This window comes from Chryseobacterium sp. RU37D, from assembly GCF_900156075.1.
GTDB lineage: Bacteria > Bacteroidota > Bacteroidia > Flavobacteriales > Weeksellaceae > Chryseobacterium.
In genome coordinates this window covers 57,672-115,342 of record NZ_FTMM01000005.1, presented here as the reverse complement: position 1 = coordinate 115,342, position 57,671 = coordinate 57,672, and the positions used below count along the sequence as shown (strand labels likewise).

The window sequence follows — 57,671 nt, the reverse complement described above, 5'->3', positions numbered from 1 at the left end:
TTATAAAAAGGCACGGATGAATTATCTTGTAACAGGAGGCAGCGGATTTATTGGTTCTCATTTGATAGAACGATTATTAAAAAAAGGACATTCTGTCATAAACATTGACAATTTTGATGATTTCTATAATTATCAGATAAAAATTAAAAATACTTTAGAATCGATTGATGAAAATTTGGATTTTGAATTCTCAGAAAAAGAAACTGATATTCGAAATTTAATTTCGCTTTCTAAATCAAAAAAATATACGCTCTATTATCAGGATATCCGAGATAAAAAGGGACTAGAAGAGATTTTTAAAACTCATAAAATTGATCTAATTATCCATCTGGCAGCTCTTGCGGGAGTTCGCCCTTCTATCGAAAGACCTTTGGAATACGAAGAGGTCAATATTCGCGGAACAATGAACCTTTGGGAATTGTGCAAGGATTTTAATCTTAAAAAATTCGTTTGCGCCTCGTCATCAAGCGTTTACGGGAATAATGAAAAAATTCCTTTTGCAGAAACAGATAATGTTGACAACCCCATCTCACCGTATGCGGCAACCAAAAAATGCGGCGAAATCTTAGGCCATGTTTACCATGATTTATACAAAATTGACATGATTCAATTGAGGTTTTTTACGGTTTACGGCCCCAGACAAAGACCTGATCTGGCCATTCATAAATTCGCAAAATTAATTTCCGAAAATAAAGAAATACCTTTCTATGGCGATGGGACTACTGCCAGAGATTATACTTATATTGATGATATTATTGATGGAATTACAAAATCCATTCAATATTTAGAAAATAATTCCGATGTTTATGAAATCATAAATCTTGGAGAAAGTCAGGTCATTAATTTAAATGAAATGGTCTCCACAATCGAAACTGCCATGAGAAAATCTGCCATCCGGAAAAATCTGCCAATGCAGCCCGGAGATGTCCAGAAAACCAATGCAGATATTACAAAAGCTAAGACATTAATTGGCTATAAACCTGACACAAACTTCCAAAATGGCATAAAAAAATTTGTGGAATGGTTTTTGAGAAAATGACATCAAAGTAAGTTACAGAGCATAGTTTAAAGCTTTCTATAACATACAATGAACAAAAATTAATAAAAAGAATTGAAAATCAGGTGTAAAAAAGCATATAATATAAGCTATTTTTATACTTTTGCAAAAAATTAGAAAATTATGTACTGGACATTAGAATTAGCTTCATACTTAAGTGACGCACCTTGGCCAATGACAAAAGCAGAGCTTATTGATTACGCAATCAGAACTGGTGCACCTATGGAAGTAGTAGAAAATCTTCAGGCTATCGAGGATGAAGGAGAGATTTACGAATCTATTGAAGAGGTTTGGAGTGATTATCCAACGGATGAGGACTTCCTTTGGAACGAAGATGAATATTAGCAAAGTAATAAGCTTTAGGCAGTAAGCTTGAAGCTTATTTCCCTTTTTAAATATTAATTGACACGATATACGTGCTAGTAAAAACGCCTAAAGCATAAAGCTTAAGGCATAAAGCAAATTAAAAAATGAGTTTTTTAAACAAAGTTCTTAAAGGGTTTTTGGGAGACAAAAAAGCGCAGGACCTAAAAGAAGTAAAAAAAGTTGTAACAAAAATCAAAGCTGTTGAACCAAGCATTCAGCAATTGTCTGACGATGGTTTAAGAGAGAAAACTGCTGAGTTTAAAGAAAATATCAAATCTGCAACCAGCAAAATCACAGCTCAAATAGAACAGATCCAAGAGCAGATAAAGAATTCAACAAACGTTGATGAAAAAGAAGCTCTTTTTTCAAAGATTGAGACTCTAAAGAAAGAATCATACGAAATTGAAGAAAAAGTTCTTCTTCAAATTCTTCCCGAAGTTTTTGCTTTGGTGAAAGAAACAGCAAGAAGATGGGCTCAGAATGGAGAAATCAGAATCAAGGCATCCGATTGGGACAGACAATTGGCTGCTGGAGGAAAAGATTTCGTAGAAATTCAAGGAGATCAAGCTGTTTGGAAAAACTCATGGGATGCTGCCGGAACACCCGTAAACTGGGACATGGTACATTATGATGTACAGTTTATCGGAGGGGTAATACTTCACAGCGGTAAGATTGCCGAGATGGCTACCGGTGAAGGTAAAACTTTGGTGGGTACGCTTCCGATATTCTTAAATGCGCTTCCGGGAAGAGGAGTTCACGTTGTAACAGTGAATGACTACCTTGCGAAAAGAGACTCGGCGTGGATGGGTCCATTGTATCAGTTCCACGGAATGAGCATCGATTGTATTGATAATCACCAGCCAAACTCAGACGGAAGAAGAAAAGCATACAATTCAGATATCACTTACGGTACAAATAACGAATTCGGTTTCGATTATTTGAGAGATAACATGGTAACTTCACCTTCAGAACTGGTACAAAGAGAACTAAACTTTGCTATCGTGGATGAGGTTGACTCTGTTTTGGTAGATGATGCAAGAACACCATTAATTATTTCGGGACCTGTTCCACAAGGAGACAGACAGGAATTTGATGTTCTAAAACCTTCTATCGACAGAATCGTTGAAGTTCAGAAAAAAACCGTTTCAGCTATTTTTAATGAATCGAAAAAATTAATCGCAGCAGGAAACACAAAAGAAGGAGGATTCAAATTGCTTCAGGCATACAGAGGTCTTCCTAAGAACAGACAATTAATTAAATTTTTATCGGAAAGCGGAAACCGTGCATTGCTTCAGAAAGTGGAAGCTCAATACATGCAGGACAACAACCGTGATATGCCAATCGTAGATAAAGATCTTTATTTTGTAATCGAAGAAAAGAACAATCAGGTGGATCTTACAGACAAAGGTGTTGAATACATGTCTCAAGGAAACTCTGACCCTAATTTCTTCGTTCTCCCAGACATCGGAACTGAAATCGCTGAACTGGAAGCTAAAAATTTATCTAAAGAAGAAGAATTTGAAGCTAAAGAAAGACTTTTCTCAGATTTCGCTGAAAAGTCCGAAAGAGTCCACACCATGAGCCAATTACTTAAAGCATACACATTATTCGAAAAAGATGATGAATATGTAGTAATTGATGGTGAAGTAAAAATCGTTGATGAGCAGACCGGCCGTATCATGGAAGGAAGACGTTATTCAGATGGTCTTCACCAAGCGATTGAAGCGAAAGAAAACGTAAAAATAGAAGCTGCAACCCAAACTTTTGCAACCATTACGCTTCAGAATTATTTCCGTATGTACAACAAACTTGCGGGGATGACAGGTACAGCTGAAACAGAAGCGGGTGAGCTCTGGGAAATCTACAAATTGGATGTTGTGGTAATCCCTACTAATCGTCCGATTTTAAGACATGACAGACAAGATTTAGTTTATAAAACTAATAGAGAAAAATATAACGCTGTAATTGAAGAAGTTGAAAAATTAACATCAGCGGGAAGACCGGTTCTTGTTGGTACAACTTCAGTTGAAATTTCTCAATTATTATCAAAAGCTCTACAATTAAGAAAAATTCCTCACCAGGTACTTAATGCTAAGCTTCACAAAAAAGAAGCAGAAATCGTTGCAGGAGCAGGTCAACCAGGAGTTGTAACTATTGCAACAAACATGGCAGGCCGTGGTACAGATATCAAGCTTTCTAAAGAAGTAAAAGAAGCTGGAGGTTTAGCAATTATCGGAACAGAAAGACACGATTCAAGACGTGTTGACAGACAGCTGAGAGGTAGAGCGGGACGTCAGGGAGATCCGGGAAGTTCTCAATTCTATGTATCCTTGGAAGATAACCTAATGCGTCTTTTCGGTTCTGAAAGAATTGCTAAAATGATGGACAGAATGGGTCATAAAGAAGGTGAAGTTATTCAGCATTCTATGATTACCAAGTCTATCGAAAGGGCTCAGAAAAAAGTAGAAGAAAATAACTTCGGAATCAGAAAAAGACTTCTTGAATATGATGACGTGATGAACAAGCAGCGTGACGTGATCTACAAGAGAAGAAAGAATGCGTTGTTTGGAGATCACCTGAAATATGACATTACGAACATGATTTTCGATGTTGCCAATTCTATTTCTGCGAAAGGAAAAGCTACAGGAAATTATAAAGATTTCGAATACGAGATCATCAAAACCTTCACAATGGAATCTCCTGTTTCTGAGAACGATTTCAAAAATAAAAATATTCAGGATTTGACGAATATTTTATTCAAAGCAGCTCAGGATGATTACAATATGAAGTTGAAGTTATTGAAAGATAAATCATTCCCGATTATTGAGAATGTATATCAAAATCAAGGTTCGATGTTCAAAATGATTCAGGTTCCTTTCACGGATGGTCACAAAACAATGACAATCGTTGCAGATCTTAAAGAAGCTTATGATACGCAGTGCGAAAGTTTAGTTAATGATTTTGAAAAGAATATCACTTTATCAATCATCGACGAAAACTGGAAACTTCACCTTCGTGAAATGGATGACTTAAGAAGATCTTCTCAGGGAGCTGTTTATGAGCAGAAAGATCCATTGATAATTTATAAACAGGAATCTTTCCACTTATTCAGTGAAATGATAGATAAATTAAATAAAGAAATTATTTCATTCTTGTACAAAGGAGAAATTCCCGCATAAAAAAAATAATTAATTCATAATATAAAACCCGCAACAACCTGTATTGTTGTGGGTTTTATTATTTATTGTATAACAATTATATGATAAATATCAATCTGTTTTTTAATTTAGAATAATTAAAAACAATATATTTGCAGAAAATTTGACTTTCATGAAAAATGTACTGATCTGTGCCTCTTTGTTGGGTTCTATGCTAAGTTTTGCCCAGGAAAAAAAGGATACTGTTAATTCTAAAAATATAGAAGAAGTGATCATCAATAGAATGGTGAAAAAACTTGATACAGAATCTTCCAACAAAATGCCGGTGAAATTCATCGAAAATCCTCAAGTGTATTCTTCTATCGATAAAGGGATTTTGGAAAATGAAAATATTTTCACTGTAGATGATGCTTACAGAAACGTAACCGGTTTACAGAAAATGTGGAACCCCACAGGAAGAGCCGGAGATGGTGGTTCGTTCTTTGTTTTAAGAGGTTTCCCTTCTCAGGCATCTACGAGAAATGGTGTAGTGGCTCCCGTTACTTCTACCATTGATGCAATCAACGTGGAAACATTGGAATTCTTGAAAGGTCCTGTCGGCACACTTTACGGAAGCAACGTAGCTTCTTATGGTGGTCTTATCAACAGAGTGACTAAAAAACCTCAGCAAAATTTCTTTGGTGCTGTTTCGGCTTCTGCAGGAAGTTATAATACGTACAGAGCAACGGCGGATGTGAATGCTCCGATTACAAAAGACTTACTTTTCCGTGTAAATACGGCATATACAAATGAAGGAAACTTCACAAAAACTGACGCGAAAAATCAATACACCACATTTGCACCGAGTTTGACTTGGAATGTTTCCGACAAAGTTCAGTTGAATGTAGATTATGAATTGTTCGACAATAGAGTAACGGCAAACCCATACTTCTTTTATCTTTCTCCGAAAGCATTGAACGGAATTGATAATATGAAAGATTTGGAAAAAGCGGCAGGCTTGAATTATAAAGAATCTTATACCGGAAATGATTTGTACATGACTGCAAGAAATTCTAATGTTTTCGGAAATGTGAAGTGGAAAATCAATAATAACATTACTTCAAATACTTACATCAATAATTCTGATTCTTATTCAGACGGTTACAATCCGTATTTTTCGATTGCTTACACAGGAGGACAATATTTGGTTGCAAGAGCAGATCAGTCTACAAATGACAGTAAAAAATCTTGGTTCCAAATTCAACAAAACTTCAACTTCAATTATGATTTTTCAAACGGAATGAAAAACAGAACAGTTGTTGGTTTTGATTACATGAGAACAACGGAAAGATTACGTTATAAGTATTTAAATTCTAATTTTGATACTGTGTCAGCTTCAGGCGCAGATTATTCCGGAATGAATGCTGCTGCTTTGACTGCGCTTTATGCTGACACAAATAAATTTTCAACCTACGATTATTTGAGCGACCTGAATACCTATTCAGGATATATTTCCAACTTATTTACTCCGATTGCCAATTTGCATATTATGGCAGGACTTCGTTATGAAAACAACGATTATTTGGGTGGAATGAACGGGACAAATGCAGAGAAAGCCTATAACCAATCTGCATTCTCTCCAAAAGCAGGTATTGTTTATGAAATCGTAAAAGATAAATTCTCAGTTTTCGGAAATTATCAAAATTCATTTAAATCAAACGGATATTATACTTCTGACACAGCGGGAACGACCACTTTATCAGACCCTGAAAGAGGAAATCAGTTTGAAGGAGGTTTTAAAACAAGTTTATTTAACAACAGATTCAATGCAACGGTTTCTTACTACAATATTAAAGTGAAAAACCAATTGCTTTATACCGGAGAATATGCCCCAGGCTTTGTTTCAGTTCAGAAACAGGCAGCTTCTACACTGAGCAAAGGTTTCGAGTTGGAAGTAAATGCATATCTTGTAAAAGGATTCTCTTTAGTCGGAGGTTTGGCTTATAATGATACTGTAGATGAAACTACTAAAACAAGACCAACAACCGCAGGTTCTTATTGGAATGCGAATTTCAACTTGGCATATCAATTTGTTGACGGAAAAATAAAAGGTCTTGGATTCGGATTTGGAGGCAATTATGCAAGTGATAATAATGTAACCGGAGATTTTATTTTACCAAAATATTTTGTTTTAAATGCCTATGCGTTTTACGATGCAAAGAAATTCAGAATCGGGATTAAAGTGGATAACTTCACCAATGAACATTATTGGACAGGATATTCTACAGCGAATCCACAAAAACTAGCCAACTTCTTAGGAACAATCGTATATAAATTTTAATAAAATAAATAAAAGCTAATTTTTCCCGGCTAGCTTTTTACTCTGAAATAGATGCATCATAAAAAAACCTTCATTTGCAAAAAATTAGAAATCAAGTTGTTTTTTATAAATATTTAGGAAAACTATTATCAAACCTCATCAGGAATTTAACAACACAGAAAAATATGCCAATCCCAATTATGACATTCACATAGGACTTATTTCGGGTTGGTTGAAAAATTCATTTTTATTCTTTGCACATCATAATACATAACGAGATTTTTAACATAGCTAGGGGGAAAAATAAAACAAGAACCTCTACTTCTGATACTATCACTAACCTTGAATAAAACCGATCATAGTTAACAATTATGAATTGGGAGCAACGGGACAGATTGCAAAATGGATCAATTATGAAGTAACGTCTTATATAAGTACATCAAAATTAGGAGTCCCTTTCATTCAAAGTCCAGAGAGCCCCGGAAATTGCATGGTTTTGAAAGACTCCTATACTTCAATCCGACAAGATGAATCAATTTCGGGGAAGCTACAGCCTGATGAAAGGAATTACATCTCCGAAACAACAGCAGAATTTCTGCGTAGAAAATTTTGCCTTAGCTTCAGGTAAGACCTACTCAGAAGTTATCTGTCGGTTTGGATATGCTTTATGCGCTTGAGCAAGACAAACAATTTGTATTTCGAAATTAAGTGAAATCCCTTTGTCTATCTTAAAAATCAACCGCAAACATTAAAAAAAACTTCGTCTAGCCTTGCGATTAAAAAAAATTTAAACAGTATAAATCAGTGCAATTTATAAATATTCTAAATAATAATTAAACCTTATCTTTACCGAACTTAAAGAAAATATGAAGAAAAAACATCACAAGAAAAAACCAAGCACATTAAAAAAATGGATCGGAAAACTGCATTTGTGGTTCGGTTTGAGCATCGGATTTTTAATCTTCATTATATCTATTACAGGAGCTTTATATGTTTTCAAGGATGAAATTGAAAATGTTACCAGAAAAGATGTTATTTTTCATAACGAGCAAAATATAGGTCACAAACAGGTGCTTCCAATCCGTACTTTGGAGAAAGCTGTAGTGGAACAGGTGAAAGAAAAATACCCTGTTCATTGGGTGAGTATTCCGATCGATAAAAAGATGTCTTATCTTTTTTATTGGTACGAACATGACCCAAAAGGGTGGAATTATTTTGACGAATTTCCAATCTACAAAGTTGCTTATGTGAACCCATACAACGGAAAGGTTCTAAGAACATACGACGAAAAAAACAGCTTCTTTCAGATTGTAAAAATGATCCATTGGAGCTATCTTCTCAAACAGGAATGGGGAACCTATCTTGTCGGGATTCCAGTGATTATATTTGTCATCATGTTGATTTCCGGGATTATCCTCTGGTGGCCAAAAAACAAAGCAGCCAGAAAACAGCGCTTTTCTTTCAAATGGAAAAATGTAAAAAGCTGGAAAAGAAAAAATTATGATCTTCATAATATCTTAGGATTTTATGCTTCTATTTTTGCTTTAATATTTTCATTAACAGGCCTTTTTTATGCCTTTTTTGCCGTTCAGGCCACTTTTTATTTTATCTTTTCGGGAGGAAAAACCACATATCCCGATTTTTCAGATATCAAAACTAAAGCTCCAATTGAATTGAGAACAGAAGGAACTTTAGACAAAATCAGCAATACCGTAAAAGCAAAATATCTGAGTTCTTACGGTTTTTCGATCGATCTTGGCCACAAACATATTGACGATCATAAACATTCGAATTTTGAAGTTTATGTGAAGCATTTATCATATTCTTATCACAAAAGCAGCAGCCTTATTTTTGATGAAAATTCCGGGGAGCTGCTACATACTCACGACATGAAAGATAAAAATTTTGGCGAAAAAACTGTCGGAGCCAACTTTGACATCCATGTCGGGTCTATTTTAGGACTTCCTACAAAGATCATCGCCTTTATCGTAAGTCTCATATGTGCCTCTTTACCCGTGACAGGTTTTATGATCTGGTGGGGAAAAAGAAAAAAGAAAACCATAAAGGCAGCCTGAAAAAAAAATTTCAATAATTATCTAGTTAATAATCCATTAATACAATCTTTTTTATAATTTTATCCTTTTAGAATTTTAGAATAGAAATGTCATTAATCGATTTATCAAAAAACGTTGCCCTAGGAATTGACATAGGCGGAACGAATACGAAATTTGGAGTTGTAAACCACCGGGGAGAAGTTCTTGAAAAAGGTAGCATTCGCACAGATGCCTACAAAAAAGTTGAAGATTTTATCAATGCATTATACGAAAATGTTCAGCCTTTAATCGAAAAACACGGAAAAGAAAAAAACTTTGATGGGATAGGAGTAGGTGCTCCCAACGGAAATTATTATAATGGAACGATAGAACAGGCTCCTAACCTGCCTTGGAAAGGAGTTATAGAGTTTGGTAAAATGATGGAAGCCAAATTTAATATACCTTGTACCATAACCAACGATGCCAATGCGGCCGCAATTGGGGAAATGCTTTTCGGTGCTGCCCGGGGGATGAAAGACTTCATCATGATCACTTTAGGAACAGGTGTAGGAAGCGGTATCGTAGCTGGTGGTAAATTAATTTACGGACATGATGGCTTTGCAGGAGAACTGGGTCATACCATCGTAAAACCGGGAGGAAGAAAGCACTGGAGCACCGGCTCAGAAGGAAGCCTTGAAGCTTACGCATCCGCAACAGGAATTGCCATCACGGCAAAGAAAATGAGAGCAGAGTTTCCGGAATCCATGCTTAATCAGTATCCTGAGGACGAAATTAATTCTAAAACGGTTCATGAATGCGCCTTAAAAGGCGATCCTATTGCCATTGAAGTCTTCAGGTATACAGGGCAGAAACTAGGGGAAGCATTGGCAAATTTTGTGATGTTTTCTTCTCCGGAAGCTATTCTTTTATTTGGAGGAGTAATTAAAGCGGGAGATTTTATTTTAAAACCTGCAAAACTTTATATGGAAAGAAATCTTCTCCCTATTTTCAGAAATAAAGTGAAATTGGTTTTCAGTGAACTGGACGAAGCCGATGCTGCTATCTTGGGAGCAAGTGCTTTGGTTTGGGAAAAGTAATTGAATACTATTTAAATAATATTGAGTATCCTTTTTGAAAGGATGCTTTTTTGTTTTTACTCTCGTTTTTGCAAATCTAAGGAGCCTCTCGAAGCATCTTTAATAATAAAGTTTGGACATTGATTTTAATATTAAGTCTCACTTAAAAATAATTTGTCTCATCTATCATTATAATTACATTTAAAAGACCTGAATAATTATAATTTGAAAAACTTTTTCCTATTTTTGGTTAGTTTTTTTCCATTATTCTACTTTTTAAAAGAGATTAATTTAAATACAATAATCATCCAATGGATAACAATAGTTTAGAACAAATTACGTTCGGAGGCGGGTGCTTTTGGTGTGTGGAAAGCTGCTTCAACATGCTGAAAGGTGTAAAGTGTGCTATTTCAGGATATTCCGGAGGGCATAAAGAAAATCCGACTTATGAGGAAGTTTGCACAGATGAAACCGGACATGCGGAAGTGGTACAGATTACTTATGATTCGGCAATTATTTCTTATGAGCAATTAATGGATGTTTTCTTTTTCCTTCACAATCCTACCCAACTAAACAGACAAGGCAACGACATCGGAACGCAATACCGGTCAGTAATTTACTATAAAAATAACGCTGAAAAGACAAAAGCTGAAGAAGCCATAGAAAAATCCAAACAATCCGGAAGATGGCCGGGAACTTATGTGACAGAAGTTACGAAATTCGACAAATTCTGGCCAGCTGAACAATATCACCAGGGTTATTACAACGAGAATCCCACACAGCCTTATTGTAGTGCTGTTGTTGGTCCTAAAATCCAGAAATTCAAAAAATATTTCGAAGAATTGGGTATGTTGAATGAGGAATAATTTTAAATATCTTAAGCTTTGGCTAAAGACAGATTGATTTTATAATCTTACTTAAACGAGCTATAGCCCGTTGCTATCGATACAAAATACTATAAAAAATAAAAGCAAAGAATTTTTCTTCACTGTTTAAACATTTCTGTATGCAAAATATCATCTTCTAAATATTTTTTTCCGGTATCTTTAAAACCAAATTCAGAATAGAATTTCAACAAATAATTCTGTGCAGAAATCCTAATTTCTGAAGTTTGAAACCGGTTTTCAATAGTTTCAATGGCATATTTTATTAAAAGTTTTCCTAAGCTTTTCCCCCTCGCCATTTCGGTAGTAAGAACCCTTCCAATGGATGTTTCCTTATATTTTATTCCTTTGTTAAAAACCCGACAATATGCCAAAATTTCTCCATTTTCCTCCGCCCAGAGATGAACTGCTTTCTGATCATAGTTATCCAAATCTGGATAAGGACAGTCTTGTTCAATTATAAAAACATCAATTCTTGCCTTTAAAACGGCATACAGTTCCGGAACGGTAAACTCATCGAAAGTTTTAATTTTCCAAATAATATTACTCATCGAAATTTATATTATTTTGTACCAAAAAATCATTTGTTTTTTCAATAAAATGAAGGATTTCCTCGCACCCTTCTTTCTTTTCGGCAGAAGTCACATATATTTCAGGTAAATCTTCCCAGGTTTTGTGAAGCTCCGTTTTGTAATCTTCCACATTTTTAATTGCTGCATTCGGCTTCAATTTATCCGCTTTTGTAAAAACAATTGAAAACGGTACACCACTTTCCCCACACCATTGTATAAATTCCATATCAATCGTTTGAGGTTTGTGCCTTGAATCCACCAGTACAAAAAGATTTACCAGATTCCTTCTATTGAGAATATAATTTGTAATAAGTTTTTCAAAATCTTTTCTGATAGATTTGGAAACTTTTGCATAACCATAGCCTGGCAAATCAGTCAGATACCACTGCTCATTTACTAAAAAATGATTAATAAGCTGGGTTTTCCCCGGAGTCTGTGAAGTTTTAGCCAGATCTTTATGATTCATCATTGCATTAATGAGTGACGACTTCCCAACATTAGACCTTCCGATAAAAGCATATTCTGGGATTATAGCTTCAGGGCAATCCTGCCATTTTCCGCTGCTCTTTACAAACGTTGCTGTTTTAATAATCATTTTCTGAGTTTTTTTAGAAAAACAAACCATTAAGAAAAGCTCTTAATGGTCATTATATTTTATTTTAAACTTTATCTTTTAGCCAGCCATAAAGAATTTCATTGAATTCATCTGGCTTTTCCATCATTGCAGCATGTCCGCATTTATCAATCCAAAACAAATCCGAATTTGGGATAAACTTGTGCATATCTTCTGCTACTTCAGGAGGTGTTACATTATCCTGCTTCCCCCAGATCAAACATGTTGGCGTCAGAATTTTAGGAAGATCATTCAGCATATTGTGCTTGATGGCGCTTCTTGCCAGCATTACGGTTTTGATGCCCTTCATCCTGTCATTCACAACCCCGAAAACCTCGTCCACAAGATCTTCAGTGGCAATGGCAGGATCATAGAAAACTTCTTCCGTTTTTTTCCTGATATAAGAACGGTCATTCTTTCTTGGAAAACTATCTCCAAAAGTCCTTTCATATAAACCAGAACTTCCTGTAAGAACCAAGTTTTTAATTAAATCCGGTCTTGCCAATGTCAAGATAAGTCCTACATGCCCTCCCATGGAATTTCCTACAATCGTTACAGGTCCTTCTATATGGGTTTCTATAAACTTGGCTATATATTTTGCAAGAGTTGTAAGATTAGTATTAAGTACCGGCAAATCGTAGATTGGCAACTGAGGAACATATACTTTAAATCCCCTATCCGAAAAAAAATCCACCATCTTATCGAAATTACTCAACCCACCCATTAATCCGTGCAGTAGCACTAATGGATGTCCTTTTCCCGCCTCTATAAAGGTGTATTTCTTTTCTTTTTTTGTACTAAATATCATATAATGCCTTAATAAAGCCTTGCAAAAATACAAATTAAACCTCAAAAATATTTTGATTACCCTAATTTAAAATAAAAATAATATACCAAGCCTTTTTTTATTCACTTTTTTATGAATGCGTTTTGTATGGAATAAATAATACTTTCCACAACAATCACCATATCAATAAATTATAGCCTTGAAATTCAATATTTAATAAAACTTATTAACATTAAGTCAAAAAGTGGGAAAAAGTGGGAGATTTTGGAAATTATTATATAAATTTGCTCCAAATGAAGAGTTTCATTGGAACATATGAGTGTAAAATTGACGACAAAGGCCGACTAAAAGTTCCTTCATCTTTAATCAAACAGATGGAAAACTTTGACGACAAGGTATTTGTAGTCAAAAGATCTGTGTTCCACCCCTGCCTGGAAGTTTATCCTATGAATGCATGGGATAAAGTGATGGGCAAAATTAATAAACTGAACAGATTCATTAAAAAAAATGCTGATTTCATTAGAATGTTTACAGCAGGAGTAAAAACAGTAGAATTGGATAATGCGGGAAGATTACAGATACCTAAAGACCTGATGCATTTTGCAAATCTTCAAAAGGATATTGTGATTACGAGCGCAGGAGAACTGTTTGAAATTTGGGATAAAGAAGCCTATGAGAAGGTAATTTTCATTGATGAAGCCGATTTTGCCAGCCTTGCCGAAGATGTGATGGGCACTTTCGATGAAGAATAACCACACGACTAATAAATAAAAGCGATAAAAAACACAACTAAGCATGTATCATAACCCCGTTTTGTTGAAGCAAAGTGTAGATGATTTGGTGACGAATCCGGACGGAACGTATGTGGATTGTACTTTTGGTGGTGGCGGTCATTCCAGAGAAATATTAAGCCGGCTTTCGGATAAGGGAAGATTGTTTAGTTTTGATCAGGATCTGGATGCTCTTAAAAATACAATTGATGATCCGAGATTCACATTAGTTAATCAGAATTTCAGGTTCCTGGAAAACTCTTTGTTAATATACGGTGTTTCTCAGGCCGATGGTATTCTGGCAGATCTTGGGGTTTCATCACATCAGTTTGATGAAGCAGAAAGAGGTTTCTCCACAAGAAGCAACGCTCCTTTGGATATGAGAATGAATGTCATGCAGAATCTTGATGCCAAAAGAGTCATTAATGATTATGAAGAAGAAGAGCTTGCCGACATTTTTTATCACTATGGAGAGTTGAGGGAAGCAAGAAAACTTGCGCGGGAAATCGTTCATCACAGGAAAACAAAAAGCATAGAGACCACAGAGGATCTGAAAAAGCTGTTCAGCTATATTCCTCCTCATAAGGTTAATAAATTTTATGCCCAGCTGTTTCAGGCAGTAAGAATTGAGGTGAATCAAGAGCTGGAAGTTTTAAAAGAAATGCTGATTCAGGCCTATAAGGTTTTAAAACCGGGCGGAAGACTGGTAGTAATTTCTTATCATTCTTTAGAAGACAGACTGGTAAAAAGATTTTTAAAAAACGGAATGTTTGAAGGCGAGCCTGAAAGAGACATTTACGGAAATTATAAAAAAGCATTTGAATTGGTGAAGAGCAAAGCGATTATCCCAGATGATAAGGAGATCGAAGAAAACTCCAGAGCCAGAAGTGCAAAAATGAGAACAGGAATAAAAGTATAGTTTTTGGGGTCATTGTTGATCGTTGTTGGTTTAAATCCAGCAACAAATAACAAGAAACTATCAACAAAAAACAAATGGCAAAAAGAGCAACAACAAATCGCCCTCAGAAGAGATTAACTTTTATAGACATTATAAAAGGAAATTTCCTAAACCGTGATGAGATCAAAATACATTATAAGTATTTTCTGTTGTTGTTTATATTAATGATGGCAATGATTTACAGCAATCATCTCGTCAACAAGAAGATTAAAATCGTTAATGCTTTAAAAGAAGAAACAGAAGAATATAAATCGCGAAACGCTTACGCACAAAGTAAGCTGATAAAAGTAAAAATGGAATCGGAGTTGGGGAAAGAAGTTGCACGGGACTCTTTGATGACCCTGGAAAATCATCCCCATAAACTGCTAATAAAACTGGACAGTACAGATGCAAAAACCAAATGAATACGATAACAAACGTAAAAAAACGTTGAGATGGGGCTACCTCTTTGCAGTGGTGGCTTTGTGCGTGTTTGTAATGTTTTTGGCGAGGATCGTGATCCTCCAAAACACTAATGTTCAGGAAATTAAAGACGATTACATTAATAAAAACTATCGTGAAGCTACTCTAAAAGCTGCCCGTGGAAATTTATTCGCTTCAGACGGCTCTATCCTTGCTACCACTGTGATGCGTTACGACATTTATCTGGATTTCAAAACAATGAAAGACACTGTTTACACCAACAACATCGGTGCTTTAACAGATTCTTTAAGCAAAATGTTTGGAAAATCGAGGGGTGAATTCAGAAAAAAATTCGACGAGCAGAAAAAAAAGAAAAACCAATATTTTACTTTGGTGAAAGGGCTTGATTTCGATCAATACGACAGAATCCGAAAGTTTCCAATCTTTAAAAAAGGAAAAAATAAAGGAGGTTTCATCGTTGACAGAAACTACAAAAGAGAGCTGGCCACCTCAGAAATCGGAGCCGGAACCATCGGTATGGATAACGGTGAATACAGTTCAGGACTTGAAGGAGCTTTCTCAAAATATTTAAGAGGAACCGATGGAAAAAGATTGGAGCAAAGAATCAACTCGTCACAGTGGAAACCAATTGATTACTGGAAAGTTCAGGAACCTGTTGATGGAGAGGATGTTTATACGACTTTAGACCTTAGAGTTCAGGATATTGCACATTCTGCTTTGGAAAAGCAGCTGATCAATTTTGAAGCAAAACATGGAACCGTGATTGTGATGGAAGTTGAAACGGGAAAAGTTCGAGCAATGGTTAATTTAAAAAGAAATGAAGAAGGAAATTATGAAGATTCCTACAATTATGCTTTAAAAGATAATATTGAACCGGGTTCTACCTTCAAAACAATTTCGCTTTTAGCAGCAATGGATGACGGTTTCATCGATGAAAATACAACTGTAAATGTAGGAAACGGTGTTTGGGTATACGCAAAACAAAGAATTTCAGACGGGCACGGAGGCGGAACTTATGAAATTAGTGATGTGTTGGCAAAATCTAGTAACGTAGGGACGGCAAAACTAATTACAAAATATTACGCCGACAAACCTCAGATTTTCCTGGATCATTTGAAACGTTGGAAATTATTCGACAAAATGGATATTGAGCTTCCGGGAATTACAAAACCGAAAATCGTAACTCCTCAAAATAAAAGATGGAATGCCGCAACACTGGCTTCAATTGCCTATGGATATTCCTCAAATATCAATCTATTACAATTGGCAACTTTCTACAACGGAGTCGCTAATGGCGGCAAAATGCTGAAACCCCTATTCATTGATAAAATCATGAAGGACGGCAAGATCATATACAATGCAAAGCCTGAAGTAATGGTCAATAAAATGGCTTCCGAAAAAGCTATTAAAATGATGACCAGTGCCCTGACGAAAGCCGTGGAAAAAGGAACAGGAAAAAGTATCTTCACACCGAACTTAAAAATGGCCGGAAAAACAGGAACCGCAAGATTCGAATATTGGCTGCCCGGTCCGATGAAGTACCGTGCATCATTCGCAGGATTCTATCCGGCTGATAATCCGAAATATACGTGTTATGTGATGATCAGCGAACCGAATACAGCAAAAGGATTTTATGGAGGGACAGTTTCTGCGCCGGTGTTTAAAGAAATTGCAGGAAAAACATTCTTAAAAACACCTCAAAACATTGAAAAAGAAATGCTTGTCGACAAAAAGGTAAACCTTAACAAAATGGTTGAGCCGAATGTGAAAATAGCAGTCAATAATAAACAAATGCCAAGTGTAGTCGGATTAATCGGTAAAAACGTAATCCCGCAACTGGAAAATTTAGGATATCGTGTAGACTTTAAAGGAGTGGGAAGAATTACCGAACAATTCCCGCTAGAAGGCACAACGATCAGTAAAAACCAGAGAATTTATTTGTCTCTGCAGAATTAAATAAGAAGAGTCCTGAAGGGACGATTTAAAACAGAATAGGATGAAAATCCTATTAAAAAAAATGCAAAAACGAATCCGAAGAGTTCAATATCAATAGCCATAAGTGAAACTTATGGACTTATGGAATCAAAAAGAACGATTAAAAAATATAAAGCATCAAAGAAATGCAATTAATTGAATTATTGAAAAGAATCCCAGTTTTAGAAATTCACGGTGACGACACCCGTGAGGCTTCAGAATTGGTATTCGACAGCAGAAAGGTTACGGAAAACTCTTTGTACATCGCAATGAGAGGAACGGTTGTGGATGGACATTCATTTATTGCATCTTCGGTTGAAAAAGGAGCCACAGCAATTGTTTGTGAAGAATTTCCTGAAAGTTTAAATGAAAATGTTACGTATGTTAAAGTAAAAGATTCATCTAAAGCTTTAGGACAACTGGCTTCTAATTTCTACGGAAACCCTTCTGAAAAATTAAAATTAATCGGAGTAACAGGAACCAACGGAAAGACTTCTGTTTCTACCCTTCTTTTTGATGTATTTAAAAACCTAGGTTACGATTCCTCTTTACTTTCTACGGTTGAAATTAGAATTGGGAATCAAATAATTCCGGCAACACACACGACTCCGGATGTCATTACAATCAATAAAATTTTAGCCCAGGCCGTTGAAGAAGGCTGCGAATTTGCCTTTATGGAAGTAAGTTCCCATGGAATTGCTCAAAACAGAATCGAAGGGCTTCATTTCAAAGTGGCAGGATTCACCAACCTGACTCACGACCACTTAGATTATCATAAAACTTTTGACGAATATTTAAAAACGAAAAAAAGATTTTTTGATGAGCTTGAAGGTACAGCCGTTGCCATCACCAATGTGGATGATAAAAACGGAAATGTCATGCTTCAAAACACAAAGGCGACGAAAAAGTCTTATGCTTTGAAAACAATGGCTGATTATCATGGAAGATTATTGGAAGTGGATTTCAACGGAATGCTGCTTAATTTCAACGGAAAAGAATTCTGGACGACACTCACAGGCAAGTTTAATGTTTATAACCTGCTACTGGTTTTCGGAATTGCTTCTGAGCTTGGTTTTGAATCAGACGAAATTTTACAGGCGATCAGTAAATTAAAAAGAGTTTCAGGAAGATTTGAAACCTTCAAATCAGACGGCGGAATTTTCTTCATCGTAGACTATGCACACACTCCGGATGCTTTGGAAAACATCCTGGACAGCATTAATGATATCAGAACAAAAAACGAAAGATTAATCACTGTTTTTGGTTGCGGAGGAGACAGGGATCACTCCAAAAGGCCTGAAATGGGCAATATTGCAACGAAAAAATCAACGTTGGCGATCATCACTTCAGACAACCCGAGAACGGAAGATCCCGCAGCAATCATCAAGGAAATTGAAGCAGGCGTTGAACCTCAGAACTTCAGCAAATACACTTCAATCCCGGACAGAAAGGAAGCCATCAAAATGGCGATAAAGTTTGCAGAACCGAAAGATATTGTTCTTGTAGCCGGAAAAGGCCACGAAACATATCAGGAGATTAATGGTGTGAAGCATCATTTTGACGACAAGGAAGTAATTAATGAGCTTTGGAAATTAATGAGTAAGTAAAAATTTAAATTAAAAGATTTAGAAATTCAGAGATTAAGGTATTACGAATTTCTAAATATCTCAATCTCTTAATCTTTAAATTAAATAAAATGTTATACTATCTATACGAATATCTAACCAGCCAGGGAATCCATGTTCCGGGATTAGGACTGCTGAAATACATTTCCTTCCGTGCAGGAATGGCTGTTTTATTTTCATTAACCATTGCTCTTGTTTATGGAAAAAGGATCATTAATTACCTGAGAGCTAAACAAATGGGAGAATTGGTTCGTGATCTTGGACTCGACGGCCAAAAGCAAAAAGAAGGAACTCCTACCATGGGAGGTCTTATCATTATTTTAGCTACAATTATTCCTGTGATGCTATTCACCAGAATTACAAACGTTTACATCGTCCTTTTGCTGGTTTCCATGCTTTGGATGGGCGCAATTGGTTTTATTGATGATTACTTAAAGAAGATTAAGAAAAATAAAGACGGATTAAGCGGTAAATTCAAAATTGTAGGGCAGGTCGGATTAGGTCTAATTATAGGAGTTACAATGTATTTCCATCCTGATATTACCGTTAAAAGAAAATATGCCGATGCAAAAGTAGTGAACAGAAATAATGTTGAGCAAAACTTCATGCCTACGGAAAAAATCACTGTTTCTACAGTTCCTTTTGCTAAAAATAATGAATTTGATTACAGCGGGATCTTATTCTGGATGAATGATAAAGATGCTCATGAGTGGGCATGGATCGTTTTCATCCCGATTGTGATTTTCATTGTAACAGCCGTTTCCAATGGCGCTAATATTACAGACGGAATCGACGGACTGGCAGCAGGTACAAGTGCTGTTATCCTGCTTACCCTAGCACTTTTTGCCTATCTTTCCGGAAATATCATTTTTGCGGACTACCTCAACATTATGTTCCTTCCGAATATGGGTGAAACCACCATTTTTGCCGTTGCAATGGTGGGTGCGGTTATCGGTTTTTTCTGGTATAATACCTATCCGGCACAGGTTTTCATGGGTGATACGGGAAGTTTAATGCTGGGAGGGGTAATCGCCGTTTTAGCGATTATTTTAAGAAAAGAATTACTGATTCCCATTTTATGCGGAATCTTTTTAATCGAAAACCTATCTGTAATGCTTCAGGTTGCGGTTTTCAAATACAGAAAGAGAAAATTCGGGCTGGAATATGCCCAAAACAACAGATTGTTTAGAATGTCACCATTACACCACCATTATCAGAAAGGCGGTTTCCACGAAAGTAAAATCGTAAACAGAATGATAATCATCGGGGTAATTCTGGCTATTGTATGTCTCATTACATTGAAGATGAGATAGAAATCAACAGTAAGCAATAGGCAGAAAGCATCAGGCTTAAAGCTTATAGCATAAACAAAATAATATGAAAATAGTTGTTTTAGGGGGAGGAGAAAGTGGTTGTGGGGCTGCTTATTTGGCTAAAAAACAAGGTTTGAAGGTTTTTCTTTCAGACAAGGGAGGTATTAAAGATAATTATAAGCAGTTTCTTATAGATAATGAAATTGAATTTGAAGAAGAAAACCATGATGAAGAAAGAATTTTAAATGCCGACTGGATTGTAAAAAGCCCGGGAATTCCGAAAAAAGCTGAGATTATCCATAAAATTCATGAGAAAGGAATAAGACTTTCCTCAGAAATTGAATTCGCTTCGGAGTTTACAGATGCCAAAATCATAGCAATCACCGGAAGTAACGGAAAAACAACAACCACGTCTTTGATCTACTATATCCTGAAAAATGACGGATTGAATGTCGGCTTAGGCGGAAATATCGGATACAGCTTTGCAAAGCAAGTAGCCGATGAAAATCACGAATATTATGTCTTGGAGGTAAGTTCCTTCCAATTAGATGATATTCAGAATTTTAGACCTTATATTTCTTTATTGTTGAATTTGTCTCAGGATCATTTGGATCAGTACAATTACAATTATGAAGAATATGCATTGGCGAAGTTCAGAATTACTGAGAATCAGGAAAATGACAATTTTTTCATCTACAATAAAGATGATGAAATGAGTAAAAATCTTTTGGAGAAATTAGAAATTAAAGCGAAAATGATACCTTTTTCAACAAAAGAAAAGCTATCTGAAGGAGGTTTTATTGATGAAGATAAAATTGTGATCAAAATGAAAGATGAGTTTTCAATGAAGATTGAAGAGCTGTCCTTACTTGGAAATCATAATGTTGCCAATAGCTTAGCTGCATCAATAGCGGGTAAGATATTAGAAATTAATAGTGAAAGTATAAGAAATTCATTAATGACTTTCCAGGCGGTAGAACACAGGCTGGAATTTGTAACTGAAATTGATGGAGTAAAATATATCAACGACAGCAAGGCAACCAACGTCAATGCAACGTATTATGCCCTGGAAAGCATGAAAAACCCAACAGTATGGATTGTTGGAGGTCTAGACAAAGGTAATGACTATACTGAAATTGAGGATTTAGTCATGAAAAAAGTAAAGGCAATTGTATGCTTAGGAATTGATAATCAGAAAATTATTAATTTCTTCAAAGACAAGAAAGAATATATTTATGACACCTCAAGTATGGAAGAAGCGGTGAAGATTTCAAAATCTCTGGCAAAGAAAGGAGATACCGTTTTACTTTCACCATGCTGTGCAAGCTTTGACTTATTTAAAAGCTATGAAGACAGAGGTTGTCAGTTTAAAGAGCAGGTATTAAAATAATTGAAAAAAGTAGCAGTGTATTCATGATTTTTTTATCATAAATACATTTTACATTAATACGAAAGTATGAACGAACAAGACACAGAAAACAGATTTGAATTCCTGAAGGGCGATAAAGTACTTTGGATGGTCATTCTTGTGATCTCCATATTCTCTATTTTCCCTGTATATTCTGCAAGTTCGAATCTGGAATATATCGTAAATAACGGGACTACAACTGGCCACGTTATCAAGCATATGTTTTTTGTGGTTTTAGGTTTGGGCATTATGAGAATCGTGGGAATGATAAAATATGAATACATCGGAAAATTGAGTAGCATACTGCTTGGCTTAATGGTTATTCTACTGATTATCACGATGTTTACAGGGCAAACTATCGACGGAGCGAGTGCTTCCCGATGGCTAAAAATTCCGGGAACACCTATTTCTTTCCAACCTTCTTCGTTTGCATTTTTAATGCTGATTATTTACTTGTGCAGATATTTAACCAAGAAGATCACAAGAGAAAGGCTTCCGATTGAGAACATTATGTACATTTTTGGGCCTATATTATTGGTTTTTGTGTTGGTTGCGAAAGATAACGGTTCTACAGCACTAATGATTTTAATGGTTTCTGTGGTTGTTTTGATTATAGGCCAATTGCATTGGAAGTATATTGCAGGCTTCATTTCTGCATCATTTGTAGCTATTATTTTGTTTTTATTGATTGCATTAAATACAAGTTTAATTGGCGGAAACCGTGTCCATACATGGATGAGTCGTATTGAAACATTTACGTCTTCCAAAGCAAAAACAGTAGACACCGATGATGAAAGCTTAAAAGCAAAAAATTATCAGGTAATGATGGCAAAAGCAGCCATTGTTCATGGCGGGGTTACAGGAATGGGCCCGGGAAAAAGTGCATTAAAACAAATGCTTCCGCAGTCTGCCTCCGACTTTATTTTTGCAGTAATCGTAGAGGAATACGGAGTAATTGGTGCTGTTTTTCTGATAAGTTTATATTTAATTATGATAATTCGTATCGTCATGATAGCCAGTAAGATGCCTGCTTTTTTTGGTTCCTTACTTGTTCTCAGTCTCGGCGTTATGATTTTCATACAACTCTCTGTAAATATTGCAGTTGCAGTGAATCTGATTCCGGTAACAGGGCAACCGCTGCCATTGATCAGCTACGGAGGGACCTCAATGTTGGTAACCTATTTGCAGTTGGGAATTATTTTAAACATAAGCTCAAGAATCCAGATTTATGATGAAGAAGGAATGGGCAAAAAACAAAGTATAGCCGAAATAAACGATATTGCTTAGGTCATTGCGAGGAGCGAAGCGACGAAGCAATCTCAAAATTTGTAAGAAATGAACAAAAAGCTAAAAGTATTATTGTCCGGCGGAGGAACAGGAGGTCACATCTTCCCTGCCATTGCCATTGCAGACGAAATCAGGAAAAGATTTCCTGATGCAGAATTTTTGTTCATCGGAGCCAACGGAAAAATGGAAATGGAAAAAGTTCCGCAGGCTGGGTATAAAATTGAGGGAATTGATATTGCCGGAATCGACAGAGGAAATATGCTGTCCAATTTAGGATTGCCTTTTAAAATTTTAAAAAGTTTATCCAAATCAAAGAAAATTATTAAAAGTTTCGCTCCAGATTTTGCAGTCGGAACGGGTGGTTTTGCGAGCGGACCGGCTTTGTATGAAGCCAACAAATTGGGAATTCCGATTTTTATTCAGGAACAGAATGCACATGCAGGCGTAACGAATAAAATTTTAAGTAAAAAAGCAAAAGCCGTATTCACAGCCTATCCGAAAGTGGAAGGTTTTCCGGCTGAAAAAATAAAGTTTCTGGGTAATCCGATTCGTGATAACATTGTTTCAGGAATGCAGGAAACGTCTCAGGCAAAAGAAAAAATGGGCTTAGACAAAGACAAACTGACAATTTTATCTGTCGGAGGATCTTTAGGCTCAAGAACATTAAACAACGGTTGGAAAGACAATTTAGAAAGCCTAAAACAAAAAGGCTATCAATTGATCTGGCAAACCGGAAAACTGGATTATCAAGAACTGAGCAACGAATCTCGAATCTCGGATCTCGGATCTCAAATTCAGTTAAAAGAGTTCATCAAAAACATGGAAACAGCCTATTCTGCAGCAGATGTGATTGTTTCGAGAGCAGGAGCCATTGCCATTTCAGAGTTGGCGGTAGCGCAGAAGCCTGTTTTATTGGTTCCCTTCCCTTTTGCAGCGGAAGATCATCAAACCAAAAACGCCATGAATCTGGTTGAAAAAAATGCAGCCAGAATGGTAAAAGACTCTGAAATGCAGGAAAAATTCTGGAATACCCTTTCAGAGATCTGCGAAAATGAAAATGTAAGAAAAGAAATGTCCGAGAATCTTAAATATTTTGCCAAGCCTAATGCCGCAAAAGAGATTGTAGACGAGATTTTTAATAAACTGTAAAAAGTATTCGTGTAAAATGTATTAATGAAGTCGGACATACATTATACATGAATACATTAATACAAGAAAAAGAATGAACAATTTAGAAACATATCAAAATTTTTACTTCGTTGGAATCGGAGGTATCGGGATGAGTGCCTTGGCGCGTTACTTCCATGCTTCGGGCAAAAAAGTGTTGGGCTACGATAAAACCAACACCAAACTCACTCAGGCTTTGATGAATGAAGGAATTGATATTGTTTTTGAAGATGTTATTAATGAAAAAATCACTTCGCTTCAGAAGGAAAATACCTTAATCATTTACACTCCTGCAATTAAAAAGCTAAGAATTTTAGATTATTTTATTGTTAATGAATTTGAGGTATTAAAACGTGCAAAAGTTTTAGGTTTAATTACAGAGAACACAGATTGCATCGCAGTTGCCGGAACTCATGGAAAGACAACAACCTCCACTCTGGTTTCGCACTTATGCAAAGAAGCGAACTTGCCTTTTTCATGTTTTCTAGGTGGGATTTCTGAGAATTTTAAATCTAATTTCCTGTATAATGGTTCTCAATATTCGGTAGTTGAAGCAGATGAATATGACAGAAGCTTTCTAAACCTTTCTCCCAATTGGGCGGTGATAACCTCCACAGATGCAGATCATTTGGATATTTATGGCGATAAAAATACGATTGAGGAAGGGTTTAAACAATTTGCAGCTTTAGTCCCGAATGACAAGCTGCTTTTTGTAAGAAAAGGAATTGAAATCGGAAGACCTCATATCACCTATGCAGTGAATGAGGTTGCGGATTATTACTCAGATAATTTGAGAATGGAGAATGATAAAATCTATTTTGATTTTCATACTCCAACAGAAACTATCAAGGATTTTATCTGGGAAATTCCGGGTATTCACAATGTTGAAAATGCGACTGCAGCATTAGCAATTTTAAACAACTTAGGTGTTGATTTCGAAACTTTGAAAAAAGCAATAGCCAATTTTAAAGGAATTAAAAGAAGATATACCAAACACAGATATGAAAACGGTAAAATTTATATTGACGATTACGCACATCATCCGACAGAAATCAATGCGGTGATGAGCTCAATCCGAACTTTTTACCCTGAAAAGAAATTATTAGTAGTTTTCCAACCTCATCTTTTCAGCAGAACGAGGGATTTTGCAGACGGATTTGCTGAAAGCTTGAGCCAGGCTGATGAATTGATTTTGCTTGATATTTATCCGGCAAGGGAACTTCAGGAAAATTTTGAAGGGATTACTTCAAGCTGGTTATTGGAAAAGGTGAATTTAGACAGAAAGGAAGTTTCAACATTAGATGAAGCTTTCAATAAGATAAAAGAAAAAGATTTTGACATTCTTCTCACAGTAGGCGCAGGAAATATTGATACGCTGTATGATCCTATTTGTAAGTGGATAGGAAAAATTTAGATAAATAAATTTAACGCAACGAGCGCAATGAAAATTTAAAAACACAATGTATATTTTCCGTTCGCAAAGGCGTTTTACTCAGCAAATGATAACTGAAAATATCATTTTAAGAGTATTAAAAAACACACAAATGACAGAAAATGAAATTTCAAAAATAGTTTTTGATGCAGGATGAAAGTACATCGTAAACTAGGAATCAGACTCTATGAAAATGTTTATGAGCAATGCTTAATTCACGAATTGAAAAATAGTGGCCTTAGAATTGAGAATCAAAAAGACATCAGCATCAATTATGAAGGCTTGATTGTTAATAAAGCATTTAGAGTTGATTTATTAATTGAAAATAAAGTAATTATAGAAATAAAAGCAGTTCCGGAAATTAACAAATATCATTTCTTTCAGCTTCTTAATTATTTAAGAGTCACTGAAAAGAAATTAGGAATGATTTAAATTTTCATTCCACCTTATTTAAAGACGGAGTAAAAAGAGCAGTAAACAAATTATAATAAAAATTGCAAAAGATATTTTCAGTTGTCATTTGCTGAGTAAAACGCCTTTGCGAACAAAAAATATAAAGTAAGCATTTAAAGAAAAACCTTGCGCTCATAGCGTTAAATATAAAAATGAAAAATAAATACAGAATATTAAAAATTGCCATCACAGTAATTATCCTGGGATTCCTGTTGAGTTTCTCCTTAAAGAAATTCAGCGGCCAGAAAATTACGGACAATAAGATTTCTGTAAAGATGAACGAAAAAACGCCGGTTTATTTCATTGATGAAAAAGATATCCGCGAGATTGTAAAAAAAGAAAACCCTTCCGGAAAAGTCGGTGACTTGAATATCCCGGCTTTGGAGAAGAAAATTAATAGTCTTCCGGCCGTAGACAGCGCCAATGTGTATTTAAATTTAAATGGAAAACTAAATTTGGATATTAAGCAGAGAGTTCCTGTTTTCAGATTAAATAAAGAAGGAAGAGACTTTTATGTAGATGAAAAAGGCATTGAATTTCCGATCTCTAAAACCTATTCGCATCCTTGCATGCTTGTAACAGGAAATGTGAAAAAAGATGAATATTCAAAATTGGCTGCGCTGGTGGAAAAAATAGATAAAGATGATTTCAGCAAGAAATATTTCATCGGAATTTCAAAAGACAGAAATGGAGACTATAATCTTCTGACAAGCGAAGGAAATTATAAAGTGGAAATAGGAGATCTCGATAATATTGAATTTAAAGTAAAAGGCTTTAAAACTTTTGTGGAAAAATACCTGGTCTATCAAGATCCTGAAAAGTACAGCATGGTATCTGTAAAATATCAGAACCAGATTGTAACGACTTTAAATCCTCATTTTAAAGAAAACGACAGTATTTTAAAAGCAGGGAATAAAGAACTGGTAAAAGTCCCTACTCCTGTGACAATTAAGAAAACAACTGAGATCAAGCCAAAGACTGAGGTAAAGAAAAATACTAAAAAAACTGGCTCCTCTTTATCAAAAACGAAGGAAAGCACAAAACCGAAAACAATAACAAAACCAAAGGAAACCAAAAAAACAGAGAAGAAAGCAACGGCATCAAAACCGAAGACAAAGGCAAAAGTTAAAGTAGAATAAAAAATCAAATCGGTATAAAACAAATGGAAAATCAAGAGTATTCAGTAGGTCTGGACATCGGGACAACAAAGATTGTCGCGATTGTCGGAAGGAGGAATGCACACGGGAAAATAGAAGTTCTCGGTGTAGGGAAAGCTAAGAGTCTTGGTGTTCACAAAGGTATTGTGAATAATATTTCACAAACCATTAATTCAATCAAAGCTGCCGTGTCTGAAGCACAGTCCAGCGCAGGAGTTCCCATCCGTAAAGTAACGGTGGGGATTGCCGGGAAACACATCCGTTCTCTGCAGCACTCCGATTATATTATGCGTGAACATCCGGATAAATTCATTACAGATGACGACATTGAAGCATTAAAAGATCAGGTCAAGAAGCTGGTAATGCTTCCTGGTGAAGAAATTATCCATGTACTTCCTCAAGAATATAAGGTGGATTCCGAGGGTGAAATCCAGGAGCCTGTCGGAATGCACGGAAAACGTTTAGAAGCCAACTTCCACGTTGTAGTCGGACAGATGGGAAGCATCCGAAACATCGCAAGATGCGTAAGAGAAGCAGGACTGGAAATGGAGGCCCTTACATTGGAACCTTTGGCATCTTCAGAAGCCGTTCTTACCAAAGAAGAAAAAGAAGCCGGTGTAGCCATCGTAGACATCGGTGGTGGTACTACGGATATTGCTATTTTCAAAGACAATATCATTCGTCATACCTGTGTAATCCCTTACGGAGGCGGAATTATTACAGAAGATATTAAAGAAGGCTGTTCAATTATTGAAAAGCATGCTGAGCAATTAAAAGTAAAGTTCGGATCTGCAGTTCCGGAATTGGAAAAAGACAGTACATATGTTACCATTCCCGGACTTCACGGAAGACCAGACAAAGAAATTTCATTAAAAACATTGGCACAGATTATTAATGCAAGAGTGGAAGAAATCTTAGAAATGGTCAATACAGAATTAAAAGCTTACGGCGCTTTCGAACAAAAGAAAAAACTGATTGCAGGAATTGTTTTAACAGGAGGCGGCTCAAACTTGAAACATCTTCGTCAGCTAGCCAATTACACAACAGGATTCGACAGTAGAATCGGCTTTGCCAACGAATATATTGCCAATGACAAAAACCAGTATCTGAAAGGTCCCGAATTTGCAACTTCTATTGGATTATTAATGGAAAGTTTAAAAATCAGGGATAAAAAACAAATCCCACCCGTTGAAGAAATCGATTCGGAACAAACACAGCCAAAAGCTGAATCAGCAACAACATTAGCTGAAGCTTCACAGCAGCTGGTTCAGCAACAGGAGCAACCCGTTCAGCAGCAGGAAACTCTAAGCCAGCAACAGGAAAAAAGAGCGGCAAAACTTACTTTCGGACAATCGCTAATGGAAAAAGTAAAAAAATTCTTTGAAGAAGTAGAATAAATTATAAATGATAAAAGATCAATGATAATTGATAAACTCGGGTCAAAACTGTTCATCTATCATTCATCAATTATTCAATTATCAATTATCAATTATTAAAAATTATCGTTATGGAAAATTTAGGAACTCAGGGGTTTTCATTTGATTTACCAAAAGGAAATTCATCAATAATAAAAGTAATCGGTGTAGGCGGTGGCGGAAACAACGCGCTAAAACATATGTACGAAAAAGGTATTCACGGAGTAGATTTCGTGATATGCAATACAGACGCTCAAACTTTAGATAATAACCCTGTTGCCAACAAAGTACAGTTGGGAACATCCATCACAGAAGGGCTAGGTGCCGGTGCAGATCCTGAGGTAGGAGAAAAATCGGCAATCGAAAGTATCGAAGATATCAAGGCTGCAATGGGACAAAACACCAAGATGGTCTTCATTACTGCCGGAATGGGCGGTGGTACAGGAACCGGTGCGGCTCCAGTGATTGCCAAAGTAGCAAAAGATATGGGAATCTTAACGGTTGGGATCGTTACTGTTCCTTTCAGCTTCGAAGGAAAAAGAAGACTGGAGCAAGCTGAAAATGGTCTTGATAAATTAAGAAATAATGTTGACTCTTTAATCGTCATCAATAATGATAAACTAAGACAACAATTCGGAAACCTTGGCTTCAAGCAGGGATTCTCAAAAGCCGATGAAGTATTAACTAATGCCGCAAAAGGAATGGCAGAGGTTATTACTGGTTATTTTGATGTAAATATCGACTTTAGAGATGCTAAATCTGTACTTCAGAATTCGGGAACTGCATTGATGTCTACAGGAATTGCTTCCGGCGAAAATAAAGCCGAAGAAGCGGTTAAAAAAGCATTAGACTCTCCTCTATTGAACGACAATAAAATCACAGGTGCGAAAAACGTTCTATTGTTGATCAGAAGTGGCGTGGAAGAGGTAACAATGGATGAAATCGGTGTGATCATGGATCATATCCAGAAAGAAGCAGGAAACACGGCAGATATCATTTTCGGGGTAGGTGCAGATGAAGAATTGGGAGATTCTGTAAGCGTTCTTGTCATCGCAACAGGTTTTTCAAATGAAAATAAAAAATTTGCAGGGCCAACAGAAAAGATCAAGATCAGTTTAAATGATTCATTCGAAGCACCGAAGGAATCGCCTTTTAAGACGAGAGAAGAAAGAGAAACCTCCGATTCTTCTCATAATTTTGGAGGAAAAAATCTTTTCAGATTAGATGACGAAGACAATGAAACTTCACAATTCACTACATCTTCTATTGAAAAAAAAATGATCATTGAGGAAGAAGTTGTAAAAACTGAAATTAAATTCTTTGATAAAGAAGAGGATACGCAGGATCCGGCACAAGGCTGGAGAATAGAAGAGAAAGAAGAAGAATCTTTTAACCTCTTTTCTTTAGACGAAGAATCAGAAGATCCGAATGATCTGGAAATTGAATCTTTCAAGTTTGATTTTGACAATAAAAAAGAAGAGCCTCAGGCAAATAATGTTTTCAACAATTCTTTTTCAGAAGAAAAGTCAATTGAATTCAGCTTCTTTGTAAACGAGCCTATAAAGAATGGGCCAAAGTCTGATTTTGATCAGCCAAAAGCAGAATTAACTTCTTTAAATGAAGTAAATCAACTGACTGAAGAGCCTCAGCAAAAAGTCGAGCATTTCTTTCAAAACTTAAAAGAGGAACCAAAAGCCGAGACACAGTCGGGAGTGGAAGATAAGAGCGAAACTGAAGCTCCAAAGATAGCTGAATCAGAGTTTACATTTGTCAATAAAACGGGTGATCAGGATAGAGTAACGGAGAGAAGGAATAAACTAAAGGAATTCAATTCGCGCTATCAAAGTTTTGACAGCTCAAGCGAGTTCGAATCTGTTCCTGCATTCAAGAGAAAGAACATCTCTATTGATGAATCTAATGCTTCAGACCAGAATATTAATACCTATCTGTCTGATAACAATGGAAGTATGCAGATCAGAGAGAATAGATTTCTGAATAAAGACGTTGATTAAAATCAATATAAAAATGTACCGATGTAACAATAGCAGTGTCATGCTGAGCCTGTAAAAGCATCTCGATTGAGAAGCTGTTACATTGGTGCATTGTTAAATTTAAAAACCATGAGTTTAGAAAATACCATCAACGAAGCTATTAAAATAGCAATGAAAGCTAAAGACAAAGTGGCTTTGGATTCTCTTCGTGCTGTAAAATCTCAGATATTACTGTTGAAAACAGAAGCAGTAGGGGCGGAAATAACAGCAGAGCAGGAAATTGCCATTCTCCAACGAATGGTAAAGCAGCGTAAAGACTCTTACGACCAATTTACAGCACAGGAAAGAAATGACCTTGCTGAAGTGGAAGAAGCTCAGATGAAAGTAATTGAGCAGTTCTTACCCAAACAACTTTCTCTGGAAGACCTGGAAGCAGAAATAAAAAATATTATCGCCGAAACCGGAGCTGAATCTATAAAAGATTTAGGAAAAGTAATGGGAACAGCCTCAAAATCTCTAGCCGGAAAATCCGATGGGAAAAGCATTTCCGAGATGGCGAAAAGGCTACTTTCATAAACGGGATACGAGATATGGGTTATATATCTCATTTTCCCGAAACACTTACATGTACCTCAATAATGGATATTCAACCTTTGCATATCGATTTGATTAAAGAAGCCTGAAACTTTTGTTTCGGGCTTCATTTATTTGTAAATTTAATTGTCCCTGTCACTTACATAGAATTGGAAATATCTTCATGATTCAGGGAAAGAAATAAAGCTTTTTTCATGTTATCTGTTTTCAGAATCATTTCAAATTTAATAAAAAAAATTAAATATTATAGAAATAAATTCACAATAATTGACCCTTTATTAAGTAATTAACATCCAGCAAGTTCTGTTTAACAAAAGCAGCGATAGTTTTTATATATTGAAGAAAACTAAAGAAATGCTTAAATTTGTACTTTACAAAAAAACAAAAAATATGTATCCACAAGATTTAGTAATGCCTATGAAGGCTGAACTTACAGATAAAGGCTTTGAAGACTTGACAACTCCGGCTCAAGTAGAAGAAGCATTAAAACAATCAGGAACCACACTTTTGGTGATCAACTCTGTATGCGGATGTGCCGCAGGAGCTGCAAGACCGGGAGTTGTATATTCTTTGACAGGAAATAAAAAGCCGGATCATTTAACAACTGTTTTTGCCGGTTTTGATACTGAAGCGGTAGTTGAAGCAAGAAAACATTTGGCCCCATTCCCTCCAAGCTCACCTTGTGTAGCACTTTTCAAAGATGGAGAGCTGGTTCATATGCTGGAAAGACACCATATTGAAGGAAATCCTGCAGGAGCAATCGCTGCCAACCTTCAGGCTGCTTATGACGAATATTGCTAAGAAACATTACATTAAATAGTAAACCGTTACAATTTTGTGGCGGTTTTTTTATTTTAATCTGAAGCTATTCCCCTCTCCACACTCGCTATTTTTTGTTTCAGGCTTCGGCGGCTTCGCCGCCGAAGCCTGAAACAAAATGAGCTCAAACAAATGCTGTGATCGGGGCTAGGATGTCAGGATTAGTGGCTTCGAGAACCTTGATCACTATTAAAAGGTAGTCTTTTTCATCAATTTTCGTCCAGTTTATTAACGATTATAAAACCTAACGGGTTTCAGAAACCTGTTAGGCTTGGAATATGATAAATGTAAAAGCACTTTTAATTTTTATTTAACACTATAAAAAATTCTCAGAAAATCCAATTATTATTATATTTGTTGAAATGGCAACGAAAGCACTTTTCAATACTGTGGTTAATTGGTTTATCCGCCAGAGGATAGATCAGATTCAGAATTTCATGGATCATCCCATTGAAACACAGAAGGGGATATTATTTTCCCAGCTGTTTCACGCCGAAGACACAGAATATGGCAAGAAGTTTGGCTTTAGCTCTATTTCCAGTTATCAGGACTTTAAAAACAAGCTTCCTATCGTTACTTATGAAGAAATGGAACCTTATATTGAAAAAGCAAGACAGGGACAGAAAGACATAAGCTGGCCGGGCTATATTAAGCATTTTGCAAAATCTTCCGGTACTACCAATGCCAAAAGTAAATTTATTCCGATTTCAACGGAAAGCTTAGAATACTGCCACATGAAAGCTGGGAAAGATATGGTTTCCATTTACGCCAACAATCATCCGGAAAATCAACTTTTTAATTATAAAAATTTAAGGTTAGGCGGAAGTTCTGAATTATATGCAGATTTTAACACAAAATTCGGTGATTTATCGGCTATTTTAATTGATAACCTCCCGTTTTGGGTAGAAATCACCACGACTCCAAGTAAAAAAGTTTCTTTAATGGGAGAATGGGAAAGCAAGCTTAAAGCAATTACCTCTGAGGTAAAAAACGAAGATGTAGGAAGTATTTTGGGCGTTCCAAGCTGGATGATGGTACTTTTACAAAAGGTTTTAAAGGAAGCGGATGTTAAAAATATTTCTGAATTATGGCCAAATCTGGAAGTTTTTTTCCATGGTGGAATCAGCTTTAAACCTTATAGAAAACAGTACAAAAATATTATCGGAAAAAATATCAATTACTACGAAATCTATAATGCATCTGAAGGTTTTTTTGGAATACAGGACAGGTCAAATAGTGATGAAATGCTTTTAATGCTTGATTACGGAATTTTTTATGAATTTATTCCTATGGATCAGTTTCATTTTTCCAACCCGAAAGTGGTAAGCCTTGAAGATGTGGAAATCGGAAAAAATTATGCTATGGTAATTACAACCAATGGAGGACTATGGAGATATTTGATCGGCGATACAGTTATTTTTACTTCAATCAACCCATTCCGTATAAAAATTACGGGGCGTACCAAACATTATATCAATGCATTTGGCGAAGAGCTGATGATTACAAATGTAGAATCCGCACTTTCAAAAGCCTGTGAAGAAACTAAGGCTTCGGTTTCTGACTTCACGGGAGCCCCTGTTTTCATGAAAGAAAATGAAAGCGGAGCTCATGAATGGATTTTTGAATTCTGTGAAAAGCCAAATGATCTGGAACGCTTCATCGACATTTTTGATCAGCACTTGAAATCGATCAACTCAGATTACGAAGCAAAGAGATATAATAATATAACCCTAAAACGTCCGATTGTTCATATTGCTAAAGACAATCTTTTTTACAACTGGCTGGAATCCAAAGGAAAACTAGGCGGACAAAACAAAGTCCCAAGATTGAGCAATGACAGAGAATATATTGATCCTCTACTGGAACTAAATAAATAAACCGCAGTAAGCTCTGCGGTTTTCTTTTTATTTACTTAAATCTTCTTTCAGCTTTTTCGCGGCCTCTTCTACTTTAGAAGCTCCTTTTTTTGCAGCTTCCTTAGCATCTTTACCTACTTTATCTGCTTCGTTTTTAATGTCCTCACCTGCTTTATGGAGATCTTCTTTAGTTTTATCTGCCGTTGCATCTATTTTATCCTTGGCTTTTTGGGCTGCGTCATCTATTTTATTGCCAGCCTTATCTATTTTGGCCTGGGTATTTTCTTTTGCTTCGTTTATTTTTGAGGAATCAACGGCTATTCCGCCTTCAGAAACGGTAGTTGTGGTGGTGGTTACAGATCCGTCAGAATTCTCTACTTTTTCAGTTTTCGTAGTTGATTTTGTGCATGATACCGCCAATACAGCGGTCATTAATGCCGATAAAATGTTTTTTTTCATTCTTATTATATTTTTTAAAAACGTAATTCTGTATTGAAATATTATTCAGTTTTTGTTTCAGAAACAGCCGAAGGCTCTTTGCTGTTCTGCTTCTTGTCGCCTTCATCTTTTTTCTTCTCTTCTTCTGCCTTCTTTTTATTTTCTTTTTCCAACTCTTCCTTAAGCTTTTTTTCCTGCTCCTGCTTCTTTATAGCCTCTTTCAAAGAGTCCTGATACTGCTGGGAAGACATCCTGATCTGGCGGACAATATCAATGGAAGTGGCTCCGTTGGAAAAGGAATCTACAGCCGTTGTATCATAGCTAGCTTTTGCCGTATCTGCCGGATAAAAATCAGCCGGTTCTTTCTTGGAACATGAAATTATTAAACCCGAAAAGATAAAGGCTATAAAAAATAAATTTTTCATGGAACTAATTTAATAGAAATTCCGCAATTACAAGATAGTGATCTGATAATTGTACAGAATTATCTACTTTATAGTTTAAAGAAATAATGGATTTTGAGCGGAAAATATGATCAATCCTCAGAGGAACCTTATAATCGTGAAAGCTTGAAGGACTGCAGTTACCCGCCTCCAGAAAAGCATTCTGAAGATCTTTTCCCAAGCTGTAATATTCATAAGAATTAGGAACAGAATTAAAATCTCCGTCCAAAATCTCCGGATAAGGCGAAAGATCTATCACTTTTCTGATTTTTTTATATGATCTTCATGAGCTTTGAAAGTCGGGATCATATGTGATAGAATCGTATTGATTTTCTTGCCTTCCTTTCCGAAACCATCAAACTGAATCATCGACTTGCAGCCAGAACGGCTCAAGACAAACATTAGATTTCCTACAAAATTAGGTGGAATCTTACATTATCCAAAGTACATAAGAATAAAATAGCAATACTAATATGAGCAAGCAATAATATCTGGTGTAATTTCATGAAATAAGACTAAAGAGCACCTAAAGCTTTCAGTAAAACCCAATTCTCTTAAAATCTTTAACTTTTTTATGAATTATCTTTCTAATTTAAATTCTGCCATTACGGGAAAATGATCCGAAAGCTTTACAGAGCGATCGACTTTATAATCAACAGGAATTATTGATTTTGAAGCAAATATATAATCGATCCTGATAGGAAATTTGTAATCATGAAAACTTGTTGCGCTTCCTTTTCCAGTCTCTACAAAAGCATCCTGAAGGCCATCCAGCAAATGATAATATTCATAAGAATTGGGAACAGAATTAAAGTCTCCTGCTAAAATTACAGGGTATGGTGAATTTTCTACACTTTTCCTGATGGGTTCAATCTGCTCCTGATGCATTTTAAAAGTTGGAATAAGCCTTTTTACAATTCCTTTTACTTTTTCTTCGTCTTCCTCGCTGGATCCATTCAATTTTACCATACTTTTTTCAAACTTGAATGGCTGGAGATACATATTGATGATGCGATATGTTTTTCCTTTTATTTCAATATCCGTTTGTACCGCATAGGCATTATTGTATCCAAAATCACTCTCGATCAGCTGTTTTTGGGAAATAATTTTATACTTTGAAAAAATGGAAATGACAGGCAGTCGTTCCCCTTCCGTTAAGCCATCGAAATGATATTCTTTATTTCCTCCATATTCCTGAAGCAAAACTATATCAGCATTTTGGCTATTCACAAAAGACTCAATATTTTTTACTCCAAAACGTCCGCCTTTGGCATTGAAAGACAAAACCTTAAGGTCAGCATTTTTTTTATCCACGGATCTTATTGTTGAGAAATTCACCCATCTGATAATGGGTTTAAAAAACAATAATCCTAAAAATAAAAACAGAAAAGCTCTTTTTTTCCAGCTGAAAATCCAGAAAATAGTCAGTAAAATATACCCGATAATTAAAATCGGAAAACCCAGAGACAGCAAATTAAACCAAGGAAAAACCTTTGGCGGAACATAGGCATTCAAAAGCATTAAAGCCAATAGAAAGAAAATTCCTAAGTGTAAGATTAAAAATATGAGACGAACGACTTTCAACAGTAAACTTTAATTAAATCTATATAATTGTTTTTTCCAAATTGTTGCCAATATCCACCCTACCAAAGCTCCGCCTACGTGTGCAAGATGTGCAATGCCTCCTGCATTTCCGGAAATTCCAAGCCATATTGAAACAATGATTACAATAGGCATCAAATATTTTACTTTCATCGGAACCGGAATAAACATCATTGCAATTTTAGCATCCGGATAAAGTGTAGCAAACGCAGCTACTACGCCAAAGATTGCACCAGAAGCTCCAACCATTGGTGTTCTTAATGCAATATAAAGATTCTGAGAGAGTTCCTTGCCTTCCGGTGTTGTTGCACTAATTTTCATATCACCCGTATAACCGATCACTGATTTTGAATATATTTCAGACGCATTTAGTCCTAAGGTCTCAAGACCGGAAACCATCTGCTGCACTTCAATAAAATTCCAGAGGTTAAATAAGAAAAAAGCACCTAAACCGCTTAAAAAATAAAGAATTAAATATCTTTTCTCCCTTAAAGTCTGTTCTAAAATAGGCCCAAAACTCCAAAGCGTCAACATATTAAAAATGATGTGCATATAACCTCCGTGCATAAACATATGGGTGATAATTTGCCAAGATTTAAAGTTGGGCGAAAACGGGTAAAATCCCGAAAGTGTATCATATAATTGCGGCATAAAGAAATATGACACAATAAATACCAACACATTTATAATGATAATGTTTCTTGTGATAGGCGGGATACTATTAAACATTTCCTAAAATTTATTTTTAAAATCATTAAACGGAACCTCAAAAAAACATCTTTTCCCATTCGGTAAAAACTCCGGGAAGCCTAATGCTGTAAAATCTCTGATCAGTTGTTCCGCATCTTTTTTATAAATAAAATCAAATCTGGATTTCGACTGCATTTTATTCCATTGATTTTGATAGAATTGCATGAATTCTTCTTCACTTTTATATTCCAGAATCTCAAAAAGGTTTTCCAGGAATTTCATTACCTGCATTTCTTTCAGTCCTTCCGGAACAGCATCTATTCTCAGTACATTTTCGTGGGCAATGGTCATTTCAAAACCTAATTCCGGCAGGTATTTCTTTATTGATTTATATTTGCTCTTCTCGATTTCGTTCATGTGATATTCAAGCGAAAAAAGCAGGGCGTGGCTATTGGTTGTTCCTTTTTTCACCGGTTTGGTATTTTCAGAAACCCACAATCTGTGCATTCTCCCCAGATCCAGCATCAATGTCTTATCCCCTTTATTAAAGAGCCAGTAGCCGTTCGGGAGCCTCATCAGGTCTTCATCGAAATCTTCATCTTCGAATAAATTGATTTTTGAAGGCTCTGCAGCAATATTCTGGTGATACATTTCCGCAAGGTTCTGAATTTCCGCCTGCTTCACTTCTTTTTCCTCCAGAAACGGGTTATAGTCCTTATCTACAATGATTTCGGGCATTTTAATCACATTATTTCCTCCTCCGCTGTTGCTTTTACTCGGAAAAGATTTTTGCATGATCTCATCCAGCTGAGGATCTCTTTCAAAATCAAGGCTTGGCGCGACATTATAAATTCCCAACGATCTTTTTATGGTCGAACGAAGCAAGGCGAAGATCAAATGTTCATCTTCAAACTTCACTTCCGTTTTCTGCGGATGAATATTAACGTCAATTTTCTCAGGATCAAGCTCCAGGTAAAGGAAAAATGTCGGAATATATCCCGGTAAAAGCAATCCTTCAAACGCTTCCTGGACGGCCTTATTAAAATAAGCGCTTTTAAAGTATCTTCCGTTCACGAAAAGAAACTGCTCGCCTCTCGTTTTCTTAGCCCCTTCCGGCTTTGCAACAAACCCATGAAGCTGGCACCAGATGATATCTTCTTTAATGGGGATCAGCTGCGGCTGTAATTTTCTTCCGAAAATATCCACAATACGCTGCATCTGACTTCCTTTCCTCAGTCTGAAAACCGGCTCGTCGTCATGAAATAAGGAAAACTCCAGATTTTCATGGGCCAATGCAACTCTTTGAAATTCATCGATGACGTGTCTGAATTCAATATTATTATTTTTAAGGAATTTTCTCCTTGCAGGAACGTTGTAGAACAGGTTTTTAACTAAAAAATTAGATCCGTCAGCAGTCTGAACAGGATCCTGAAACTGAAAAACTCCACCTTCGAGATAAATGTTTGTCCCAATGGCAGCACTTTTCTGCTTTGTTCTCAGCTCAACCTGAGAAACGGCGGCAATGGACGCCAGGGCCTCTCCACGGAAACCCTTTGTTGCAATTTTAAAAATATCTTCCGTTCCTCTGATTTTTGAGGTAGCATGTCTTTCGAATGCCATTCTTGCATCAGTTTCAGACATTCCTTTCCCGTCATCTACTACCTGAATAAGGTTTTTTCCGGCATCTCTTACAATCAGCTCAATCTTTGTAGAATCGGCATCAATCGCATTTTCCAAAAGTTCTTTCACTATGGATGAAGGTCGCTGCACCACTTCCCCCGCCGCAATTTGGTTGGCTACATGATCCGGTAAAAGCTGAATAATATCTGACATAAAAAATGGAATTCACCTTACAAAAATAATCATTCAAAACAAGAATTAAAAAATTATCATCTTAATATAATTTAAATATTTCCAAGTTCTATTCTTTTCGCTTTAAAAAGCACAACCCTCACTTCAGAAACGGAGAGTTATTTCATAGCTAGTTTACACAAAATTAATACTGATATTAGTATGTCTTTTTAGTTTAAACAACTTCAAAATATAAAAGCAAATGATAAAATAAGTAGTAAAAAATTATGATTTTTTAAGTCGGAAAATAAATTCAAAGATTACATGAATTAAGCATCCTGAATTCTATAAATAACGATGCTTTAAAATAAAAAAGCTGACAGTTTTTGATCGTCAGCTTTTTATGTACCCCAGGCGGGACTTGAACCCGCACGCCAAAAGAGGCACAGGATTTTAAGTCCTGCGTGTCTACCAGTTCCACCACCAGGGCATGGAGTGGAGCGAAAAACGGGATTCGAACCCGCGACCCCAACCTTGGCAAGGTTGTGCTCTACCAACTGAGCTATTTTCGCAAAACGTGTGCGGATGAAGGGACTCGAACCCCCACGCCTCTCGGCACCAGATCCTAAGTCTGGCGTGGCTACCAATTACACCACATCCGCGTTTTTATTATGATTTATTTTAAAGAGCTTACTTCGTTTTTGTGAGTGCAAATATAGGACAATTTTATTTAGTTCCAAGCCTTTTCAGAAAAAAAAATTAAAATTTTTAGATTTTTTTTCTCGTGTAGTCTTTATTACATTTCAATTTACTAATTTTACATCGTTAATAAATATGATATGGAATTACAAGGTACGGTAAAGAAACTTTTTGAAACTCAAACATTTGCAAGCGGATTCCAAAAGAGAGAAATGGTGATCCTTACTCAGGAACAGTATCCGCAGCCGATCAGCATAGAATTTTTATCTGACAAAATAAATTTGTTGGATAATGTATCAGAAGGGGAAAATGTAAAAATCGGGATCAACATCAGAGGAAGAGAATGGGTGTCTCCTCAGGGTGAAACAAAATACTTCAACTCAATCACAGGCTGGAGATTGGAAAAGGTTTTTGATAATGGTTCTGAGCCTACACAAGCTGCTCCTTCGCAATCTGCATCGCCGGTTTCAAACGAGAATCCGTTTGCCGGAGACGACGATGATGATTTACCTTTTTAATTGAAAAGAATACTATCAGATAATAATCCTGCTTTTTACTAAGTGGGATTTTTTTTCCTAAAATATGGTTCGATTAGACAAAAATGAGATTGCATTTCCTGATCCTGAAATCTACGATGCACACGAAGGACTGATCGCTTTCGGGGGAGATCTGTCCATAGAAAGAATCTGGTTTGCCTATCAGCTCGGTATATTTCCGTGGTACAATCCGGGGGAAGAAATTCTGTGGTGGTGCCCTGATCCGAGGTTTGTGCTATTTCCTGACGAATTGAAAGTATCAAAATCAATGAGGAAAATACTGAACAGAAATATCTTTACCTTTTCGGAAAATCATAATTTTCGAGAGGTTATCAAAAACTGCCAGCAGGCCAGCCGAAAAGGGCAAACCGGAACCTGGCTTTCTGACGAGCTGATGGAAACCTTCATCCAGCTGCATGAATATGGCCTTGCCAAAAGTATTGAAGTCTGGCAGAACGGGGAATTGGCAGGTGGATTTTATGGGCTTCAGATCGGGAATGTTTTCTGCGGCGAAAGTATGTTTGCCAAAGTAAGCAATGCTTCCAAAGCCGGATTTATTCATTTTGTGGAAACTCATAAAAATGATATCGAATTAATTGATTGCCAGTCTCATACAAACCACTTAGAAAGCCTGGGAGCAAGAATGATTTCTAAAAAAGAATTTTTAAAAATTTTACATCAAAATAATGAACGTAAATAATGAAAAATGGATTCTCCTGATTGTTTTAAGCATCATTTGGGGATCTTCTTTTATCCTGATAAAGAAATCTTTAGAGCATTTTAGCCCCTACCAAGTGGGTGCGTTAAGGGTTTTGATCGCCGGAATTATTTTAATGCCTATTGCAATTTCGAAGTATAAATTATTTCCGAAAAAACATTTGAAATGGCTTCTTCTGGCCGCCTTTACGGGAAACTTTATTCCGATGTTTTTATTTCCGATTGCGGAGACTGAGGTAAGCAGCAGTATTGCGGGGATTATTAATTCTATGATGCCAATTTTTGTGATTATAGTAGGTGCTTTGGTATGGAAGTTTGAAACCACAAAACAGCAGATTTTGGGCACTTTAATCAGCTTTACAGGGGTTTGTTTACTTGCTTTCGGAGGGAATGACGAAAGTGGAAAATTTAAACTTATACCTATTGTATTGTTATTATTGGCCACTTTATGCTATGCCGTAAGTACTACCACGGTAAAATCTAAGCTGATGGAGGTTTCTTCTACGGTTTTATCAGCATTTGTATTTTCATTTGTATTATTTTTCCCTTCATTATTAGCTTTATCAGGGACGGGCTTCTTTTCAACCTTTAGCTTTAATGAAGATACTTTGTTGGGATTGATGTTTGTAAGCTTATTATCGATATTCGGAACGGGGCTCGCAATGATGATGAACTACAGGTTATTAAAGGTGTCTTCTCCTTTATTTGCCTCAACTGTTACTTTACTGATGCCGATTGTAGCGATTATCTGGGGGTTTTTGGATGGTGACAGATTAAGCCTGATGCAGTTTGCGGGCGCGGGAATTATTATTGCCGGACTGATCTTTTTAAGGACAAAACCTAATGTTATAAAAAAATAAGAGGCTGTCTCAAAAGGTAAACTAATGCTCTGAGAATCTCCTAAATGACAAAATTTGTCAGACAGGAGTCCGAGAGAGGGCTTACTTTTGAGACTCCTCTTTTTATTTAAGTTATTATTTTGTCGCAGGGATCACAAAGATTTATTTAATAATTCAACCTTTTATTTTTAAGATAAACAAAGGCATAAACTTATCAAAGTAATACAAGTTTTCTGCTACGTCCTTATGAATTCTTTTTCTTAACCTTTGCCTTTGCTTTTTTCACCTCATCTTTGATGAATGGATATTTTTTCTGCATATCTGTCACTAATGACGGATCCAGATCTAATGCTTTCTGAAGTGATTCGCTGCCTTTTTCCTGATCTTTTAAATTGAAGTAGCAATTGCTTAACTGATAAAACAATTCTGCTCTGTGATGTGCTTTTACAGCTTTATTCAAAACCAGAATGGCCTCTTCATATTCACCCAAAAGCATCAAAACCTCCGAATAGGCATACCAGTTGTAGAATCTTGTCGGTTCGGCTTCAACCAGCTTTTTAAGACATGCAAGACTTTCTTCGAACTTTCCAGAATCTATGAACAAAAAGGCTAATCTTTTCTGATAGTCGAGATTATTTTCATTTAAATGAGTTGCTTCTCTTGCAAAATGTAAAGCTTCGGTCATCCCGCCCATTTCTTCATAGAGATACGACTGCTCCATCATCGCAAGATAAAACTGAGGGTCTTCCCTTAACGATTTCTGGAAGGCATTAAGTGCTACAATAGGCTGTTTAAGCGCTTTATAGCAAAGCCCTATTTTATAAAATGTAAATGCTTTTGTGTATTCCAACTCCAGCATTTCTTCATATACTTCTATGGCTTTTTTGTATTGCCCTAATGCTTCGTAACAAGCCGCTTTATTAGCATAGACTCCAACAGAATTTGAATTGATTGCCAATAAATAGTCGTAACCCTTTATGGCTTCTTCATAATTTTTCCTATTGAAATAAAACTGGCCGTATTCAAACCAAGCCACTTCGGAGTAAGCAAACTCATCAAGATATTCATTAAGAAAGGCAATGGCCTCATCGCTCTTATTAAGGTCTGCAAAGCAAACCATACAGTTTTCCAGCGCGTAATCGTCCGTAGGATCTTCTTTAAGCGCTTTTCTGTAATGTTTAAGGGCGTTAAAAGGATCTCCTAGATTCACATATTCATCTGCAATAAAATTGTGAAGAAAGTTTTCTTCTTCTTTTAGTTCCAAAGCTTTTTTACAGATTTCAATGGATTTTTTAGGATTTCCTAAATTCGAATAATACTTTGCATAGCAAACCAAAAAGTCTGTATTTTCCATAGAAGAACCTTTCAGCTCGTCGATAAGCTCTTTCGCCGTATTATAATCTTCCCATTCCAGAAGAATCTCAAGTTTTTTGATCTTGATATCTAAAGAATTGGGATGAAGCTTCAGCCCATAATTAACCGCAGTATCGGCATAATTAAAGTCTCCAAGCTCCAGATAATAAACAATAATGTCTTCTAACTCTTCTGTATCGAAGTAGAATTCATCATTATTTTCCATCATTTCCTCGAACTTTTTTACAAGTTCATTTCCAAAATATTCTTCCAATATAAAACAGTTTTAAGATTTAAGACTTGTGATATGAGATATATAATACTCGGTTCTGAAAATCTTACTACTATAAAGTTAATAATAATTCTTTTTTTAAATGATGAAACAATTGTTAATTTTTTAAATCAAACTATTGATTTTAGCTATCATTTCATCACCTAATCTGTCGGCCTCTTCCTGGAATTTAGCCTCTGTATAAATCCTGATGATCGGTTCTGTATTAGATTTTCTAAGGTGAACCCAATTATTTTCAAAATCTATTTTAACACCATCTACCGTAGAGACCTCATGATTTTGATATTCTTTTTCCATTTTAGTTAAAATTTCATCTACATTAATCTCCGGTGTGAGTTCAATTTTCTTTTTCCCCATAAAATAGCCAGGATATCCGGCTCTCAGCTCAGAAACCTTTTTATTTTCCTTTGCCAGATGAGTTAAAAACAATGCCAGACCTACTAAAGAATCTCTTCCGTAATGAAGATCAGGATAAATAATTCCTCCGTTTCCTTCACCTCCGATCACGGCATTTTTTTCTTTCATTAAAGTAACCACATTTACTTCTCCTACAGCGCTTGCAAAATATTCTGAGTTGTGAGACTGAGCAACATCTCTCAAGGCACGACTTGAAGAAAGGTTGGAAATGGCCACTCCTTTTTTATTTTTTAATAAATAATCTGCAACGGCAACCAAGGTGTATTCTTCACCGAACATTTCTCCTTTTTCGTCTATTAAGGCCAGCCTGTCAACATCCGGATCTACTACAACCCCTAAATCTGCATTTTCTTTCTTCACCAACTCGCAAATATCTCCCAAATGTTCTTTTAACGGTTCTGGATTGTGGGGGAAATGGCCTGTCGGCTCACAGTATAATTTTACCGTTTCACAGCCAAGCTTATCCAGCAGCATAGGAATTGCAATTCCGCCCGTAGAATTTACAGCATCAAGAACCACTTTGAATTTTTTAACCTTAATGGCTTCCACATCTACCATCGGCAGGTTAAGAATCTGCTGAATATGAATATCGAAAGCATCATCTCTTTTTTTATATTTGCCTAAATCATCTACTTCTGCATAGTTGAAGTCTTCGCTTTCAGCCAACGCAAGAACTTCTGTACCGTTTTCCCCGCTGATGAATTCTCCTTTATCGTTTAATAATTTAAGGGCGTTCCATTGTTTCGGGTTGTGGGAAGCGGTAAGAATAATTCCTCCGTCTGCTTTCAGTTCTGGAACCATGATTTCCACGGTTGGTGTTGTTGAAAGTCCTAAATCAATTACGTTGATTCCCAATCCCTGCAAAGTTGCTGTAACTAAAGAAGAAACCATCTGTCCTGAGATTCTGGCATCTCTTCCAATAATTAATGTAAGGTCTTTTTTATTTTTATTATTCTGAAGCCATGTTCCAAATGCTGATGCAAATTTTACCACATCCAGCGGTGTCAGGTTATCATTTACTTTTCCTCCAATTGTTCCTCTTATTCCTGAAATAGATTTGATTAGCGACATTAATGTGTATGTTTTTTGGTTTTATTTAAATAAAATTTTGTGCAAAGATACTTATAAAATAGGTATCTTATTTTTAATTTTATCATAAGTATTCTTTACGGCTTTGGGTGGTGCAAAACGATAGCCTATGTAGATTAGCCCGTACAGATTGTTATTGTAAAGAGATGATTCGGGATCCAGTTTATAATTATAGGACATATAATTTAGCTTACCTCCGAACAAAAACTTTTTCGTATTATACCCGATATGAATGCCTCCACCGAACTTGTGGGTAAAATATTTATTTTTATCTTTTTCAGACCTTTCTCCATTTGGCAGGTCTTCCTGAAAGCTGGCCCATTTTCCACCGATTCCTGCAAATGCAAAAGGCGAAATATTTATTTTATCCTTAATAAGCCAATTATAATAATAAGCCAAATTCAAGCCCAGATTAAACTGTGTCTCTTTATTTTTTAAATCATCATCTTTATTTCTAAAATAAGTAAGATCATAGTCTAAAGATGGTACAAAACTTCCGTTGCTTTCTTTCTGCCATTCTCTTTGATAATAAATTCCCGCCAAAGAAAAATCTTTATTGAAAGAATATGCTGTATTCCCGCTAAAGCTTTGAATTCTAAGCTCCGGAAACTGGATATAAGGATCTCTGCCTTCCTGCCAATAAGGATCTATGTCCCCCAGATTTTTAAGGTAAAATCCTTTCATATTTTTATATGACAATGTCTGAATGAGCTTTCCCGGAAAGAGCCTGATTTTAAAGTCAGTATATGAGCTTTTTCCTTTAAGGTCATTATCGTTATTCCCAGGAAAAAATCGTGGCGCAAAGCCAAGCATTATACTTATAATCCTGTAATCAACAGACAAATACATATTGATATTGTTGTTGAGTGAAATTTGGTTTTTATATTTTTGCCCGTCTTCACTAAAATTTGTAACAAAATCTTCAATATTGGTATCAAAGTTTGCCCGAACCATTACCAGATTTTCGTAAGATATAATTTTTGTAGTATCTTCTTTTTGACCACTGATGCCAATGCTAAAGAAAAAGACTAGCAGTAAGAATTTTATATTTTCACTCATTGAGTATTTTTTCCTGAATGAAAATTACAAAAAAAACAATTCTTAAAATAAAATTAAGAACATCCGCAATTTTTATCGCAATTGTTTCTTTTTGAGCTAAACTTTTTCGGTGTAAAATTTTTCTTTAACATTTTGAATAAAGAATAGCTGGCAAATGCAACAACCAATGCAACAATTACATATTGAAATATTAATGAAGAATCCATTATTTTAAAATCTGATAAGCTATCATCGACACAAAATAGGCCAATCCCGTCATCATTACTACCTGCAAGCCGGTCCACTTCCAGCTTTTGGTTTCTCTGTATACTACTGCAAGCGTGGAAACACACTGCATTGCAAACGCATAAAACAAGAGTACGGAAACTCCCGTGGCAAAGCTGAAAACCTTTTCACCATTCGGTTTTTCGTCTCTTCTCATTTTATCAATTACTTTCACTTCGGGAGCATCATCTTCCAGACTGTACAATGTAGACATTGTTCCTACGAAAACTTCTCTTGCCACGAAACTTGTAAGGATCCCTACCCCCATTTTCCAGTCGTACCCGAGCGGTGCAATAAGGGGCTCGATTCCTTTTCCCATTTTAGCCAAATAAGAATGATCCAGGTGAACATTACTTGCCACAAACTGATCCGGCTTCTGCTTTGGTCCGAAATAACTCAGAAACCAAATAATAATGCTCACAATGAAAATAATTTTTCCCGCACCCGTAATGAAATCCCAGACTTTTCCTAAAACCATTTTGAAATCATATCTGAAAAGTGGTTTTTTATATGTCGGTAAATCCATTACCAGGTAGGTTTTACCTTTATTTTTAATAAATCTTTTAAGAACTGATGCAGAAAGCAATGCCACCACAAAGCCCAGCAGATACATCCCCATTAGCACCAAAGCTTTATATTTTATTCCTAAAAATGTTCCGTCTGAAATAATCAAGCCAATGATGATGCTATATACCGGAAGCCTTGCGGAACATGTCATGAAAGGTGTAACCAGAATAGTCAGTAATCTTTCTTTTAAGTTTTCAATATTTCTTGTGGAAATTACCGCCGGGATTGCGCAGGCAGTTCCTGAAACCAAAGGCACAATACTTTTTCCGTTCAGTCCGAAAGGCCTTAAAAGCCTGTCCATCAAGAATACTACTCTTGCCATATATCCCGAATCTTCCAGTAAATAAAGAAAGTATAATAAAATCCCGATCTGTGGTGCAAAAACTACAATTCCTCCGATTCCCGGAACAATTCCGTTGGAAATTAATGAATTGATTGGCCCTTTCGGCAAATGTTCGCTGATGAAAGTGGTCATCCAGGAGAAAAGATCATCAATCCAGCTCATCGGATATTCTGCAAGAAAGAAAACACTCTGGAAAATAATCAATAAGATCATCAGAAAAACAACATATCCCCAGAATTTATGAACTAAAACTTTGTCTAGTTTTTCAGTTAATAATTCTTTGAACTGCGGTTTTTTGGAGATAACATTTGATAAAATTTTGTCTACCGACTGGTATCTTCTCACCGTTTCCTGAACCTGCAACCTTTTTGGGACCAGGGTTTTGGAGTCCGGCTCATTCATCAGTTCCATCACTGATTCTATTCTTTCTAAATCTGTTCCTAAAGAAAGGCTCATCCAGGCTTTATATTCGTTATCAAGTCCATTGTGTGAGGCTACTTTTTTAATAAAATTTTTGTGTTCGTTCGGAGTTTCGAATGAGATTTTTTCCGCTTTTACGAACTGGTTTTTAAGTACTGCTTCTTTAATCTCATTAATCCCGATCTGCTCTTTCGCGTTGGTCTGAATGATTGTAATGTCTAAAGCTTCTGAAAATTTTTGAATATCAATAGTAATTCCTCTTCTTTCAGCCTGATCAATCTGGTTAACCACCAAGATCATCGGAATTCCCATATCCTGAATCTGCTGGAAAAGGAGAAGGCCTCTTTTTAAACTTAAGGCTTCAAGAATATAGATAACCCCGGCATAGTTTTTCTGTTCATCAATAAGGAATTTTGAGAAGATCGCTTCATCCTCAGAACTGGGGTAAATGCTGTAAGAACCCGGCAAATCTATGACCTCAACCTCTTCATTTTTAAAGCTGTAGTGGCCTGAATGACTGGCTACGGTAACCCCTGCATAGTTTCCTGTCTTCTGTTTTTTATTGCAGAGTGCATTGAAAACCGTAGATTTTCCTACATTGGGATTTCCTACTAAAAGTACCTTTTTTTTCTGACTGTGCTGCATTAATTCAATTCTTCAACAATAATATAATCTCCTTCTTCCTCACGAAGGGCGATTCGGCTTTTTTCGGCCCCAAACTCTACATACATCGGCCCTTTGAATGGCGCCTGGTATAAAATCCTGAAGGAGGTTTCCGGAAGAAGCCCCATTTCTATGATTTTGTTGGGCATTTTCAGATTGTCATTATCATACCCTGTAATCTTTCCCATTGTGTTTTTGGGAAATCTGCTCAATTTATGTAAATCCTTCTCTTTCAAAGCCTATTTTTGGATACAAATATACGTTATTTAAATCTAATCTAAATAACTGTATTATATGAAAGAAATCAACCCGAAAACATTTCTGCATTCAGGTTGATTAAATATAATTTAGTTGATATGACTGTTTTTTATTTTTCCACTCCAGTTTTTTCTACATTTCCTGTGTTTACTTTTCCGTAATCAGGTTCGATTGGATTATCATTGGCATTATAAAAATCTTTATATTGTTTTTCTTGCTTTTTCATCATATCTCCAATAGTACCATCCATTCCTGGGATTGACTTAGATAACATTTCTTGTGTCATCATTGGTCTTACAGAAGCAAACGGATCTTTTTTGAAATCATTAAACGTTTTTTCAAATTTATCTCTAGGTAATTCTTTTACTTTTCCACCTGTTGCATGCATTAGATTTTCGACATATGAAAATTCTGTATAATCTTTGATTTTTTTATTTCCCTGTAAAACCCAAGAATAATTTTTTGCATCATCTTCGATTTTAACTATAAGCCCTGGCAGCCCCCAGAACTTGTAAGGGCCATCCTGAAATGGTATATCTGTTGTAAACCAGGCAGTCCAGGTTCTTCCTCCAAATTCTGTTGTTGCTCTTTGAGTATTATACTCTCCTATCTTTTGCTTATCGTTAAGAATTTTCCAGTTGAATTTTAAATCCGAATTATATCCTATACTTGCAGGTGTAAATCCGTTTGCAACTTTATCAACGTATTGAATTTTCATGCTAGGATAAAATTTATAAATTCTTGCCGAAATTTTTGGCATTTTAATCGATTTTGAAAGATCTTTCATTACTCCTGCTTTCTTCATTGCTTCAATTTCGACTTTCATAATGGAATCCTGAGCAATAACGGTATAATCTTGATAAACAGATCTATTTTTATCTGTAATGTCCAAAATAGTAATCACCTTATCCAGCTTTGCAGAATCTTTTTTAGGTTTAAAAGTCAGCTCATAAAAGAATCGGTTCGCCGTTTCTTTGGCATCTTTGTCCTGAGCGTTTACGAAAGCAAAAAGCGCTATAAAGAATATTGAAAATAGGTTTTTCATTTTTTCTGATGTTTTACTAATTAGTTAGTTTTTTCTAACTTTTGTTACAGATTTTTAAATTATTTTTTTTTCGTCTTAAATTTATAACGTTTAACCTTATGTGATAAAAAAAACCAACCTTAGTGAGGCTGGTTTTTATTTTTTTATTTAAAATTGAATTTTACGGTGAACATTACCTGGCTTGGGCGAAGCTGGATTCTGGTGTAACTATCCGTAAAAGCATCTACCGTATATGTTTCAAATAGCTTTCTATTGGCAATATTCATCCATTTTATTTCAAAATCAATTTTCTTTTTAGCCCATGTAAACTGATATGAAACATCAAAGAAAGGATTTTTATATGTCGAGGTCTGATTTCCTGTATTTACCTGATCCCAATAAAAACCGATGGTGTGGTTTTCTATAGGATATAGGAATAAATTTAAGTTGTGATTATATCCATTAGTTTTAAAATCTGTTCCTGTAACACTGTTTCTTTTGTTCCAAGAATATGTAAAGTTATAATCAATACTCATCCAGCTGAAATATGTATTGTTGAATTTCATCCCGAAACTTTGATTCGTTGTCTTATTTTCAAACCCTACATTATTTCTTTTCTGGAAAGATTCGGATTCTGTGTTTTTGTAATTTACTGAAGCGTTTGTCTTAAATTTTGGGAAGTACTTTCCGATTTCAGCGCTGTAAGTGTTTGAAGAATTTTTATTATCTTCCAACTCATAAATGATAGTAGAAGCTCCCGTCCCCTGGTTCAGGACATTTGCGGTAAGATTTCTTTTTGCATAGCTGTATCTGTATCTTATATTAAAAAAGATATTATTCAACGGGTTTCTGTATTCTATTCCCACTCCTGCAGATTTAGAATTTATTTCATTTATCGGATTGGTTGGAGACATTGAGCTTAGACTTCCGGGATTTGATAAAATGTTTCCTGCATACATATCACTAATGTCACCGAAATTATTACTAATACTTCCATTAACGCTCGCCTTCCAAAAAGACGCAAAAGTATATTGTGCGAAAGCATTAGGCTCAAATGTTACTTTATTTAATGACTTTGAAACACCTCTTTCATCATCTTTGGCCGTAATATTATTGAAATTAACGGGCATTTGTGCAAATAACATCCACGACTCAGTCTTATAATTAATGCCTAAAGCAGCATAAGGAGTCGTATTAGTATATTTTATATCGTTTACATAGCTCTTTCCATATCCTATATTTCCATTATTAGTAAGCCCCAATAGCTCAGAATCCATTTTATTTGTTGAAAAGTTGAGTCCTACTTCAGGGGTAAAAGTCCAGCCTTTTGTTGAAAAGCTAACGTTTGCAGAATGATTCGCCTGAAAAGTTTTCATATTAAAATTCTGACGAATTGTATTGGCATCCTGGAAGTCAAAGAAAGTATACTGTTGAGAAACAGGGTCATATGAAATAGGAATTTTTACATACGAAGAAGGGTTAATATCAAGAGACTGGTGATCATCCTGATAACTTAAGTAAGACTTAATATTGATCATTTTTTCCTTCCACGGTAAAATTGTGCTTAAAGAGTTTTGAAAAGAGGTTGTAGGAGACTGCACTCCTTCATCACCTTGTCTGCTGCCAAACCGGTCTGTGATATCTGTACTGGCTCTGTCTGCATTCCAAAACTGACTAAAAGAGGTTGTATTCTTAAAAAATCCTTTTTTTGCATTTTTTGTGAAAATTAATTCAGCTTTTGCCTTATCCGTATAAAAATGATTCAGGATATTCGTTTTATAATGTGTATTTTGCTGATAGTCATTTTGTTCATTATAAGATTCTCTTTCTATGGCATTGTTGGTATAATTTGCATTAGCTTTTAATTCCCATTCTTTTTTCTTATCAATATTTGTAAGATAATTAGCTGATATATAGTGCACGCTATTCATCAGATATCTTTTTACAGGAAGATCCGGTGTACTTGCATTTTCCACATTCAGCCAATCATTTTGTGCTGCATTTATTCTTCTTCCTTCCCATCCGCTTCCAAATGCCAGGATATTCCCTTCATTTTCTACCTGTTCTCCTGCATTATTCGATTTATAATTTACTACCCACTGGCTTTTCTGGCCGAAAAACATCGGGGTTAGTTTTACATTCCATAAGAACGGGCTTGCCCCGACTCCCACTTCTCCTCTACCTGTCATGGTAACCGAATTTTTCAGTTTGATATTAATGGCTGCCTGGTCTGAAGGCACTTTATCCTGCAATATTTTTACTGGTTGATGATTTTCAAGAACCTCAACTTTTTGTACCGCATCTTTCGGAAGCGAGTTATTGATCGTTCCGTAGCCTCCTTCCATAAGGTCTTTCCCGTTCACGTAGAATTTATTGATGGCATTTCCCTGGTAGAGAATCGTTCCGTCTGTATTGACTTCAATCCCGGGAATTTTTTTCATCACATCTGCCAGCGTCCTGTCGCTTTTGCTGTCGAATGCTTTCAGATCATACGCAATGGTATCACCTCTTGCTGTAATAAGCTTTGTCTTCAGCTGTACTTCTTTGATTTCCGTGGCTTCGGCCTGTAATTTAAAATCTTGGTTTTGGTCGTTATTGCTGAGCTGTTTTGTAAGAGGTCGCTGGTTGAATGCCTTTACCTTCAGGTCTACATTCGGTTCTGAAGAAGTGAACGTTACTTTATATTCTCCTTTAGAATTGGTAATTGCATAGGCCAGAATTGCATCCTTTCCCGGTTCCTCCACCGTTACACTCGCACTGGGAATAGCAACACCATCTTCATCCGTGATTTTTCCTGACACTGTTTTTTGTGAAAAAAACAGGACAGAGAAAAAAATCAACAGGAATAAAGAAATTTTCTTTTTCATAATTTATTATTTGTCTAATTAGTTAATGATAATGGCTTTTTGTTACATATGTGTAAAGATTGGGTTTACTTGGAAAAGTTAAATGTTCTTTTATCACTACAAATATAGTTATAATTTATTTTATTTGTGCTATTCTTTATTTTCTGTAGAATATTTCCCGATATAAAGAAAAATTTTCGCCGAATTTTTGTTTATTCATCGTATTTAAGCAACAAGTGAAGATTCAATCATTTTTATTTTTAAATTTTTTTAATGATGATTAGCTTTGCAAATATCTCACGAAAGTGAATTTTTGTTAAGACACATCACTAAATTATTTGTTTTAAAAATGGGAGTTATTAGTAGATGTAATTTTTCTTCTTACTTGTGTTTAATATCCTGAATTTCAGGATATTTTTTTTTGAATTTAATATTTAAACATGTTATTAGGCTGATTGCACATTTTGATATTTATATTTCGAAATTAAGTGAAGTCGAAGATTCGCCGAAGTCCAAACCGCCTGAAGAGGTTTCACAAATCCCATAACGGAAATACTCCAGCATCGCGCAAAATAGAATTTTCTTTTTAATAAAATATTTGTTAAATAATTGTTTTTAAAATCGTTAAAAAATTCTTTTCAAAACCAGAAATTCTTTTCTAGAATAGAATCTCAAAATCAGATAATGCATCATAAGACTTAAAGAGAAATACATCAGAGGTAGAACGCCCAAAATGTTTCGTGAATTTCTCATTTGTGCCATATCACAAACATATGAATTTTGCAACAATTGTATAATGAAGAAAACCAACGAATTATACTGTATTTTTTAAGTAACAAAAAATTAAAAAATTTTTTTAAGGAAAATTTTTCAAAAAATAAGAATATAATATTCTTATTTCAAACATAACTTTCATTTAAGCAAAAAAAATAAAAAAAATCTCCCATTACTAAATATTTTATTAATTTTTTGTCAATTTTGCATTTCAAATAAATGTTTTATCTTTGTTCCAGAATGAATTTTTATTCAATCAATTTGTGTTTTTGCCCTGTAAATCTTTTACAGGGTTATTTTATTTTTAGACAGAATCATTTTGTAAGCATATCCCTTTTGTTTGAATAATACCAAAGAAAAAAATACTGACAATTAAATAGTTATACAATATTTTGAAAAATTTCAAAATATTTTTTTAATAAAAATCTTTAACAAAATACTTTGAAATCCATTCTTATTTCAAGCATACTATTTTTTTTTATAAAAATTATAAAAATTAGCCCATAAATACTATCATAATATCCACTTTTCTTCGATTTTTTTTATAAAATAAATGTTTTATCTTCGCTTTAGAATGAATTTTTATTCAATCAATTTGTGTTTTTGCCCTGTAAGCTTTTTACAGGGTATTTTGTTTTTTATTCCTCTGATTTATCCTTTTCTGTTTTTATTTAGACCGAATAGTTTAAATTTATTTCAATGATAGATTAAAAAAAGCTTAAACTTGTCTGCATATATTTTTATTTAATAATTTTGTAACATTAAAATTTTAAAGATGGGAATCAACTTAAAGCCGATAGATGTTGTAGATGATATTACTCAGGAAGAATTTATTAAAAAGTATCTTAAACCAAGAAAGCCTGTTGTAATCAAAAACATGGCAAGAAAATGGCCTGCATATCAGAAATGGACCATGGAATATATGAAGGAAGTAGTAGGAGATGTGGAAGTTCCGTTATATGATAGCTCAAAAGCAGATCCGGCCGCTCCCATCAACGCTTCAGCCGCAAGAATGAAGTTTGGAGATTATATAGAGCTTATCCAGAGAGAACCAACAGACCTGAGGATTTTTCTTTTTGACCCAATAAAGTATGCTCCGAAGCTACTGGAAGATTACATTTCGCCAAAAGCTTTAATGGGAGGATTTTTAGATAAATACCCTAATATGTTTTTCGGGGGGAAGGGTTCTGTAACCTTTCTTCATTTTGATATTGATATGGCACATATCTTCCATACTCATTTTAATGGAAGAAAGCACATTCTTCTTTTTGATTATAAATGGAAAGAAAGATTATACCAAATCCCTTACGCAACCTACGCGCTGGAAGATTATGACATAGAAAATCCGGATTTTACAAAATTCCCTGCTCTTGATGGTGTAGAAGGTATTGAATGCTTCCTTGAGCATGGTGATACTTTATTTATGCCTACAGGCTGGTGGCACTGGATGAAATATCTGGATGGAAGTTTCTCCATTTCTTTAAGAGCTTGGGACAAATCATGGGCAGTAAAGGCACATTCTTTATGGAATCTTACGATACAGCGTAAATTTGATGATATCATGAAGAAAAACTTTAAGAAAAAATATATGGACTGGAAAGAAAAAGTAGCCATAAAAAGAGCAGAAATAGCTTTAAAAAGAGGTTTACCAAGATAAGACACAAATTTTGAAGCATCTTTTTTATTGGTATGATGAATTAGTCAATATTTAATCTGACTGTTAAAATAATCGGTTTTCCCTGGTGCATTCCTACTTTGGCTGCGGTTTCTTTGTCTGATTCAGATGAACGCGATGTCGGCTTTATTTTTCAATTCTTTTTTCTAAAACGGAATTGATATTATTTTGAGCCGCTATGATTTTGCTTTTATCATCATTAAAAATAAACCTTTTTATCATTGAAATGTTCAGCAGTTTTGTAATTAATTCCTTCTTCTTCAAAATTAACAGGAATCCACTGGCTGAAAAATGCTTTGGTAATTTTATCCTTCAATCATGCCTCCCAAAAAAACTGAATTCTAATTTTTCTTTTATCTGAAATTTTTCAATCGTATCATTTTTTACACAAAAAAAAACATAATTATATCTTCCAAATTATTCGCGTTAATTGTAAACTAAATAATATTGTCGATTGATTTTCATTATCAAAATTTATTTTATTTATAGGAATATACATAAAATTTGTTTTTAAACCCATTTAATTTCGAAATAAAACCCCTCCTCTTCCAGTCCTCTATGTTTCTCCTGATTGAAGATAAATAGTTTACTGGGTCTTCCGCTGCCTTCTTTTTTCAAATTATTGGTTTCATTAAGCAATTCGTAACTCATAATTTTTTTGCGAAAATTCCGGCGATCAATTTCTTTACCAATAATGGTTTTATAGAGATTTTCAAGATCAGAAAACGCAAACTCTTCATTCAAAAGATTAAAAGCAATGGGCTGGTACTGAATTTTTTTACGAAGCCTTTTTAACGCAACATCAATAATTATTTGATGATCAAAAGCCAGTTTTGGAAGCTGATTCACACTGAACCATTGTACATCTTCTACATCGGAATCTGCAAAGACTTTATGATAAGAGGGATTCACAAGTCCTAAATACGCTATGGAAACCACCCTGTTTCGAGGATCACGATCAACATTACCAAAAGTGTAGAGTTGTTCCAAAAAATCAGGTCTTATACCTGTTTTTTCATATAGTTCCCTCTTTACCGCATCGTCGAGATTTTCATTGTTAAGAACAAGTCTTCCCGGAAGAGCCCAGTCTCCTTTGAATGGCTTAATATTTCTTTGGATCAATAAAAGCTGAAGGTCATTTTTTTTAAAATATCCAAAAATGACCGCATCTACGGTAACTTTTATATCCTCTAATTCTTTTGGAGACTCCATTGTATTAATTTGCGTTACGAATACACAAAATTACAATTTAGATTAATACTATTCAATATTAAAATAAAAAATCTCCAAATAATAATTTTTATTAAATTTACCTGAGTTAGGGATAAGAAAATAATAATAGTTGTAAATTTTAATTAATTGATAATTATTATTTTAAATATTATGTTTTGATGATTTAGCTTTCAGATCTTTAAAAGATGACTTCATTATTTCTGGTTTATAACCATTTTTCTATCCTGAAAATCAAAAAGTTGATCAAGAAATGAAAGGACTAAGTATAAATTAATGATTTTCTTTTAGTTATTCAAAATGCTTATCCCGAACTCAGGTTAAATATGGAAGGCAATTGGAGCGCTTCAACAAAATCAATGGAATTTAAAGGAAAAATGAAGGATCCCGCAAGACCGGGAAAAGATTGTGACGTAAGAGAAGTCTTTACTTTCGTGGATGACAACACGCAGAAACTGGAAATGTACGGCCCAGATTCTAAAACAGGAAAAGAATTTAAAATGATGGAAATAAAATTTACCCGTAAGAAATAAATAAAAAATCCGCAGAACTGTCTGCGGATTTTACTTTTATCTTCTGCCTTTTTACTTGGCTTTTATTTAATCATTAAGCTTCAAAACAGCCATAAATGCCGATTGTGGTACTTCTACACGACCAATCTGCTTCATTTTTTTCTTACCTTCTTTTTGCTTTTCCAAAAGTTTACGCTTTCTGGAAATATCTCCTCCGTAACATTTTGCGGTAACGTCTTTTCTCAATGCTTTAATTGTTTCTCTTGCAATAACTTTCGTTCCCAAAGCTGCCTGAACTGCAATGTCAAACTGCTGTCTCGGGATCAGTTCACGAAGTTTTTCACACATTTTTTTACCTATATGATAAGCATTAGAATCGTGAATCAAAGAAGATAATGCATCTACCATATCTCCATTAATCAGGATATCCATTTTTACCAACTTGGAAGCTCTGAATCCGATTGGATGATAGTCGAAAGAAGCATATCCTTTAGAAATAGATTTTAATCTGTCATAGAAGTCGAAAACAACCTCTGCCAAAGGCATGTTGAAGATTAATTCTACCCTTTCAGACGTCAAATAACTTTGGTTAACGATTTCCCCTCTTTTTTCAATACAAAGTGTCATTACAGATCCTACAAAGTCAGATTTCGTAATGATGGAAGCCTTAATATAAGGCTCTTCCACTCTATCTAAAATTGAAGGATCCATCATTTCGGAAGGGTTATTGATAAGAATCGGAACCTCTGGTTCTTTTTTAGAATAACCAAAATAAGAAACGTTTGGAACTGTTGTGATGACGTTCATATTAAACTCTCTATCGAGCCTTTCCTGAACAATTTCCATGTGAAGCATTCCTAAGAATCCGCATCGGAAACCGAAACCTAAAGCCGCTGAACTTTCCGGTTCGAAAACCAAAGAAGCATCATTTAGTCTTAATTTTTCAAGAGAGAATCTTAACTCTTCAAAATCCTCAGAATCAATTGGATAAATACCTGCGAAAACCATTGGCTTTACTTCCTCAAAACCTTCGATTGGTCCTGCAGCAGGCTTATCAAAAGAAGTGATGGTATCACCTACTTTTACTTCACGGGCATCTTTAATACCGGAAACCAAATATCCTACATCTCCACAACCTACAGTTTTCTTTGGAACCTGCTTCAACTTCAAAGTTCCTACCTCATCAGCTCCATATTCTTTACCTGTTGCAAAGAATTTAATTTTTTCGTTTTTCGTAATGCTTCCGTTTACCACTTTGAAATAAGCCTCAATTCCTCTGAATGGATTGTAAACTGAGTCAAAAATCAAAGCCTGAAGCGGTGCATCGGGATCTCCAACCGGAGCCGGAATTCTTTCCACAATTTGCTCTAGCAAATGGTGAACACCTTCACCTGTTTTTCCTGAAACTCTCAAAACATCTTCATATTCGCAACCTATCAAATTCATGATTTCGTCAGTTACTTCTTCAGGATTTGCAGAAGGAAGGTCAATTTTATTCAAAATCGGAATGATCGTTAAATCATTTTCCAATGCCAAATACAAATTACTAATCGTTTGTGCCTGAATACTTTGAGCAGCATCTACAATAAGAAGTGCCCCTTCACAAGCAGCAATTGAACGGGAAACTTCGTAGGAAAAATCTA

The 57,671-nt window shown here is 35.5% G+C and carries 48 protein-coding genes and 3 tRNA genes (1 of these 51 only partly in view); 30 read left to right on the top strand and 21 right to left on the bottom strand.

Annotated features, from left to right (window positions below; genetic code table 11):
* The first annotated feature begins 16 nt into the window (after positions 1-16).
* The 8 genes from BW926_RS03940 to msrA all read left to right on the top strand — a co-directional run bounded on the left by BW926_RS03940 (position 17) and on the right by msrA (position 10,855).
* Positions 17-1,039: a GDP-mannose 4,6-dehydratase gene (locus BW926_RS03940; protein WP_076444377.1), complete on the top strand. Its 1,023-nt coding sequence runs from the start codon at positions 17-19 to the stop codon at positions 1,037-1,039.
* A gap of 141 nt (positions 1,040-1,180) precedes the next feature.
* Complete coding sequence (locus tag BW926_RS03935) at positions 1,181-1,402, top strand: DUF2795 domain-containing protein (protein WP_002662059.1); 222 nt, start codon at positions 1,181-1,183, stop codon at positions 1,400-1,402.
* A gap of 125 nt (positions 1,403-1,527) precedes the next feature.
* A complete protein-coding gene (gene secA / locus BW926_RS03930) occupies positions 1,528-4,602 on the top strand; it encodes a preprotein translocase subunit SecA (protein ID WP_076444375.1) in 3,075 nt (1,024 codons plus the stop codon).
* Positions 4,603-4,753: 151 nt separating this feature from the next.
* Positions 4,754-6,901: a TonB-dependent siderophore receptor gene (locus BW926_RS03925; protein ID WP_076444373.1), complete on the top strand. Its 2,148-nt coding sequence runs from the start codon at positions 4,754-4,756 to the stop codon at positions 6,899-6,901.
* A gap of 506 nt (positions 6,902-7,407) precedes the next feature.
* Complete coding sequence (locus BW926_RS14325) at positions 7,408-7,557, top strand: hypothetical protein (protein WP_179077976.1); 150 nt, start codon at positions 7,408-7,410, stop codon at positions 7,555-7,557.
* A gap of 189 nt (positions 7,558-7,746) precedes the next feature.
* Positions 7,747-8,955 (top strand): PepSY-associated TM helix domain-containing protein, encoded by a 1,209-nt coding sequence (locus tag BW926_RS03920; protein WP_076444371.1) that lies wholly within the window; start codon positions 7,747-7,749, stop codon positions 8,953-8,955.
* Between the two features lie 86 nt (positions 8,956-9,041).
* On the top strand, positions 9,042-10,010 hold the full coding sequence (locus tag BW926_RS03915) for an ROK family protein (protein WP_076444369.1): 969 nt from the start codon (positions 9,042-9,044) through the stop codon (positions 10,008-10,010).
* Positions 10,011-10,300: 290 nt separating this feature from the next.
* Positions 10,301-10,855, top strand: a complete 555-nt coding sequence (msrA, locus tag BW926_RS03910; protein WP_076444367.1) for a peptide-methionine (S)-S-oxide reductase MsrA — start codon at positions 10,301-10,303, stop codon at positions 10,853-10,855.
* A gap of 119 nt (positions 10,856-10,974) precedes the next feature.
* Here msrA and BW926_RS03905 read toward each other — a convergent pair whose 3' ends face one another.
* The 3 genes from BW926_RS03905 to BW926_RS03895 form a co-directional block, all read right to left on the bottom strand.
* Entirely contained in the window at positions 10,975-11,424 is a 450-nt protein-coding gene (locus BW926_RS03905; protein WP_076444365.1) for a GNAT family N-acetyltransferase, read from the bottom strand.
* Positions 11,417-12,040 (bottom strand): ribosome biogenesis GTP-binding protein YihA/YsxC, encoded by a 624-nt coding sequence (gene yihA / locus BW926_RS03900; protein ID WP_076444451.1) that lies wholly within the window; start codon positions 12,038-12,040, stop codon positions 11,417-11,419. The genes BW926_RS03905 and yihA overlap by 8 nt, the downstream gene beginning before the upstream one ends.
* A 64-nt stretch (positions 12,041-12,104) precedes the next feature.
* On the bottom strand, positions 12,105-12,866 hold the full coding sequence (locus tag BW926_RS03895) for an alpha/beta fold hydrolase (protein WP_076444363.1): 762 nt from the start codon (positions 12,864-12,866) through the stop codon (positions 12,105-12,107).
* A 272-nt stretch (positions 12,867-13,138) separates the two neighbouring features.
* Here BW926_RS03895 and mraZ point away from each other — a divergent pair, with 272 nt between their 5' ends.
* From mraZ to BW926_RS03810, 17 genes are all read left to right on the top strand, one after another.
* On the top strand, positions 13,139-13,597 hold the full coding sequence (gene mraZ / locus BW926_RS03890) for a division/cell wall cluster transcriptional repressor MraZ (protein WP_076444361.1): 459 nt from the start codon (positions 13,139-13,141) through the stop codon (positions 13,595-13,597).
* A gap of 43 nt (positions 13,598-13,640) precedes the next feature.
* Complete coding sequence (gene rsmH, locus BW926_RS03885) at positions 13,641-14,534, top strand: 16S rRNA (cytosine(1402)-N(4))-methyltransferase RsmH (protein ID WP_076444359.1); 894 nt, start codon at positions 13,641-13,643, stop codon at positions 14,532-14,534.
* Positions 14,535-14,608: 74 nt separating this feature from the next.
* Positions 14,609-14,977: an FtsL-like putative cell division protein gene (locus BW926_RS03880; protein WP_076444357.1), complete on the top strand. Its 369-nt coding sequence runs from the start codon at positions 14,609-14,611 to the stop codon at positions 14,975-14,977.
* The gene (locus tag BW926_RS03875) at positions 14,961-16,952 is read left to right on the top strand and encodes a penicillin-binding transpeptidase domain-containing protein (protein ID WP_076444355.1); all 1,992 of its coding nucleotides are present in this window, start codon (positions 14,961-14,963) and stop codon (positions 16,950-16,952) included. The genes BW926_RS03880 and BW926_RS03875 overlap by 17 nt, the downstream gene beginning before the upstream one ends.
* Positions 16,953-17,116: 164 nt before the next feature.
* On the top strand, positions 17,117-18,577 hold the full coding sequence (locus BW926_RS03870) for a UDP-N-acetylmuramoyl-L-alanyl-D-glutamate--2,6-diaminopimelate ligase (RefSeq protein WP_076444353.1): 1,461 nt from the start codon (positions 17,117-17,119) through the stop codon (positions 18,575-18,577).
* 89 nt (positions 18,578-18,666) lie between these two features.
* Positions 18,667-19,908: a phospho-N-acetylmuramoyl-pentapeptide-transferase gene (gene mraY / locus BW926_RS03865; RefSeq protein WP_076444351.1), complete on the top strand. Its 1,242-nt coding sequence runs from the start codon at positions 18,667-18,669 to the stop codon at positions 19,906-19,908.
* Between the two features lie 64 nt (positions 19,909-19,972).
* Positions 19,973-21,298, top strand: coding sequence for a UDP-N-acetylmuramoyl-L-alanine--D-glutamate ligase (murD, locus tag BW926_RS03860; RefSeq protein WP_076444349.1), 1,326 nt, complete (start codon positions 19,973-19,975; stop codon positions 21,296-21,298).
* A gap of 66 nt (positions 21,299-21,364) precedes the next feature.
* On the top strand, positions 21,365-22,603 hold the full coding sequence (locus BW926_RS03855) for an FtsW/RodA/SpoVE family cell cycle protein (protein ID WP_076444347.1): 1,239 nt from the start codon (positions 21,365-21,367) through the stop codon (positions 22,601-22,603).
* 48 nt (positions 22,604-22,651) lie between these two features.
* A complete protein-coding gene (murG, locus tag BW926_RS03850; protein ID WP_076444345.1) occupies positions 22,652-23,752 on the top strand; it encodes an undecaprenyldiphospho-muramoylpentapeptide beta-N-acetylglucosaminyltransferase in 1,101 nt (366 codons plus the stop codon).
* A 73-nt stretch (positions 23,753-23,825) separates the two neighbouring features.
* Positions 23,826-25,184, top strand: a complete 1,359-nt coding sequence (gene murC, locus BW926_RS03845; protein WP_076444343.1) for a UDP-N-acetylmuramate--L-alanine ligase — start codon at positions 23,826-23,828, stop codon at positions 25,182-25,184.
* Between the two features lie 171 nt (positions 25,185-25,355).
* On the top strand, positions 25,356-25,634 hold the full coding sequence (locus BW926_RS03840; RefSeq protein ID WP_317043260.1) for a GxxExxY protein: 279 nt from the start codon (positions 25,356-25,358) through the stop codon (positions 25,632-25,634).
* A gap of 173 nt (positions 25,635-25,807) precedes the next feature.
* Entirely contained in the window at positions 25,808-26,794 is a 987-nt protein-coding gene (locus tag BW926_RS03835) for a cell division protein FtsQ/DivIB (protein WP_076444341.1), read from the top strand.
* 23 nt (positions 26,795-26,817) lie between these two features.
* Positions 26,818-28,209, top strand: a complete 1,392-nt coding sequence (gene ftsA / locus BW926_RS03830; protein ID WP_076444339.1) for a cell division protein FtsA — start codon at positions 26,818-26,820, stop codon at positions 28,207-28,209.
* 110 nt (positions 28,210-28,319) lie between these two features.
* Positions 28,320-30,239 carry a cell division protein FtsZ gene (gene ftsZ / locus BW926_RS03825; RefSeq protein ID WP_076444337.1) on the top strand — a complete coding sequence of 640 codons (1,920 nt, stop codon included), beginning with the start codon at positions 28,320-28,322 and terminating at the stop codon, positions 30,237-30,239.
* Positions 30,240-30,347: 108 nt separating this feature from the next.
* A complete protein-coding gene (locus BW926_RS03820; RefSeq protein WP_076444335.1) occupies positions 30,348-30,794 on the top strand; it encodes a GatB/YqeY domain-containing protein in 447 nt (148 codons plus the stop codon).
* Between the two features lie 408 nt (positions 30,795-31,202).
* A complete protein-coding gene (locus BW926_RS03815; protein WP_076444449.1) occupies positions 31,203-31,613 on the top strand; it encodes a BrxA/BrxB family bacilliredoxin in 411 nt (136 codons plus the stop codon).
* Between the two features lie 380 nt (positions 31,614-31,993).
* Entirely contained in the window at positions 31,994-33,508 is a 1,515-nt protein-coding gene (locus BW926_RS03810) for a GH3 auxin-responsive promoter family protein (protein WP_076444333.1), read from the top strand.
* Positions 33,509-33,535: 27 nt separating this feature from the next.
* Here BW926_RS03810 and BW926_RS03805 read toward each other — a convergent pair whose 3' ends face one another.
* From BW926_RS03805 to BW926_RS03765, 9 genes are all read right to left on the bottom strand, one after another.
* Entirely contained in the window at positions 33,536-33,946 is a 411-nt protein-coding gene (locus tag BW926_RS03805; RefSeq protein WP_076444331.1) for a hypothetical protein, read from the bottom strand.
* 41 nt (positions 33,947-33,987) lie between these two features.
* Positions 33,988-34,350 carry a hypothetical protein gene (locus tag BW926_RS03800; protein ID WP_076444329.1) on the bottom strand — a complete coding sequence of 121 codons (363 nt, stop codon included), beginning with the start codon at positions 34,348-34,350 and terminating at the stop codon, positions 33,988-33,990.
* 4 nt (positions 34,351-34,354) lie between these two features.
* Positions 34,355-34,627, bottom strand: a complete 273-nt coding sequence (locus BW926_RS03795) for an endonuclease/exonuclease/phosphatase family protein (protein ID WP_076444327.1) — start codon at positions 34,625-34,627, stop codon at positions 34,355-34,357.
* A gap of 320 nt (positions 34,628-34,947) precedes the next feature.
* Positions 34,948-35,952 (bottom strand): endonuclease/exonuclease/phosphatase family protein, encoded by a 1,005-nt coding sequence (locus tag BW926_RS03790; RefSeq protein ID WP_228403389.1) that lies wholly within the window; start codon positions 35,950-35,952, stop codon positions 34,948-34,950.
* A gap of 9 nt (positions 35,953-35,961) precedes the next feature.
* Positions 35,962-36,699 (bottom strand): rhomboid family intramembrane serine protease, encoded by a 738-nt coding sequence (locus BW926_RS03785; RefSeq protein WP_076444323.1) that lies wholly within the window; start codon positions 36,697-36,699, stop codon positions 35,962-35,964.
* A gap of 3 nt (positions 36,700-36,702) precedes the next feature.
* Complete coding sequence (mutL, locus tag BW926_RS03780) at positions 36,703-38,493, bottom strand: DNA mismatch repair endonuclease MutL (protein ID WP_076444321.1); 1,791 nt, start codon at positions 38,491-38,493, stop codon at positions 36,703-36,705.
* A gap of 364 nt (positions 38,494-38,857) precedes the next feature.
* Positions 38,858-38,941, bottom strand: a tRNA-Leu gene (locus tag BW926_RS03775).
* A gap of 6 nt (positions 38,942-38,947) precedes the next feature.
* Positions 38,948-39,023 (bottom strand) — tRNA-Gly (locus tag BW926_RS03770).
* 8 nt (positions 39,024-39,031) lie between these two features.
* Positions 39,032-39,113 (bottom strand) — tRNA-Leu (locus BW926_RS03765).
* Positions 39,114-39,290: 177 nt separating this feature from the next.
* On the opposite strand from BW926_RS03765, the gene BW926_RS03760 reads away from it, so the two are divergent.
* The 3 genes from BW926_RS03760 to BW926_RS03750 all read left to right on the top strand — a co-directional run bounded on the left by BW926_RS03760 (position 39,291) and on the right by BW926_RS03750 (position 41,263).
* On the top strand, positions 39,291-39,668 hold the full coding sequence (locus tag BW926_RS03760) for a DUF3127 domain-containing protein (RefSeq protein WP_076444319.1): 378 nt from the start codon (positions 39,291-39,293) through the stop codon (positions 39,666-39,668).
* Positions 39,669-39,732: 64 nt separating this feature from the next.
* Complete coding sequence (aat, locus tag BW926_RS03755; RefSeq protein ID WP_076444317.1) at positions 39,733-40,386, top strand: leucyl/phenylalanyl-tRNA--protein transferase; 654 nt, start codon at positions 39,733-39,735, stop codon at positions 40,384-40,386.
* Positions 40,373-41,263, top strand: coding sequence for a DMT family transporter (locus BW926_RS03750; RefSeq protein ID WP_076444315.1), 891 nt, complete (start codon positions 40,373-40,375; stop codon positions 41,261-41,263). The genes aat and BW926_RS03750 overlap by 14 nt, the downstream gene beginning before the upstream one ends.
* A 223-nt stretch (positions 41,264-41,486) precedes the next feature.
* On the opposite strand, the gene BW926_RS03745 is transcribed toward BW926_RS03750, so the two are convergent.
* The 7 genes from BW926_RS03745 to BW926_RS03715 form a co-directional block, all read right to left on the bottom strand.
* Positions 41,487-42,869 (bottom strand): tetratricopeptide repeat protein, encoded by a 1,383-nt coding sequence (locus BW926_RS03745; protein ID WP_076444313.1) that lies wholly within the window; start codon positions 42,867-42,869, stop codon positions 41,487-41,489.
* 123 nt (positions 42,870-42,992) lie between these two features.
* Positions 42,993-44,375: a phosphoglucosamine mutase gene (glmM, locus tag BW926_RS03740; RefSeq protein WP_076444311.1), complete on the bottom strand. Its 1,383-nt coding sequence runs from the start codon at positions 44,373-44,375 to the stop codon at positions 42,993-42,995.
* Between the two features lie 51 nt (positions 44,376-44,426).
* The gene (locus BW926_RS03735; RefSeq protein WP_076444309.1) at positions 44,427-45,452 is read right to left on the bottom strand and encodes a DUF4421 family protein; all 1,026 of its coding nucleotides are present in this window, start codon (positions 45,450-45,452) and stop codon (positions 44,427-44,429) included.
* Positions 45,453-45,657: 205 nt separating this feature from the next.
* Positions 45,658-47,691, bottom strand: coding sequence for a ferrous iron transport protein B (feoB, locus tag BW926_RS03730; protein ID WP_076444307.1), 2,034 nt, complete (start codon positions 47,689-47,691; stop codon positions 45,658-45,660).
* Complete coding sequence (locus tag BW926_RS03725; RefSeq protein WP_076444305.1) at positions 47,691-47,945, bottom strand: FeoA family protein; 255 nt, start codon at positions 47,943-47,945, stop codon at positions 47,691-47,693. Before BW926_RS03725 ends, feoB begins: the two co-directional genes overlap by 1 nt.
* 131 nt (positions 47,946-48,076) lie before the next feature.
* Complete coding sequence (locus tag BW926_RS03720) at positions 48,077-49,012, bottom strand: GLPGLI family protein (RefSeq protein ID WP_076444303.1); 936 nt, start codon at positions 49,010-49,012, stop codon at positions 48,077-48,079.
* Between the two features lie 143 nt (positions 49,013-49,155).
* A complete protein-coding gene (locus BW926_RS03715; protein WP_076444301.1) occupies positions 49,156-51,858 on the bottom strand; it encodes a carboxypeptidase-like regulatory domain-containing protein in 2,703 nt (900 codons plus the stop codon).
* A 1,528-nt stretch (positions 51,859-53,386) separates the two neighbouring features.
* On the opposite strand from BW926_RS03715, the gene BW926_RS03710 reads away from it, so the two are divergent.
* Complete coding sequence (locus BW926_RS03710; RefSeq protein WP_076444299.1) at positions 53,387-54,268, top strand: cupin-like domain-containing protein; 882 nt, start codon at positions 53,387-53,389, stop codon at positions 54,266-54,268.
* Between the two features lie 528 nt (positions 54,269-54,796).
* Here BW926_RS03710 and BW926_RS03705 read toward each other — a convergent pair.
* Positions 54,797-55,498: an NUDIX hydrolase gene (locus tag BW926_RS03705; RefSeq protein WP_076444297.1), complete on the bottom strand. Its 702-nt coding sequence runs from the start codon at positions 55,496-55,498 to the stop codon at positions 54,797-54,799.
* A gap of 344 nt (positions 55,499-55,842) precedes the next feature.
* Between BW926_RS03705 and BW926_RS03700 the strand changes: the two genes are divergently transcribed.
* Positions 55,843-56,049: a DUF1579 family protein gene (locus tag BW926_RS03700; RefSeq protein WP_083672253.1), complete on the top strand. Its 207-nt coding sequence runs from the start codon at positions 55,843-55,845 to the stop codon at positions 56,047-56,049.
* 66 nt (positions 56,050-56,115) lie between these two features.
* On the opposite strand, the gene lepA is transcribed toward BW926_RS03700, so the two are convergent.
* A protein-coding gene (gene lepA, locus BW926_RS03695; protein WP_076444295.1) for a translation elongation factor 4 crosses the window boundary here: on the bottom strand, positions 56,116-57,671 show its 3' portion. The gene runs 241 nt beyond the window's last position; only the last 1,556 of its 1,797 coding nucleotides appear in the window; its start codon lies beyond the right edge, outside the window — the gene reads right to left on this strand; its stop codon occupies positions 56,116-56,118.

What these genes read in the sequence shown, in the direction of transcription:
- BW926_RS03940 (WP_076444377.1), top strand. Translation starts at nt 17, where the DNA reads ATGAATTATCTTGTAACAGGAGGCAGCGGATTTATTGGTTCTCATTTG.
- BW926_RS03935 (WP_002662059.1), top strand. Translation starts at nt 1,181, where the DNA reads ATGTACTGGACATTAGAATTAGCTTCATACTTAAGTGACGCACCTTGG.
- secA (WP_076444375.1), top strand. Translation starts at nt 1,528, where the DNA reads ATGAGTTTTTTAAACAAAGTTCTTAAAGGGTTTTTGGGAGACAAAAAA.
- BW926_RS03925 (WP_076444373.1), top strand. Translation starts at nt 4,754, where the DNA reads ATGAAAAATGTACTGATCTGTGCCTCTTTGTTGGGTTCTATGCTAAGT.
- BW926_RS14325 (WP_179077976.1), top strand. Translation starts at nt 7,408, where the DNA reads ATGAATCAATTTCGGGGAAGCTACAGCCTGATGAAAGGAATTACATCT.
- BW926_RS03920 (WP_076444371.1), top strand. Translation starts at nt 7,747, where the DNA reads ATGAAGAAAAAACATCACAAGAAAAAACCAAGCACATTAAAAAAATGG.
- BW926_RS03915 (WP_076444369.1), top strand. Translation starts at nt 9,042, where the DNA reads ATGTCATTAATCGATTTATCAAAAAACGTTGCCCTAGGAATTGACATA.
- msrA (WP_076444367.1), top strand. Translation starts at nt 10,301, where the DNA reads ATGGATAACAATAGTTTAGAACAAATTACGTTCGGAGGCGGGTGCTTT.
- BW926_RS03905 (WP_076444365.1), bottom strand. Translation starts at nt 11,424, where the DNA reads ATGAGTAATATTATTTGGAAAATTAAAACTTTCGATGAGTTTACCGTT.
- yihA (WP_076444451.1), bottom strand. Translation starts at nt 12,040, where the DNA reads ATGATTATTAAAACAGCAACGTTTGTAAAGAGCAGCGGAAAATGGCAG.
- BW926_RS03895 (WP_076444363.1), bottom strand. Translation starts at nt 12,866, where the DNA reads ATGATATTTAGTACAAAAAAAGAAAAGAAATACACCTTTATAGAGGCG.
- mraZ (WP_076444361.1), top strand. Translation starts at nt 13,139, where the DNA reads ATGAAGAGTTTCATTGGAACATATGAGTGTAAAATTGACGACAAAGGC.
- rsmH (WP_076444359.1), top strand. Translation starts at nt 13,641, where the DNA reads ATGTATCATAACCCCGTTTTGTTGAAGCAAAGTGTAGATGATTTGGTG.
- BW926_RS03880 (WP_076444357.1), top strand. Translation starts at nt 14,609, where the DNA reads ATGGCAAAAAGAGCAACAACAAATCGCCCTCAGAAGAGATTAACTTTT.
- BW926_RS03875 (WP_076444355.1), top strand. Translation starts at nt 14,961, where the DNA reads ATGCAAAAACCAAATGAATACGATAACAAACGTAAAAAAACGTTGAGA.
- BW926_RS03870 (WP_076444353.1), top strand. Translation starts at nt 17,117, where the DNA reads ATGCAATTAATTGAATTATTGAAAAGAATCCCAGTTTTAGAAATTCAC.
- mraY (WP_076444351.1), top strand. Translation starts at nt 18,667, where the DNA reads ATGTTATACTATCTATACGAATATCTAACCAGCCAGGGAATCCATGTT.
- murD (WP_076444349.1), top strand. Translation starts at nt 19,973, where the DNA reads ATGAAAATAGTTGTTTTAGGGGGAGGAGAAAGTGGTTGTGGGGCTGCT.
- BW926_RS03855 (WP_076444347.1), top strand. Translation starts at nt 21,365, where the DNA reads ATGAACGAACAAGACACAGAAAACAGATTTGAATTCCTGAAGGGCGAT.
- murG (WP_076444345.1), top strand. Translation starts at nt 22,652, where the DNA reads ATGAACAAAAAGCTAAAAGTATTATTGTCCGGCGGAGGAACAGGAGGT.
- murC (WP_076444343.1), top strand. Translation starts at nt 23,826, where the DNA reads ATGAACAATTTAGAAACATATCAAAATTTTTACTTCGTTGGAATCGGA.
- BW926_RS03840 (WP_317043260.1), top strand. Translation starts at nt 25,356, where the DNA reads ATGAAAGTACATCGTAAACTAGGAATCAGACTCTATGAAAATGTTTAT.
- BW926_RS03835 (WP_076444341.1), top strand. Translation starts at nt 25,808, where the DNA reads ATGAAAAATAAATACAGAATATTAAAAATTGCCATCACAGTAATTATC.
- ftsA (WP_076444339.1), top strand. Translation starts at nt 26,818, where the DNA reads ATGGAAAATCAAGAGTATTCAGTAGGTCTGGACATCGGGACAACAAAG.
- ftsZ (WP_076444337.1), top strand. Translation starts at nt 28,320, where the DNA reads ATGGAAAATTTAGGAACTCAGGGGTTTTCATTTGATTTACCAAAAGGA.
- BW926_RS03820 (WP_076444335.1), top strand. Translation starts at nt 30,348, where the DNA reads ATGAGTTTAGAAAATACCATCAACGAAGCTATTAAAATAGCAATGAAA.
- BW926_RS03815 (WP_076444449.1), top strand. Translation starts at nt 31,203, where the DNA reads ATGTATCCACAAGATTTAGTAATGCCTATGAAGGCTGAACTTACAGAT.
- BW926_RS03810 (WP_076444333.1), top strand. Translation starts at nt 31,994, where the DNA reads ATGGCAACGAAAGCACTTTTCAATACTGTGGTTAATTGGTTTATCCGC.
- BW926_RS03805 (WP_076444331.1), bottom strand. Translation starts at nt 33,946, where the DNA reads ATGAAAAAAAACATTTTATCGGCATTAATGACCGCTGTATTGGCGGTA.
- BW926_RS03800 (WP_076444329.1), bottom strand. Translation starts at nt 34,350, where the DNA reads ATGAAAAATTTATTTTTTATAGCCTTTATCTTTTCGGGTTTAATAATT.
- BW926_RS03785 (WP_076444323.1), bottom strand. Translation starts at nt 36,699, where the DNA reads ATGTTTAATAGTATCCCGCCTATCACAAGAAACATTATCATTATAAAT.
- mutL (WP_076444321.1), bottom strand. Translation starts at nt 38,493, where the DNA reads ATGTCAGATATTATTCAGCTTTTACCGGATCATGTAGCCAACCAAATT.
- BW926_RS03760 (WP_076444319.1), top strand. Translation starts at nt 39,291, where the DNA reads ATGGAATTACAAGGTACGGTAAAGAAACTTTTTGAAACTCAAACATTT.
- aat (WP_076444317.1), top strand. Translation starts at nt 39,733, where the DNA reads ATGGTTCGATTAGACAAAAATGAGATTGCATTTCCTGATCCTGAAATC.
- BW926_RS03750 (WP_076444315.1), top strand. Translation starts at nt 40,373, where the DNA reads ATGAACGTAAATAATGAAAAATGGATTCTCCTGATTGTTTTAAGCATC.
- glmM (WP_076444311.1), bottom strand. Translation starts at nt 44,375, where the DNA reads ATGTCGCTAATCAAATCTATTTCAGGAATAAGAGGAACAATTGGAGGA.
- BW926_RS03735 (WP_076444309.1), bottom strand. Translation starts at nt 45,452, where the DNA reads ATGAGTGAAAATATAAAATTCTTACTGCTAGTCTTTTTCTTTAGCATT.
- feoB (WP_076444307.1), bottom strand. Translation starts at nt 47,691, where the DNA reads ATGCAGCACAGTCAGAAAAAAAAGGTACTTTTAGTAGGAAATCCCAAT.
- BW926_RS03720 (WP_076444303.1), bottom strand. Translation starts at nt 49,012, where the DNA reads ATGAAAAACCTATTTTCAATATTCTTTATAGCGCTTTTTGCTTTCGTA.
- BW926_RS03715 (WP_076444301.1), bottom strand. Translation starts at nt 51,858, where the DNA reads ATGAAAAAGAAAATTTCTTTATTCCTGTTGATTTTTTTCTCTGTCCTG.
- BW926_RS03710 (WP_076444299.1), top strand. Translation starts at nt 53,387, where the DNA reads ATGGGAATCAACTTAAAGCCGATAGATGTTGTAGATGATATTACTCAG.
- BW926_RS03705 (WP_076444297.1), bottom strand. Translation starts at nt 55,498, where the DNA reads ATGGAGTCTCCAAAAGAATTAGAGGATATAAAAGTTACCGTAGATGCG.
- BW926_RS03700 (WP_083672253.1), top strand. Translation starts at nt 55,843, where the DNA reads ATGGAAGGCAATTGGAGCGCTTCAACAAAATCAATGGAATTTAAAGGA.